We start from the raw sequence: 54,368 nt of genomic DNA on the forward strand, positions 1-54,368 counted from the left end.
ATCATTCGCCGAAGTTGCGAATGATGTTTTCTTAAGCCCGGACCCCTTCATCCAATTCCTGCAGGAGCCTCCGGTATTGTATGTACATGGCAACACGCCACGGAAGAATCATGCCGAACGCAAGCAGGAAAAACATGCCGCTCAGCTGGCCGACCTGAATCGTTGAGCTGAGGAACACTTTCATCAGCAGGCGGATCAAAAGGAGCCCGATCAGGATAAACGGAAATGCTTTGGAACGTTTTAAGTAAATATCCCCGTCACGCACTTCAAAACGGGATGTTTTGATTAAAAAAATCGAGAAAAACATCCCCATCACAAAGGCTTCCAATACTTCCTGGGAAGTCACCCGGAAATAAGGAACCGTAAACATTAGCGCCCCAGTACTCATAAAAATCGGAGGCAAAATAATTTTTTTTGCGGAAACCGGTTTGTTCTGCCCTTTCAGTCGGACAAAAATCACCAAAGACCCCATCAAAATCGCAATCACAAACGAAATGATAATGCCTTCCATGCTTCAACCCTCTTTAAAGTCGAATTTTTTACGATATAAAATATTGATACGATAAACATATGCTTTCTTATGCCTATATTCAACCATAAAAACGGGTATTTTGTCCAGACGGAAAGCCTGGTTCCGCCCCCTCTCACAGCGCTGGCTTCAATTCAGCACACGATCAACCGCTTCCAAAACGCGCACTTCGTCAAAAGGTTTGACAATAAAGTCTTTTGCGCCGGACTCAATCGATTCAACAACCAATTTTTGCTGGCCGAGTGCGGAACAGATGATGATTTTCGCATCCGGAAACTCGCGGATAATCGCTTTGACCGCTTCAATGCCTGTCATTTCAGGCATGGTGATATCCATCGTCACTACATCGGGTTTTAATTCACGGTACAATTCAATGGCCCGCTGCCCGTTTTCCGCCTCGCCTACAACAGTGTGACCGCCGTTTTCCAGCATTTTAGCCAAAGTCATTCTCATAAATTTTGCATCATCAACGATTAAAATACTTGCCATTGGACGTGTTCCTCCTCTTCATCTAAAAACCTTGAAATCCCCCAAATAAGGCACTGATATAACCGGAGATGACGGCCATCCAGTCAAAAAAGAGCAGGATCCCGGCAGCCGCCATCACAAATCCGCTGATTTTTACGAGTTTCGCACTGTATTTCTGCATCCACCCTAGGCGGCCGATAAAAAAGGCCAGTATCAAAAAAGGAATGGAAAAGCCGAACACATACGCAGCCATATAAACGGAGGCGGAAGCCGGGTTCGCCACCGCCAGCGCCAAAACAGAAGCCAAAATCGGGCCAGTGCACGGCGTCCATCCTGCGGCAAACACGAGGCCGACCAGAAAAGATCCGGCGAGCCCGAGTGGCCGTTTTTTTATATCAAACCGATAAGCTTTCATGAATATCCGCGGCTGAAAAACCCCGGCAGCCACCAGCCCGAAAAATATGAGAAAAATTGCGCCGAGCTGCCGGATCAAGTCCCCGTAAGTGATAAACATATTCCCGATCCATGAAGCCCCGAATCCCAAGGCAATAAAAACAACGGAAAATCCTGCCAAAAAACATGCGGTATGCGCGATGCTCCTCCACTTCCGCATCGCATGCCCCGCCTTTAACTGGCCGACAGAGGCACCCGTTATGTAAGAAACAAACGCGGGATAGAGCGGCAAACAGCAAGGCGAAATAAAACTCATAAAGCCTGCCCCGAAAGACAACCATACTGTTATATCAGCCATTGGTCCACTCCTTGTTCCGGCATAGATTCATTTTAACAAAAAAAGAGCCGTTTGATGAAAAAAAGTTACCAGAAGGCGGAAAATCCGCACGCCGTTTGATCGAAAGGGAATCGCAGGAAAACGTCCCGGGGGTTGGCCAAAAATGGCGGATAAACTCAAAAACCACCTTTTCTGTGTGGAATCTTGGCAGAAAAAGTGGTTTATAAATTCGTGCGAAGTTGTACAGTGGAATAGATATCCCACAAAAGCCGGCAATCCAGCTTACAATTTCATTTGTTTATTCATAGCATTCATCATTTGATTGATTTTCTTTTGTGACGGCTTCATGCCCATTTGCATCATCATCATTTTCAACATTTGTTCGTTAATTGGCGGATTTTTCTTCAGGTAATTCATCATATATTTACGTGCGATGAAAAAACCGATCGCAATGCCGACCAAAAGGGCAATAAGGGCTACGAGAATAAAAACCCAAGTCATAGTATACCTCCTTCACTCACATACAGTGTACTAAATCCTCTTGAATTATACAATACTTCTTTGCCGCCTCACACGAATTTTCTTTCTTTCACCGGCTTGATCCAACCGAACCGTTTATTGTCGTAATCGATTGCAAGAAGATTGCCGTTGAATTTCCTTAAAGTTTCAAATATAGCTGTTTCCGTATCATAGCTGCCGGATGCATGGAGGCGAAGCAGCCTTTGCTCAATATTTACTTCGGCATACTGGCCCTTTTTGTTTGAGATCAGCCGGTAAGCGCCGTTTTCATATACCATTTCATTTTGATTGGGAAATATCTGCTGCAAGACATGTTGCACGGACAAAAGCGGAATCGGTTTCGTAATATAATCGATCTGCTGGCGGATAACGTTTTTTAATCTGCCGGTCACGCTGGAATATTGATTGAACAGATCAAAAAACATGCGTTCCCTGCCGTAATAATACTGCGCAATTTCTTCTTCAATTAAATAAATATAATAAGTCCGCATGCATGCATCACTCCCAACGTCATTATTACCCTTACTATAATGGAAAAGCCTCAAAAAAGTTGTCGTACGGTGTTATAAAATTCTGTAAGTTGTGTCGAAAATAACACCGTTAACGGTTTTTACACCCTGCAAACACAAAAATGAGCCTGCCATTTGCGGAAATCCGCATCAAGCAGGCTCTTATTTTATCGATTATAAATCCAATAGTTTTTTCGCGCGCGCAACGACATTTTCAACGGTGAACCCGTATTCTTTCACAACCGTATTGCCTTTTCCGCTCGCACCGAAAGTATCAATTGCCAAAATATCGCCTTCATCGCCGGTATATCTTTCCCATCCGAACGAGGAAGCCATTTCAATTGCAAGACGTTTCTTCACGGTTTTAGGCAGAACGGATTCTTTATATTCTTGGCTTTGCTGTTCGAAACGGTCCCAGGACGGCATGCTGACAACAGCTGCATCAATATTTTCTCCTGCCAACTGTTTCTGGGCCTCTACAGCCAGGTGGACTTCCGAGCCGCTGGCAAGCAAAAGGAGGTCGGCTGTTTCTTTTTGGGCCGGTGAAATGACATAAGCCCCTTTCGAAACGCCTTCCTGCGCTGTTTCGGCCGTTCCTATGATCGTTGGCAGCCCTTGCCGCGTCAAGACAAGTGCTGTCGGATGATCCTTGGATGTTAAAGCGAGGCGCCAAGCTGCCGCCGTTTCATTGCCATCAGCCGGACGAATGACGGACAAATTCGGCATTGCGCGCAGTGACGGAAGCTGTTCAACCGGTTCATGGGTCGGACCATCTTCCCCGACCGCAATGCTGTCATGCGTAAACACATACGTAACCGGGAGTCCCATGAGTGCAGCAAGCCGGATAGCCGGACGAAGGTAGTCCGAGAAAACAAAGAATGTGCCGCCGTAAACATGCACACCGCCGTGGAGGGCCATCCCGTTCAATGCCGCGCCCATCGCAAATTCGCGGACACCGAACCAGATATTGCGTCCTTCGTAAACATCCGGTAAATAATCTTTGTCTTCTTTCATACGGGTATTGTTAGAACCGGCCAAATCGGCAGAACCGCCGAATAATGACGGCAGCCGCTTCGCAACCGCATTAAGCACTTCCCCGCTTGATGCACGGCTCGCCAGCGTTTTCCCTTCTTCATAAACCGGAATCTCTTTATCCCAGCCTTCCGGAAGCTCCCCTTTGATGGCAAGCTTCAGCTCTGCGGCAAGTTCCGGATATTGTTGTTCATATTCAGCGAACAAAGACTGCCATTCTTTTTCCTTTTTCACGCCGTTTTCAATGACTAATTCGCGGAAACGGCTGTATACTTCATCCGGTACATAAAAGTCTTCCTCAAACGTCCATTTATACGCTTCTTTAGTCAGTTTCAGTTCTTCTTCCCCGAGCGGAGCGCCGTGGACGGCGGATTTACCAGATTTGTTAGGGGAACCGTACCCGATGATTGTTTTCACTTCAATCAGCGTCGGGCGGGTTGTATCGGCCTTGGCTGCTTCAATGGCTTTTGCAACGGCCCCGATGTCATTACCGTCTTCCACGCGCAAATATTGCCAGCCGTAAGCTTTAAATCTCCCTTCAACGCTTTCAGAGAACGACTTGTTTAATTCACCGTCAAGGGAAATATCATTGGAGTCATACAAGACAATGAGGCGGCCTAATTTTAAATGTCCAGCCAAAGATGCCGCCTCCGCGGAAACGCCCTCCATTAAGTCCCCGTCGCCGCAAAGCGCATATGTATAGTGGTCAATGACATGATAATTTTCTTTATTGTAAACTGCCGCCAGATGCCTTTCCGCCATCGCCATGCCGACCGCCATCGCAATGCCTTGTCCAAGCGGGCCGGTCGTTGCCTCAACGCCTTCTGTATGCCCAAATTCAGGATGGCCAGGGGTTTTGCTTCCGAATTGCCGGAAATTTTTAATTTCGTCCATGCTTAACGGATAGCCGGATAAATGAAGCAGGCTGTACAGCAGCATAGAACCGTGGCCGGCGGATAATACAAAGCGGTCCCGGTTAAACCAGTGCGGATTTTCAGGATTGTGGTTCATATACCTTGTCCAAAGCGTGTACGCCATCGGAGCAGCCCCCATCGGCAACCCGGGATGGCCCGATTTCGCTTTTTCAATGGCATCGATGGACAGCGTACGGATCGTCGTGATTGCCAGTTCATCCGTTTTATCAAACATCTTAATCATCCTTTCTCTCGGTGGTTACATTCCTATATTAAGGCAAGTTAAACCAATAACACAACTTTTTTACAGCTCTTACAGGCTTTCAGCGCAAAAAGGCTGGTATGCCCGCACACATTTATTTATGCAAAAAGCCCACTCAGGGGCCGTTAGTGCATTTTCCGCTTCATTTGAATGAGCTTGATTTTTTCCGGTGTGACGTCATTTCCGTCAGGGTCAAAGACGCGGACATTTTCGATTGTTTGTTTCATAGAAGAACGGAACGCCTGCAAATATTCGCTTCTCAATTTGGACTGTTCTTTTGCTTCCTCATCCGTCAGCCCGCCGTTTTTGGCTTTTCGCGCCAATTCATTAATCCTTGACATTTTGTCCTTAGAAAGCATCGTTTCTCTCCTTATCTTCATGTTTTTAAGTTATCTTACTAAAAAACGGGCGTGCCCGCAACGGATGTGCACCGGCAACACAGCCCTATTCCGAAAAACCCTTTTCCTCCATATATTCCTGGTATCTCCGGTGCACAGTTGCCTTTGAAACGCGGTAGCCGAATCCGCGCATAGTGGCGGCAATTTCCTGGAAAGTCAGACCATTTTCGCGCAAGTGGACGATTTCTTCAACCGGAACATCTTTCCTTTCCTTGCCGTGCACATTGCCGTGTCCCTTTAAATTTTTTTGCGGGCGGTAGCCTTTTTTTACTGCACGCTCCATGCCCCTCTTGATCTTTAAATTGTGAAGCTTCCGCTGGTACTCTTCCACCATGCTGACTATTTTCAATACCATGGAATCGGATTCCGACAGCTCCAATTCCCCGTTTTGGGCATAACAATATACTTTTACCCCTTTTTTATATAAAAAATGAATGAGTGCAATTTTTGCATTCCCCCGTCCGATACGCGTTTCATCCTGGACAAGCACCGCATCGATCCGATCGGCATCCAAAAGCTCGAGCAGGTCGAGCACACCTGGCCTGTCCAGGTCATATCCGCTCGCCCTGTCTTCGATCACGGCCGCCACTTCGAACCCGAGCCTTGCGGAAAGTTTTTCGAGCTCTTCCCGCTGCCTGTGCAGGGAAGTTTCTTGGCTCTCTTTATCCGTGCTTACTCTGCAATATAAAACGACTTTCATTTTCCCAATCTCCTGCTTCTTACTTAAATGCCATTTCATTTTCGTTTCCCGGCACGCCGTTTTTTTCAACCGGAATGACGATTTTTTCGCCGGCTTTGATCATATTCCCATCTATATCGTTATGGGCCTCCACCCAACGAATGAATTCCTCCCTGTTCATGGAACCGGCCTTGGCATACCGGTCAGCGATGTTCCAAAGTGTTTGCCCTTCCCCGACAACAATCTCCCTGCAGCTTGAACGGTCCTGCAGACTTGCAATCATATAAAAGCCTAAAATGAGTATTACAACTATTAAAATCATAACATAATTATACTGTTTCCATAACCGTGCCACCGCCATCACCCTTCCACGAATATTTGTTCGATGTTTGGATAATAAAATTATAAAACGAACATGTGTTTTAGTCAATAGTTTTTTCGAACTTATGTTTGTTTTTTCTTCTTCGGCGTGATATAATAATAGCAAATAATGGCACACCGCCGTTCGCAGGTGCGGCTGTAAGGATGTGCCGATCACAATTGAACGACGAGGTGGAATTTTATGACCAAACTATCAAAACGGCAACAGGATATATTAAATTTCATTAAGCAGGAAGTACGGACAAAAGGCTATCCCCCTTCCGTAAGGGAAATCGGCCAAGCTGTCGGCCTTGCTTCCAGTTCGACTGTGCACGGCCACCTCGCCAGGCTTGAAAGCAAGGGGCTGATCCGGCGCGACCCTACGAAGCCGAGGGCGATTGAGATTTTGGACCATGAAGAAGAAATTCCTCTTCAAAATGTTGTAAATGTGCCTGTTGTCGGGAAAGTCACTGCCGGCATCCCGATTACGGCAATTGAAAATATCGAGGAGTATTTCCCGCTGCCGGAACATCTTGTCCCTTCCGACGATTCTGTTTATATGTTGGAAGTCGAAGGCGAGAGCATGATTGATGCGGGCATTTTGGACGGTGATTACGTCATTGTCCGTTCCCAGCAGACCGCCGATAACGGGGATATCGTCGTCGCCATGACGGACGAAAATGAAGCAACCGTCAAAAGGTTTTTCAAAGAGAAAGACCATTTCAGGCTGCAGCCTGAAAACCCGACAATGGAACCGATCATTCTGAAAAATGTAACCATATTAGGTAAAGTCATCGGCCTGTACCGTCAAATGGTGCATTGAAGTAGAGAGAAGCAGTTTGTTTGCTGCTTCTTTTTTAATAGAGGATATGCGAGATTTAAAGATATTATGAATGCCGAAATACCGTAATGAGGTATATTTTTCCCAAAACATACTTGGGCAAGAAATTCTGCGGCTAGTACTGGTAAAACGAATTTTCTCGAATCATTAGTAAAATGTAACAAAAAAATAGTAAACAATCCCTTTGTTTAGGGTTATCCTAATATTGGGAGTTTTAATGAAGTTACTTTAAGCAAAGGACTGAGAAAAATGAACAACATTGTTGTTTACGCTTCCAAGCACGGGACGGTTGAGGGCATTGTCAGGTCTCTCTTAAGAAAATCGCCGGAAGAAATTTTATCCATTAATATTTTAAAAGAAGAACCGCCAAATCTCTCAGATTACAAAAACATCATGATCGGCGGATCCATTTATCTGGGAAAAATCCAGAAACCGCTTACCAAATTTATCAAACACCATTTGGACATCCTTTTGCAGAAGCGTGTCGGCCTCTTTTTATGCGCCGGCGAAACAGACCGCAAAAAAGTCATAGATGAATTTAACCATGCCTTTCCGGAAGCACTGCGGAAACACGCCGTAGCCAAAGAAGTGTTAGGATACGCATATAAGCTGGACGAAATGAACTTTTTAGAAAAAATGCTGGTTAAAAAAATGAGAGGCGTTACGGAAAATACGAGCGCGCTGAACGAAGAAGGCATTGAACGATTTTTCGATACGGTGTTTAAGTAGTGCCGATGCCGCCATTTTCCCCCGCATCTTCTTCCCCTTCCTTTCCATCGGTTGCCGGCCTGGACGTACGCCCGAATAAACGGGAATCGTCGGAAGCCGGCACCTTCCACCTCCATCTTTTTTTGCTGATTTAGCCAGCCCTTCCGGTTAACCAGCGGACCGGAAAACGAAGCAAATTTTCCGAGCGATGGATTTGCTGCGTTTCTTAAAGTTTTTAAAATGGTCAAGATTTGACCGCTTCTTTTTTTCGATACTGCTCCCTTATTTTTTCAAGGCGTTGCCGCAGGGCGGCGATATCTTCCGGGCTTTTTTCCTGCAATGCAGAACTGCCAAGGAAACTGTGCTCGAATTCCGAAAACCAGCTGGGAAGCACTTCTTTCCTCCGGATTCCAGAATGCCTCTGCCGCCGCTTTATAAATTCCAGCTGCAATGCACGCGCCTCCTCCACTGTTTGCACATTTTTCCCCGCCCAGTCCTTTAAGATCGTTTCACAGTATCTCCAGTTTGCTACGCCGTGTTCCACTGCAGTTTTCATCGCTTCTATCACGAGTTCCGCCGTTAATTCATCACACCATGTAAAAATTTTTTCGGCAATATAGGAACCAGCTGTTCCAAAGCCGTTTTGTTCATAAAACGCGATTACATTCTTTGTTTCCTCACCTTTTTCAAAAACGGGAAAGTGCTCTATTGAAGAAGAAGTAATCTTTGCCGTAGTCTCTGTAGTAATCTCTGAAGTAGTCTTTGGTATTGCACTTTCATCGTGAACGTTTGAGCGCTCATATTGAAAGCATGGGTTTTCATATTGATCGTTGGAATTTTCATTTTGAAAGTATGTATTTTCAACCTGATCGTCCGAACATTCATTTTGAAAGTTTGGATTTTCATCCTGATGGCCCGGATTTTCATTTTGAAATTCCGCTCCGTCATCATTAAAAACCGGCAGTTTGTAACCTTCCAAAACATAACCCAGTTTTGCGAGATCGCGCTGAATTTTGGTAAGGTTTACCCGGTATTGCATCGTTTTATCCCAACGGTATTTTGGGTTTATCCGTTTTGACAGCCAGCTTCGCTCGCACAGTTTGTCCAAATACCGGCGCATGGTGGCTCCCGAGTTTGTAATCATGCATTCTTTTGCCAGTTCATCCGCCTTTTTGTAAATCCAGCCGTATTGCAGTTCTAAGCAGGACAAATCAATGTTTTCCCTTATCATGCGCTTCTTTTCTTCCAAAATAAATTGATCGAAATCGGCAATTCTTTCCGACCAATAGAGCATCTGGTTCAGCACTATCATCCACTCTTCCCTCCCTGTATAATCACGATCCAATTATTATCCAGATTCCTATTTATAACTATACTATTTTTTGTAATAATAATTCAACTTACCAACAAGATTAAATGTTTCGGATTTATTTACTCTAAATCTTAGATTCTGATGCTTTCATAGCGTTCTCCTTCATATTTCGCGGTTTGCTCGTACTGCGAACTAAATTTCTCCTCTAACACACTTCCTGAAAGTTTCAAATATAACACTGTAATTTTTTCTTCTCATCTTTTTGTTCGTCACTTCCACACTTAGGACAAAATGTCGGTAATATTGATTTACATCATCAAAGGAGACTTGATATTCAAATAACGGCAGCTGCTTTTTAAAGTCTTCATTGTTTTCGCTCTCCTTCAAGGTTTCGGTCTTCACTAACTTTAAATTCACTGGTTATAAACGGAGACTCATACCTTTCTGGAATAAACGCTCACTTTGACTCATCTTCAATTTTTCTATATCTTTGATTAGCTGTCCAACTGTCGTTTTTTCACTCCATTCTGTAACAGTTTCGGATCGCCTTAAACATAGTTCTTAATACAATTTTAAAATTTTCCATGTTTAGCTATTTCGTACTTTTGTTTTTCAGAATATCATGTACTATCTTGTGAACAAGGTGGTGAGGTTAATTGTATATTAGACCAATAGTTTGTCGGCCAAAATATGTGATTCGAAATCGTTTTTTCCCTCGTGTCCAACCTATTATCCACCCATTAGTAGAAGTTAATCGTGTAAACGTCTTTACTGTTCCTAGACACTTTGTTAGACCTGTAAGAAGAAATGTTGTTACGTATAATCATTGTCCTAGACGTTATTGGTGATTTTCAATAAATGAAGCACTTTCTATTCTACTACACTTGCCCTTTTTCAAAGTAATTCCATGCTTTGCCCTTTCTCTTACGCCAAAACCGCATATTTTATAATATCTCCCGCAAAGAAGGTGATCATGATGTCAGATGGCGGATATGGCCACGGTTTTAATTTTGCTTTAATTGTAGTTCTGTTTATCCTACTGATTATTGTGGGAACATCTTACATGAGTGGCTACGGATACTAATCTTATAAAGATTAATTAGCCAACAACCTAACAGAGAAAATTAAATATTAAACCCTCCGTTCGGTTCACCTTTTTTACTGAAGCGTAAAATTCGCTTCTTTTTTCTTATTTGCAACAATACCCTTTTATACTTGCAGTTCTCCCTATTAACTAAAAGTTAACAAGACATTTCAAAAAAAGGAGCAAATAATCAGTGTAGCCTGAATCATTCATTGATTATAATTTGTATCTCCATCAACAATACACATTCAAATAGTTAATTTCAGGTCAGGTTTAATTCATACAGATGAATAATCTCCAGGTCGCTTTTTTCCAAAACGCCCGTGTATAACCAGTAATGACATACAGCCATTCAATCAGCATCAGTCGTTCAACCGGGATAAGAAAAGGCGAGGCCGCCGCTATGTAATGGACTGATGTCGATTTGAAAAATGGAACAATCAGCATTAACAAAACATTAGACTTTCAAGCAAAATCAAAAGAAGAGCCGTTTGGAGATCCAAAGACGTACAATTCCAAAAGAATGATTACGATCGGCAAAGGTCTGATCAACGATTTAACCTTCCATAAGAAATATCAAAACCAAAATAAACTTGCCCTGAATGAAATTTATCACCATGATCTAAACCCTTGCACTGCCGAAATGACGGTCATTTTATGCTGAAATCGAACCTTTTAAATGCATTATCACGGATATTAAAAAGGGCCGGGCTCCCTCCCCTTCCGATCCATTCTTTACGGCACACTCATGCAGTGCTGCAGCTCGAGGCCTGCGCTGATTTGAAGCATGTGCAGGAACGACTGGGACACGGAAGCATACAAATTACCGCCGATGTGTACGGCCATATATCGAAGAAAATCGAGAGAGAAAAAATGAACAGATTTGAGGACTATTACAACCGCAGCAAAAACTGAAATTTTTTTGGTCAAATTTTGGCCATAAGCTTATTGACGCATTTCAAAAATGGATTTGACCAAAATGTAAAAACCCCTCAAAGCCTTGCGCTTCAAGGGGTTACCTCTATTAATACATTTCGATGTACTGGTCGCGTTCCCATTGGTGCACTTGTGTGCGGAACATATCCCATTCAATCTCTTTTGCTTCCAGGAAGTGTTCGAGAATGTGGTCGCCAAGGGCTTCTGTCATCACTTCGTCGGATTTTAAGTTTTCAAGCGCCTGGAGCAGGGTTCCAGGAAGATCGATGATGCCAGCTTCTTCCCGTTCTTCTTTTGTCATAACATAAATATTGCGGTCAACCGGTGCAGGCGCCTGCAGTTTGTTTTTGATGCCGTCGAGCCCTGCTTTTAACAGCACAGCCATTGCCAAGTAAGGGTTGGCGGACGGGTCAACACTGCGTACTTCAACGCGTGTGCTTAAACCTCGGGAAGCCGGGATGCGCATGAGCGGGCTGCGGTTGCGTGCGGACCAAGCCACATAACAAGGGGCTTCATAACCAGGCACAAGCCGTTTATAAGAGTTTACAGTCGGGTTTGTGACAGCCGTGAAATTCGGTGCGTGCTTCATAATGCCGGCGATGAACTGGTAAGCTGTTTCGCTCAACTGCAGTTTTTCTTCACCCGGATCATAGAATGCATTTTCTTTCCCTTTAAAGAGCGAAAGGTTTGAGTGCATGCCGGAGCCGTTCACGCCGAACAGCGGTTTTGGCATGAATGTCGCATGCAGGCCGTGTTTGCGGGCGATTGTTTTTACCACAAGTTTAAATGTTTGGATATTATCACAGGCCGTTACGGCGTCGGCATATTTAAAGTCGATTTCATGCTGGCCAGGCGCCACTTCATGGTGGGAAGCTTCGATTTCAAAGCCCATTTCTTCCAGTTCCAGCACGATATCACGGCGGCAGTTTTCACCGAGGTCCGTCGGAGCGAGGTCAAAATAACCGCCATTATCATTCAGCTCGAGCGTAGGCTCATTTTTTTCATTCAGCTTAAAGAGGAAGAATTCCGGTTCAGGCCCAAGGTTAAATTGGGTATATCCAAGATCTTCCATTTCCTTCAAAACACGTTTCAAGTTATTGCGCGGATCGCCTGCAAACGGTGTGCCATCAGGATTGTAAATATCACAGATCAGGCGGGCAACTTTTCCTTTTTCGGCTGTCCAAGGGAAAATAACCCATGTATTATAATCCGGATATAAGTACATGTCGGACTCTTCAATCCGCACAAATCCTTCAATAGAAGATCCATCAAACATGATTTTATTATCAAGCGCTTTTTCTAGCTGGCTGAGCGGGATTTCAACGTTTTTGATCGTCCCTAAAATGTCCGTAAACTGCAGGCGGATAAATTTTACATTTTGCTCTTTAGCATCTTTAAGAATCTCTTCGCGTGTAAACTTTGGCATGAACAGTATTCCTCCCTTTATGCTTTAAAAATATATATCTAAGCTATAAAACTAGCTTCTAAACGAATTAATGAAAGAACCTCGATGCATCCGCCAGCCTGTAGCTCGGGCTTTGGAATCGGCCGGCCTGCAACAGTTCCTGGCGCAACCGCTTGCGGATTTCTTCGTCTGACACCTCATTTTTTACAAGGACCGGTTGAGGACCCGCTGCATGATGATCTTTCATTAGAAAGATTTTTTTGATGCCCGCGATGTTGATCCCCTGGTCCAGCAAATCTTTAATATCCAGAAGACGGTCGACATCGTTCAGCGAATAAAGGCGGCGGTTCCCTTCTGTTCTTGCAGGAGAAATGAGATCGTGTTCTTCGTAATAGCGGATTTGCCGGGCCGATAAATCCGTTAATTTCATGACGGTTCCGATCGGCAAAAGCGGCATCGAGCGCCGTATTTCTTTTCGACCCATATCGAACTCTCCTTTTCTTTATATTCCCACTATATTCGATGTAAGTTTTTTTGTCAATATAATGTTATAATATCTTACATATTTTTTCGTGAAATTTTTTTGTCTATAAGAATATCATGCCAACTTTTTGCGGATTTCAACCCATTCATCCACGTCCACACTTTCCTTGAGTGCTTCAAGTCTGGCAGCAAATTGCTCGTTGATGTCAAGTTTCGCTTCTGAGATCATCCGGCTGAATTCCCGTTCCAGCCAGGCGCGGAATGACGCGGAAAGCTTTTCCCCCTGCACTTCCAAATAATTTTGTGCAAGTGGTTCGAACATCGCCTGCAGTTCATCCTGCATGTCCGCTTTCTCGTTTTTCTCGAAAAAAGATTTTGCATTTTTAAAATGGCGGAATGTTTTTTCAAGCGGCTTTAAATCCGCTTCATGGAAAGCGGGCAGAAATTCCGGCGTTTCGTGTGCTGCCGCTTCAAATGCGCTGATTGATAAATCATCAAGCAGATTTTTTATCTGCACATTCCATTCCTGATTTATGGAAGCGATCAACTGTTTACAGTGCGCTTCAAGCCGGACGGTTGTTGCCCGCATTTCCTGCGCGAGGTCATAGCCGAGCGATCCCGCAAGTTCCACCAATGCCCCCCGCAGATCCCGGGATGATTTAATGACAGCCGGATTAAACGCTTCTTTGAAAAAATCAGGGAAGCGGTAAAATACGCGCTGTTTTACATAATACAGCAGTTCTTTCTGTTCCTGCGCGGCACTTTCAAGAAGCACAGACGGATTTGTTTCCTCAAGCAGGGCGGCTGCCTGTTGGCTTAATTGCTTCAGCTGTTCCCGCTTCACTTTTTTCATTTCCTTTGATTCATTTGCATCCGCAATGACGGCATCCACCATCTGTAGCCCGCGGTCCAATTCACTTTGCGCGGACAGAAGCACCATATTCAGCAGTTCGCGGTCCAAAAATTGGCGGAAGCCGGCTTCAAACGCCGGAAGCTGCGATTTTTCCGGCTGCCCCTCGAGTGCAAGGAGGCTTGAGACGCCGTAAAGACGCGGGTTGCGTATACCGAAATGCAGAAGTTGGCTTTCAACATAGGCCATCACTTCTTTATATTCTTCACCGGAAGATGCCAGATCAATCGCGTTCACGATAAAAAACATCTTATCCAGTTCAAAAGCATCTTTTACGCGCCCGAGCTGAATCAAAAATTCCCTGTCCGCCCGCGCAAACGCATGGTTGTAATAGGTAACAAAGAAGACGGCATCCGAATCTTTGATATATTCAAACGCCACACCGGTATGCCGCACATTGATCGAATCGGCCCCGGGCGTGTCGACAAGAGTGATGCCCATGCTTGTAAGCGGGCAGTCGTAATATAAATCGATCGATTCCACAAAGCATGATTGTGCTTCATTTGCGACAAACTGCCGGAATGTTTCCATGCCGGTTTTAAGTTTCATCCCCAATTGCGTCTGGAAACGCGTGTAACCTTTTCGGAAAGCATGCAAAAAAGACAAGTGGACTTTTTCTTTCGCCTTTTCCGTTTTGGAGGGCCATATTTTATCGATTTGCACGAGCGCCTCATCGAAAGAATTACAGCTTAGTTCGAAAACGGAAAGCGATTTTTGCAGGTCTTCAAGCATTTGCGCTTCCGTTTTCAGCTGGACGGCTGCCGTGCCGTGCGGGTGTTCTGCTTCCGGCGGGCAGATCCGGCAGATCGCGGCTGTCGTCGGGTTCGGCGAAACAGGCAGCGTTTTTTCGCCGATCAGCGCGTTGGCAAAAGATGATTTCCCGGCGCTGAAGGCCCCGAACAACGCGACGGTATAGCGCCGGTGTTTGAGACGCATGCTCTTGTTCCGTAGGTTTTCTGTATACCGTTTAAATCCTTGCTTGTTCCCAAGCAGGTCAATTGCTTGTTCCATTTTGGCGAGCACCGTATCCGAAGGCAAAACTGCGGCCTGTTCCCAGGATTCTGAAACTGTTTTTCCAGCCCCCGTCCCTGAGCCGGCCGCCGTTTCCGCTTCCCGTTCCCCACGGTAGACCCGGTAATGCGTTTTCTCCTGTCCCCATTCCTGTTCGATTTCGGCGAGCAGTTGCTCAGGATGGAGGGCCGGGGCATTCAGGCTGTTACGTTTTTCCGCCAGTTCCATTTTTATTTTTTCAAGGCCGCGGTATGCGTCCGCCAGTTCCCTTAAAGGCGCGGCCTCGCGGCGGAGTTTTTCGAGCTGTTCCGCCGTTTCCTTCCCGGCTTCTTCCAGCACACGCGCCTGCCAATTCTCCCATGCTTTGCGGGCCAAACGTTTGATTTGTTCGGAAACATTGTCGCAATAATGAAGGATGGCATCACCGGTGATGCGTGCGCCTTCCTTCACCTGCCCGGCAAGCAGCGTTTCGCTGAAATCCGCGGACAATGCCGAAGCCTCTTGTTCAAATGGGTGCGACCGGGCAAGGCCGAGCGTTTTTAAGGCACTTTGCGCAAGCGAACGGAGATGCCAGTCGATTTGTGCTTCCACACTGCTTTTGAGCGCGGCGTAAAAATCCTGGAGACGCTGTTTCCTCACTTCTTCCCTTTTTTTCTTTTTCGCAAAAAAACCAACCTGGAAATCTTTTTGCATGCTTTCCAAATACAGTCTCGCCTTTTCCCTCGTTTCAAACGGCATTAAATACGCGTTTTGCAAAAGCGCCTGAAGCGAACGATGTGCATCTGCCTCCCATTTTTCAAGGCGCGAGGACAGCGCCCTTTCTTCTTCTAGCCACCGCTGTTCGGCTTGGAACGTCTTTTCTTTATCCATATCCGGATATTTTTCCGCCACCGCTACATATTTTTCTTTTTGCTGCATCACCTGCTCTTCAAGCCATACAGCATGTTCCGCTTCGAGGACGCGCAAAGATGCTTCAACAGATCGTTCAAGCCGCGCATCTTTTTCGGAAACGGCGCGGCTGATCAGCTCCTTCAGCTCCCCGAACCCGTTATGCGGATGGCGGAGGTCTTTTAATGACGTGTAAAAAATGCCGCGCGGGTGCACATGCCATGAAGCAAATGCGTTTTCAACCCCCTTCCGGAAAGATGAAAACGGCAGCTCTTCTTCGCGGTGCTTGTCAATCTGGTTGACAATAAGGTAAAGCTCAAGGCCGTGATCGAGCAGTTCTTTTGTAAATGTAAAATTCAGCTCGGACTGGACATGGTTGTAGTCCATGACGTAAAAGACGAGATCGGCCAAATAGATCGCGGACTCGGTGGCGATGCGGTGGGCATCATCCGTTGAATCGACACCGGGCGTATCCATCACCGTCAGCCCTTTTGGCAAGTTTGAATCCGGCATGCTTATTTCGATTTCTTTGATATGCCCTTTTTTGCAATAATTTTTAACCACTTTAAAGTCATAAGGCGCGTGAAAAAACAGGGGCGCTTCCCCTTTTTCGTAAACAATGGCGTAGTCTTCCGCACCACTTTTTATTTTTACCAAATTGGCGCTTGTCGGAATCGGACTGGACGGCAATACGCGGCTGCCCAATAAAGCGTTGATCATCGTGGACTTGCCGGAGGAAAAATGTCCGCAAAACGCAATATAGAAGTCCTGCTGGCGCACTTTTTTCAACAGGCTTTTCGCTTTCTCCGCCCTATCTATATCCCCGTTTTGCCGAAAATGTTCAATTAAACCTAAAATGCGTGCTATTATCCCTTTGTTCCTCTCCTGTAGTTTGACCATATTTCCATACTCCCCTAGTTTTCGTGATAGCTTTATTTTAACGAATTTTTCGCCTTATTCATACTATATTAAACTAATTTTTTGCTCCGTACGAAAAATCAAGAGACGATGCGGGTAATGATCCAGAAAAAAAGCCATAATATAGGGGGAAAGATCGGGAGGTGATCGCAAATGGGTTTATTCAGCGCCATCTCTAACCGACAGTCGGTGCGACGTGAAAAATACCTTTCTGCGATGCGCGAAAAAACCAAGTGCCCGGATTGCGGCGGCCGCGGGTTTATAATGCCGGCTGCTTTCGAGTACATCTATCCTTTTGACTGCTCAGGCTGCAATGGAACAGGAACCTTAGCGGATTGGGAGTCGAATCAACTGTAACCATCCAAGCCTTGGGCGGTTTTTATCTGCTTTGTTTCATAAAATGTTAGTGGAAAACTTTTGGATCCAGCATGACGGCATCGTGCCAAAGTGTTATGACCATGGTATAAAGTTAGAAAAATAGATCTCAAGGGATGGGCTAGATGATTGAGAAAAAAGCTTGGCATATGAATGGTTTTCTCGGGATTTTAGCCATTATTGTGATAAGTCTGGCCGGGTTGATGCTGCTGTTTGGAGTTCGTTTTTAGGCCGGGGTTATCCTGCTTGCTGCCGCTTTATTGCTGGCGTCCGGAATCTCCGTCATCCAGCCGAACCAGGCGCTGGTTGTCACTTTTTTCGGCCACTACATCGGCAGCATTCGGGAAAGCGGCATATATATGACGGTGCCGCTCAGTTTCAGAAGAAGGGTTTCGTTGCGGGTACGGAATTTTAACAGCGCCAAATTAAAAGTCAATGATGTGGACGGCAATCCGATAGAAATCGCGGCCGTCATTGTGTTCCGGGTGATAGATTCAGCAAAAGCGGTGTTTGATGTCGAAAATTACGAAGAATTTGTAAAGATCCAGAGCGAAACAGCGCTGCGCCACGTTGCCACAAAATATCCTTATGACAACGCGGATGAAGAGGGCCTTTCGCTGCACGGAAACGGAGAAGAAGTGTCAGAACATTTAAAACAAGAGCTGCAGCCGCGCCTTGATGTGGCTGGGGTGGATGTGATAGAAGCACGGCTCACCCATCTTGCCTACTCTACAGAAATCGCGAGCGTCATGCTGCAGCGCCAGCAGGCTTCTGCAATTCTCGCCGCCCGCAAAAAAATCGTCGAAGGTGCAGTCGGCATGGCGCAGATGGCGATCGAACAGCTTGAAAAAGACGGGCTCAATCTTGATGAAGAACGGAAAATGGTGATGATTAACAATTTGATGGTTTCGATTGTCTCCGACCGGGCAGCCCAGCCGGTCATCAATACAGGGAATTTGAATTAGCGTGTGAAAAAAGGCTGAATCCGATCCGATTCAGCCTTTTTTCAATCAGAAAGCCTGTGTCCCCGCTTCTTTTACTTTTGCTTCCGCTTTTGCTTTTGACGGCACAATATGGAAGAAGATATTCAGCAAAATGGCGGTGAAACTTCCGGCGACAATGCCGCTTTGCGTCAGAAGCTGGAGGTTGCTTGGTAGATCCTTAAATATATCCGGAGCAACCGTTACCCCGAGCCCGATCCCGACCGAGCAGGCAATGATGAACAAGTTTTCGTTTTTCGTAAAATCGACTTTGCTCAACATCTTAATACCGGAAGCAATGACCATACCGAACATTGCGATCATCGCCCCGCCGAGCACAGAAGACGGGATAATCGTCGTCAGCGCGCCGAGTTTCGGAATCGTGCCGAATACAAGCAAAAATGTACCAACCAAATACATTATAGATTTCGATTTCACGCCGGATAATTGCACAAGGCCGACGTTTTGCGAAAAGGCGGTATACGGGAATGAGTTGAAAATCCCGCCAAGCATGACGGCAAGCCCCTCTGCCCGGTAACCCCGCGTTAGGTCGTTTTCATTGACAGGTTTTTTCGTAATATCGCTTAAAGCGAAATAGACGCCGGATGATTCGACGAGGCTCACCAAGGCAACCAAAATCATTGTAATTGTGGAACTCCATTCAAATGACGGCATGCCGAAATAAAACGGCTGGACGATATGCACCCATGACGCTTCAGCCACAGGGGCAAAGCTCACTTTTCCGAAAAAGGCGGCGGCAACCGTTCCGAATGCAAGCCCGATTAAAATCGAAATGGAGCGGATAAATCCTTTTGCAAAACGCTGTAAAAGGACAATGACAAGCAGCGTGCCGAACGAGAGCGCAATATTGGAAATTGAACCGAAATCTTTGCTGCCCTGTCCGCCAGCCATATCGTTCATGGCAACCGGAATAAGCGTCACACCGATAATCGTTACGACTGATCCGGTGACAACCGGCGGGAAAAAGCGTGCGAGTTTGCTGAAAAATTTGCTGATGATGATGACAAACAGGCCAGAAGCAATGATCGCGCCATAAATGGCCGAAACGCCGAACTGCTTACCAATTGCGATCATCGGGCCGACCGCAGTAAAAGTGCAGCCAAGGACAATCGGAAGGCCGATGCCGAAAAATCTGTTTTTCCATACTTGTAAGAGTGTTGCAATGCCGGACATGAAAATATCGACCGAAACAAGATAGGTCAACTGCTTGCTGTTCATCCCAAGCGAGCTGCCAACAATAATCGGGACAATGACGGCCCCTGCATACATTGCAAGCACATGCTGGATCGCGAGAACGGTCGTTTTTGCCTTGTTCGATTTCAATTTGCATACGCCTCCTCTAAAAACGAAACCGTGCCGTTTTTAAGCGACTGGATCACGGCCAGAGACTCAACGCGGATCCCCCGGCTGCGGAGCCTTTCCCCGCCCGGCTGGAACGCTTTTTCAATAACAATGCCGATGCCCGATAAATTCGCGCCCGCCTGTTTTACAATATCGATCAATCCTTCCGCCGCCTGCCCGTATGCAAGAAAATCATCAATGATGAGCACCTTGTCACGGTTTGTTAAAAAGGCGCGCGAAACGATAATTTCATGAGTTGTATTTTTTGTAAACGAATGGACAGTTGCGGTGTAGACATCCGCGCTTTGCGTCAGCGGTTTTTTTTTCCGCGCAAACACCATTGGCACTTTTAATTCGAGCGCAGCCATCAAAGCCGGCGAAATGCCGGATGATTCAAGCGTCAAAATTTTGGTGACGCCGTCCTTTCTAAACAACCGGGCAAATTCTTCCCCCATTTTTTTCATCAATACCGGGTCGACCTGGTGGTTTAAAAACGAGTCCACCTTTAAGACCTGGTCCGAGAGTACGAGGCCGTCCTGTTTAATTTTCTCCTGCAATGCTTTCAATCTTACTCCTCCTCTTCGCCTTCCCTGCTGAATCACTTTGCTGAAATAATCCGGCCTTTGGGAAAAGAAAAAAGCCCAAAGGCCGCTGCACCCACATACATGGAGTAAGCAACGCCCTTTGCGCTTTTATATGCAAAAAGGAATCAGAACATCTTAAAATTAAGAAGTCCGCATTGCCCACCCATAGTCAGGCCATTTACGGTGGCCTGGTAGAAACTTGCGTGCCGTATTCCCGCGATTATATGAGTGAATGCCGAATTAAAATGTATCCGTATTATAGCATTGTTCGGCAAATTTGAAAAGTTCCCGACAAAAAGAAGGAATATTTTCAATTTATTACTGTAACCGGTACACGTCCGTGAATTTTTCTGTTAAATAATCAATCAAATATTGGGCATTGAGCTCTTCTCCTGTGGCATCACGCAAAATTTCCGCCGGTTTTTTCATTTTGCCGAACCGATGGACATGCTCTGTGAGCCACTCTCGGATTGGTTGCAGGTCGCCTTTTGCAACAAGTCCGTCAAAATCAGGTAAATCTTTCAGCATCGCTTGCTTAAACTGGGCGGCGTACATCATGCCGAGCGCATAAGACGGAAAATAGCCGAAATCCCCGCCGGCCCAGTGCACATCCTGGAGCACGCCTTCCCCGTCGTTTTGCGGCCGGACGCCCAAATATTCCCCATATTTCTCATTCCAAATTACAGGCAGGTCTTTCACACTGATTTCATCGTTGAACAGCGCTTTTTCGATTTCGTACCTGACCATTATATGAAGCGAATACGTCAGCATATCGGCTTCAATCCGGATGAGGGAAGGTTTCGCTTCGTTTACTGCCCGGTAAAATTCCCCCAAAGGCACATCGTCAAACTGCCCGGAAGCGTACTGCTTCAACAGTGCGTAATTTTTCTTCCAAAACGCGTATGAGCGGCCGATGATGTTTTCGTAAAACAGTGACTGCGATTCATGAATCCCCATCGAAGCCCCTTCGGCAAGCGGCGTGCCTGAAAGCCCTTTTGAAATATGCTGCTCGTAGAGGGCATGGCCGCCTTCGTGCATGACACCGAAAACGTCGACGCGCCAGTCTTTTTCATCGTAACGCGTCGTGATCCGCACGTCTCCCTGGTTGATGCAGGTTGCAAACGGATGCACCGTTTCATCCAGCCGGCCGGCATTGAAGTCAAAGCCCATTTGTTCCAAAATTTTCAAGGTGAAAGCTTTTTGCTTTTCTTTCGGGAACGTTTTAAAAAGAAAATCGGTGCGCGGCTTTTCTTTGGAAGCGTTAATTTTATGTACGAGCGGCACAATCGCTTCTTTTACCTGTTGGAAAACTTTATCAAGCACATCCACTGTGATGCCCGGTTCATACAAATCCAATAAGGTATTGTACGGATTGCCATCATATCCCCAGTACTGGACAAATTTCTTTTTGTACCCGACAATTTGTTCAAGATACGGCCTGAAAAGGTTGAAGTCGGCCTTCGCCTTTGCTTCTTCCCAAACGCTTTCCGCTTTTGAAACGAGCACTGTGTATGCCTCGTAATCTGCCGGCGGAATTTTTTTGCTGCGTTCGTATTGTTTTTTGCACTCTTCCAATGTTTTGGCGGTTACTTCCGACAGGTTGCCTTTGTACGGCATGAGCCTTTCGATTAATTCCCCCATCTCTTTCGATGTCTGCATGGCAAACACTTCACCCGATAAAACGCCGATCACTTCCGCGCGCTGCTCCACGCCCTTTTTAGGCGCGCCAGTCCGCAAATCCCAGTAAATCAATGCGAGCGCCTCTTCGTATGTTTTGATTTTTTTAACGTACTGCAAAAACGTCTTTTCCAGTTCTTCAATTGGCCCCACTGCCATAATCATGCCTCCCATCCAATGATTCTAATTCCCATCTTACCATTTTGTTTAGAATAAACACAAACAGAAAAAGCAGCGCTAAATTGTTTGCGCTGCTTTAAACGGTCACTCTTCCTTTTTCCTTGGCGGTCTCAGCCCCCAAAACTGGTAAAGGTCGGTGCGGATCGATCCGTTGTACAATTTTCTTTTTTTCGTTGCTTTTTTGCCGTAAACATGCTCAAAATTTTCAAACGAAGTGAGGATGTAAACGGACCACGTCTTCAGTTTTGAAAAGGCCCGCCCCATGTCGCGGTACATTTTCTCGACTTCCTCGCGTTCCCCGATCCGCTCCCCGTACGGCGGGTTGCCGAGAATGACGCCGTATTCCTCCTTCGCCGTAAAGTCGGCCACCTGCATCTGTTTAAAACGGACGATGCCTGTGAGACCCGCTTCATCGGCATTTTGCTGTGCAATCCCAACCATTTTGTGGTCAATGTCGGAACCAATAATGTCAAGCGGCTGATCATACCGGGCCAGGTCTTCCGCTTCCTCGCGTGCCCTCCTCCAAACGGTTTCATCCATCCACGGCCACGTTTCGCTTAAAAATTCGCGGTTAAAACCCGGGGCGATGTTTTGGCCGATCAGAGCGGCTTCAATTGGAATCGTACCGGATCCGCAAAACGGGTCGCGGAACGGGCGGTCCGGATGCCAGTTTGTCAATTGGATCATTGCCGCGGCAAGCGTTTCTTTAATCGGGGCCTGTCCCTGCGCCGCACGGTACCCACGTTTATGCAACCCCGCGCCGCTCGTATCAATGGTGATCGTTGCGATGTCTTTCAACAAAGCGACTTCGATTTTATAAAGCGGCCCGTTTTCGCTAAACCAGCTGACTCCCCTGTAACGGGATTTCAGCCGTTCGACAATCGCTTTTTTGACGATGGCCTGGCAGTCCGGCACACTGAACAGCTTCGATTTGACCGATTTTCCCGTGACAGGGAATTCCGCATCTTGCGGAAGATAATCTTCCCAAGGAACCGCTTTTGTCTGTTCGAACAGTTCATCAAACGTCTCCGCCTTAAACTCCGCCGCTTTGATTTTCACGCGGTCCGCACACCTCAGCCAAAGATTGGCGCGGGCAATTGCCGATTCATCGCCGGAAAATTCGATCTTCCCGTTCTCCACCGTGCAGTCATACCCGAGCGCCCGTACTTCTTTTGCGACAAGGGCTTCAATCCCCATCGCGCTCGTTGCGATCAAATGAAAATCAGACATTGTTCCACCCGTCCTTTTTTATGTAGATTGTAAAGGAAATATTACTGCCAGTCACCACGCTGCACGCCTGCGAAAGGGATTTCGAGGATGTATTGTGGCACGCCATTTATGTATAAAAAAGGCCGGGCACCGACGGTATTCGATTTCCACCATATACCGCGGCGCCGGGCCCATTACCCACTAATCCAGCCAGAATAACGTTTTGTAAGCCATGTTCTGTACCTTTGTACTGCAAACGATGTGGCGGCATCTCGTACGAAGGCGGTAATCATCTATCTACAAGCATCACGCTTGTCCCTTTCCCCGTTCATTTCCTCGGAAAGGGTGCCTCTACCATCATTTGAGTTACTCGCTTGCGGGGTTTACCTCGTTCCACCTTTACAGTTTCCCGTAAAGCTCCGTCACTGTGGCACTTTCAAGGGTACTCCGCCATGCCGTAAAAGGTTTAGGCGTTTTCCCTGCCGTCAGCCTTATTAAAGGCTGCCCTGGCTTATGGATTCGCCAGGCACAAACACTACGGGCATCTCAGCACCGTGCGAGCATGGACTTTCCTCAACAGCCAATTCCGGCTGCAGCGATTACCCAAACGTTATTCACAATGCTCACTCATTATATAAAACAAAAATGGAACTTGCAAGCAGCAATTTATAGCGGAGCCTGAAAAAAATCCCAAAAAAGCGTCCGGCTATTCGTTTAGTTTGCTGCCGAAAACATGCTTCTCAAGGTTTGAAAGCCTTTTTAAAATATCAAAATTGGTTGTTCCGGTCATTTGCTGTACCGGCTGGCGTTTGATTAATTCTTCGGCCTGCTTTTTGAGACGCTGGTTTTCCTGCTGAAGTTCTTCGATTGTTTGATTAAAGGTTTCATAATCTTTTATGATCAAATCCAAAAACTTGTCCACTTCTTCCTGCCGGTACCCTCTGACAGCTGTCTTGAATTCCTTTTCCAAAATGTCTTTGGCCGTCAATTTAATTTGATCCGATAACATGTTTGCACCACCTTACATTTCCCAGACATAATTTCATTTTTTCAAAAACAAATTTGTTTGTCAATTAATTGTAGTTTTATTCAAAAATCCGTTTGTTCATCTTCTATTATTGCCTGTAAATCATAAAAGTCAATGATGCGGATGTCATACGGATGCGTTTCTCTGTATTTTTTTGCGGCCTCGTACAAATACTTCGGGGAGCCTTCCCGTTCTTCATCGAATACAATGAGCAGGCAGTCGCTTTTATGCACAAAAATTCTGTTTTTATTGTGGTACTGCTGCGGGCTTTCGTAAGGCTTCCGGGAAATGGAAGCCACAAAATCCGCCTGCGACAGCACCATTTCATAGTACGCTTTCTGCTCTTCTTGCCATTTTTCTTCCTGGCCTTCAAACGGCGTTAAAACAGCCAGCTTCAATTCGGGATATTCAATCTGCAAGTCGAAAACCGTTTCAGCGGCCCATAATTCCGTCCCCTGCTGCCCGGAAATCAGCACCCATTCATACCCTTCATCAACCAGTTCCAGCAGCCGGGTTTGGATGGCGGTTTTAATATAATGGATTGCCGGGTGATCAGTCCCGAATATCCCCAATTCATACGGTTTATAGCCGGTAATGGCGACAACTTTACCCAAAGCTTTATGCTCCTTATCCTGAAATTAATTCTATTTTAGACCCGAAAATGGAAAAACGGCAAGGATCTTCTTGATCCTTGCCGTATTGTCCGGTCAGCAGCACTTCGGCGGCCGCGGTACAACCGGATCATAAAAATTGGTAACCGTTCCCGGATCCACTTCATTGACAAACGAATCCGTATGCGGAAAGTAGTTTTGCTGATGGAATGCTTGATGGTTCACATGGGTTGTATGTGTCGGGAAAATATGCGGTACGATGATATCCTGGTGCGTATGCGTAACACAGCACTTGGTCGGATGGACAACTGCCGGCATGATGCGCGGCGGGCAATGGTGAAACATATTCCAATCTCCTTTCATCATCAATCGTCTTTTTTCTTACACTACTAACCTATGACTCGAAAAGGGAACATGTACTAATGAAAAAACCCAATTTACCGTGTTTGCCCGCCCGCTATAAAAATAAGGATATTGAATCATGCAGCGCCGCAAATAAAAACGCAACAAGACCGATGAACACAAAAAACAGAAACAGTAGTGCCCGATGCATGTTTTCAACCAACCTCTTTATTTTCAATTTAGACAAAAACTATTGTAACGGGCATACCGGCTCCAGACAATAACAAAATACGGAAATCGACATAGCCTTCCGTTTTTTCTCAGGAAGCCTTCCGATGCGACAAATCGCAACACTTCCCGCCAAAACCGCGGCCATTTCCGTCGAATGATGCGCTTGCCCAGGAAATAGCCGAACCGGATTTTATTTTTCCCGGCTGCGTAATTTCCTGTGCAGCCGTACGAGCCGTTTTTCCGTTTCCAAACGGTGCTTTTTCCATTTGGCTGAACCAAAAGCGCTAAACCGCTCGAATATGCCAAGCGCCTTTTCGGCGTAGCCAGCAGCCAATTGGTAGTTCTTTTCCGTGTGTTCAAACAGTTTCGCCAGTTCAATGCACGCTTCCGCCCCCATGGCACCTGGCGCTTTTTCCGCCACTTCGGCCCACAGCCGTTCTGCTTTTTTGTATTCTTTCCGTTTTTTGAACTGGAAAGCGAGGCGGTGTTTAGCGGCCAGATCATCACCGGCCGCCGCCTGTTCAAAGTTTCGGATGGCAGCATCATCTTCGCCGATAGATTCAAACCATTTTCCGACAAGCCGTTTTTCCTTTGCCGTTTGCCCGGGGTCCGCCTGCAAAATTTGAAAAGTCAGATGCGTGTACAATGCAATTAAAGATAAAATGTCCAGTTCATTATGCTTTAAAACACCGAACAGGCCTTCAGGATTTTTGCGTTCGACGAAATCAAAATAAATCATCGGCGCCAAATGCCCGGGGATGTCCCCCGCCCGTTCAAATCCTAAAATTTCCCGTTCGACATTTACAAGTTTGACCGATTCGAGTTCATCCTTCCAAAGCCTTTTTGCCGCATGGTACAAATCAAAATGGCCGAACTCAGGGAGACGCGGCACATGGTCACGGATAAGCGTGTGCCGCGTTTTTACCTGCGGCCAGTCGAAAGCTTTTCCGTTATATGTGACAAGCGTTGTGTAATCGATATTTTCCAAAAAACTGTAGTAAAGCGGTACTTCAAGCCCCGGTTCCGGAAGAACATGCTGCTTTAAAACGACCCCTTCTTCCGTAAAAGACGCATACCCGAGCAGAAAAATCGTATTGCCCGCTCCGCCGCCGAGCCCGGTTGTTTCGGTGTCGAAGAAAAACAAATCGTACGGGCTGTACCCTTTGGCGGATAAGGGATGCCGGACGGGGCTCCTATTCCACAGCTTTACCGCCTTGAGATAATCTTGGAACTTATATTTGCCGTGCTGCGTTTCAAGCGGATAACGAACGGTCCGGATCAGGCAGTAATCGCCATCCAAAAAGTACGGGGAAGCCAGTCCCTTTTCCCACATATCAAGGTAAGGGATTTTCTCCACCTGCTGCTTCCCGTCTGTCACGGGAGGCGCCGGATTGTCCCTTACAATATGGCTTTTCATCCGGTTTAATTTGTCTTTTAGTGACGGCATGATGCACGTCCCCCGCTTTCTAGCGCATGCAGCCAATAATCCAAAAGCTTTATGGCTGCACCTTTCGCATCGCCTGCTGAAGTTTCCGCCCCGATGCAGGATGGGCAGCCGTCTTCGCACGGGCAGCTTGATACCATCGATTTTGCCGCTTCAAGGATTTCATGCGCGCCGGCGTATATTTTTTCGCTCAGCCCGATGCCCCCCGGATACCGGTCATAGAAAAAGATCGTCGGCTTTTCGTCATGGACCGCTTTTACCTGTGGCACCGCCTGGAGATCATGCAGGTCGCACATGGCAAAAAGCGGTGCAATCGACTGGAGCGCGTGTGCCGCGCCAATAAGCGCGCTTTCCAGCTGTTCTTTCGGCATCACGTTTTCGTCCAAGGAGAACCAGACCGCATTTGTATGCAGTTCCATTTCAGGCAGGTGGATCGGTCCCGAGCCGATGTTTTCATGCGTATTGAATTTAATCTTTTTGAAAATCGTCGGCATCGCACGCACCATTACGTCGCCGTAGCCGATTTTTGCCCCCTGCAGATCGCAAGCCTTGTCTTCTTCCAGCACCCGCAGTTCCACGGCAAGATTGGCGTCCGTGTAATAATCGACAGCTACTTCACGGACAAACGCCTTTTTCTCTTCCCAGTCGAGTTTTTCCACCTGGTATTGCACCGCCTGATGAAGGTAAATGGCTTCTTCATGCAGCAATGTCATTGCGCTGAACTGGTCCATCTCCCCGATCACCCGTACGTCCGGCGCGCTTGTGATATCAATAATGACGACATTTTCCTGCGAAGCGGAGCGCAGGCTGATGTTTTGGGAGGGAAATGCGTCGTTCATCCAGTACCAAGCATCACCGCGCCGGTGGAGGATCCTTTCATCTGTTAAAAATTCAAGCACATCTTCAATTTCCACACCGCCGAACGTTTCGCCTTTTTTAAACGGCAGCTCGTATGCTGCACACTTAACATGGTCCACTAAAATGACAAGATTATCCGGATTGATGCGCGCAGTTTCAGGGGAACGGTTAAAAAAGAACTCCGGATGGCGGACGATATACTGGTCGAGCGGGTTCGACCCTGCCACCATGATAACGAGCGATTCCCCCTGCCGCCTCCCCGCGCGTCCGGCCTGCTGCCAGGCGCTTGCAATCGTGCCGGGATAACCGGTCATGATGCACACCTGCAGCTGCCCGATATCGACCCCAAGCTCGAGGGCGTTCGTGCTGACGATCCCGTAAATGTCGCCGTTCCTTAAGCCTTGTTCGATTTTGCGGCGCTCGGTCGGCAAGTACCCCCCGCGGTACCCCATGATCGATTTGTCCCCGAGCTCATGTTTCACCGTTTCATGCAGATATTTTAAAATGATTTCCACCTTGACCCGGCTTCTTGCAAACACGATCGTCTGGATTTTGTTTTTTAAAAGTTCACTTGCAATATTCCGGACTTCAATGGTCGCGCTTCTCCGGATATTGAGCGGCTTGTTTACGAGCGGCGGGTTGTAAAAAAGAAAATGCTTTGTCCCGCTCGGCGCGCCGTTTTTGTCAATCAGTTCCATTTTTTTGCCGGTGAGGTTTTCCGCCAGCTCTTTCGGGTTTTGGATCGTGGCAGATGTACAAATGAAAATGGGATTACTCCCGTAATAGCGGCATATCCTTTTTAATCTCCGTAGCACGTTGGCAACATGGCTGCCGAACACACCTCGGTATATATGTAGTTCATCGATGACGACAAACCGTAAATTTTCAAAAAAAGATACCCATTTTGTGTGGTGCGGCAAAATGGCGGAGTGCAGCATATCCGGATTGGTGATGACAATATGGCCGGCTTTGCGCACCCGCTGCCGGATACTGCTTGGGGTGTCACCGTCATATGTATAACTGTTCACCGCAACGCCCGCTTCTCCAATGATTTCGTTCATTTCGCTTTTCTGGTCCTGTGCGAGTGCTTTTGTCGGAAACATATAAAGCGCTCGCGCATTCGGGTTTTGAATCACCGTCTGCAGAACAGGCAGATTGTAGCAAAGCGTTTTGCCCGATGCCGTCGGGGTAACGGCCACAAAGTCTTTGCCCGACATCGCAAGGTTGAACGCCTCAACCTGATGTGAATACAGCGCTTTTATCCCCCTGTTTTCCAAAGCGGACCGGACGCGCGGTTCCACGTTTTCCGGAAAAGGCGCCGTTACGGCCGGTTTCCCCTCTATCGTATGCCAGTGGACAATCCGTTCCCGGAAAGTACGGTCCATCCGCAGCTGCTCCAATATATCCTGCAATTTCTTTTTTCTGAACAATATTCCTCACCCCGTTCTTCCATTATAGCGAATAAACGTTCGTTTATAAAGAGTGTATTTCACTTTTTTCGCCGCATTTTCATATAGTAAGGTAAAAAGTTTTTGCCCTTTGATAAAAAGGGCGAGGGACAGCACGAAACTTTATCCAGAAAGGAGCATCCGCATGTCCAATTTATCCGGCCCAAATGAAAAAAATCCTTTTTATGAGCTGATGCACGCCATGGATCATTTTTTCCAGGAAAAACCGGTCAAGCATTTTTTGCAGAGCATCGACGAATTTTTTTCTTCCCCGTTTCCGTTTGATGCTTTTCCGGTACGCATGGAAGAGGAAGAAGACATGTACTTGATTACGGCCAAACTGCCCGGATACAAAAAAGACCAGATTGAAATCGATATTTTCCAGCAATTTATCACTATTTCCGTTAAGCATGACGAAACAGAAACAAGCGTTGATGAAGAAAAGCAGTCTTATGTAAAGAAAAGCGAAGTTCGGCGGCTGTCCCGGACGGTTTCACTGCCGCATCCGATTGACGGCGAGCAGGTGAAAGCAAAGTACGATAACGGCTTGCTTACGATCCGGGTGCCGAAAGGAAAGAAGAAAAGACTGCTGATCGAATAGGGCTGCATTCTAGGCAGCCCTCATTTTTTTATCATTCAGTTCATGGCCGCGCCATCCGCTTTGCTAACGGGCATCTGGCGGCAGGCTGTGAATAAAGCCTTTGAATAAGCAAAAAGAGCCTGGAAGCCTATTTTTTAAACAGGCCCCCGAGCCCCTTTACCATCGATGATACCTGGTTTACAGCATTCATCATCTGCCCGGCGGTATTGACCATTTTATTAAAATCGATGGAGCCGTCCTGCGACTTAAAAGAATTTAAAAACGACCCTCCAATATGCGGAGGCTTTTGCGGAAAATTGTGTTTCGGGTAAGGATGCATATAACTGTTTCCGCCCTGCTGACCGTTTTTCTGCTGCTGATTCGGCTGCAGCGGATTTTCGAACAAATGCATGCCGTCATCATGCCCGAAATTTTGTTGGATTTGCCCGTGTAAAGGCCCTGCCGCTTGATTATATCCCCCTCCAAACGGGCCATAATGGTACGGATAAAGCGGATAGCCGTAAACATGTTGCTGCGGCTGGTACGGTAAAAGCGGGTAGTGCGGCATGAGGCCGGGCATTTGCGCCGGATAAGTATGATTCCCCATCACAGGGCGTCTGAAATGAGGTTCATGAAAAACGCGCATCGCCATCTCCTCCTGCATGCTCCTCATGATTAATGTATGAAGGGCGCAGAAAATGGTGATATGTCCAAGAAAAGCGGAGGGCGTTTGCTTATCGGCGTATGAACTTCACAGCCCCCGAACTGAGATAAAGGAAACGCATCGAGTTCCATAGAGCGAGCCGATGTTGACTTTCAAAAGAAGTGGGATTGAAGTTCACTAGCCGAAAATACCTGCAGCTGACAATTGAAAAGCGGAGGAGCCTTTCCCAGGGGCGAATGGATTTTGAGAAAAGCCAAGCTTTACGCCCGTTCCAGTTCTTCCTGGAGCCTTGCCAATATATATTTAACCGACTGGAAATGGTCCAACACCATTTTTCGGCTTGATGACGGATAAAAGGCGCGCACGGAAACCATCTGCAAGTTTTCGGCCGTATGTTCAAGCTGTAAGACAAACAGATGTTTCGGCCTGTTTTCGGCCACCCATACCTTTGCAAGCGGCAACCATTCATCAATTACCTCTTTCAGGCGATCGCAAAAAGGTTTGACTTCGCTGAAAAAATCTTTTTCCTCCCCGGTTTCCTTGACCTCATGGTAAATATTTGAAAGCTGTTCCGTATATTCGATCAATTGCCTGTTTAAATCTATGAGATGCCTGAGTTCCATCTGCCTACCCCCATATTGGCCATCAGCAGTGCTCTGTTTATGCCTGTGACAGCGGAATACCCTGCAGCAGAGCCTGCCTGGTAAAACCTTTTTCTTTTATTTTAGGAAGTCTTCTTCTTTTCATCAATCCTGTACGATTGCGCAAGGGCAATCTTCCTGAATTCCTCCTCCCTTTTTTCGAGATTATCCAATTTCATTTTAACTTTTGTATAGAGGTACCATTGCTGTACGGACAATTTCTCCATTTCTATTTCCATTTTCTTTTGGATTCCAGATCTGATCATTTCCAATGCAATTTCCATCTCATCCAGTCCTTCCAAAAACTCTGCTTTTGAAAGCATTCGTTTTCCCCCTTTTCGCCCGGAACACACCGGAATTTTTTGCTTAATTTTTCATTCTTGTTCCGGCTATGAAGTCCCTTCATACTTGACAAAACTAGAAGCAATTCGGCAAAGAAAATGGCTTTCTCCGATTTTTGCGTTGCTTTTCGACAGCATGCATGCAAAAAGAGGTTTTGCAAACAATAAAAACGGCCGGAAAAACCGGTTTAATCTCGAGGGAGGTGCTCTTGCCATGAAAACGAATGACAATAAAGCGCAGCAGCAAAAAAAGGCGCAGGAACAAAAAGGGTCTACGGTAAGCGGAAACCCGAAATTAAACGGCCCTGACCGCCCTTCCACCTGATCAAAGCAAAAAGCAAGGAGTTTTTCCTTGCTTTTTGCTCGTCGAAACTTATTTTCACCACCTTTTCAACTGTTCCGCCATTGCGCTGAACTGCCTGATCCGTTTCCGTTTACGGAAGTACCAGTTGGTGATGTCTAACGGGTGTTCAAGTTCCCCAGGTAAAAACCACTCTTTCTGCAGCTTTTTTCCCTTACTCCAGTCCCGCTTTTCCTTCCAGTCGTGCCGGACAACGGGGAAAATCGCCCGGAGCGCTGGTGCATCTTGCGTCAGCCCGAAAAGGCATTCATAATCATAGCGCGATCCGGTGTGGGGAATATTTAAAGCAAACCGGAAAAAACGGGTATATATATCCGGATGGAAGAGGATACCTGCAAGCCGTTTCCCGAGAGCAATCCTTTTTCCCGTATTGTTGAAATGCACGACCGAATCCCCGTACAGCCTCCCCTCAAGCGTTGGAAACACGACACAGTTCAAATGGAAAAGATCCTGCAGCCGGTACCATATGGATGAAAAAACGCGGCGCCGGTAATAAGGATGCCCGACAACCGGATGCTGGATAAGGTTTTGTTCATTTATGATGAGCGCATTTAAAAGCCTTTCCTGATTCCGGTATTGGAAAAAATGCGCCCATTCGGTTACCATAAAACGAGACGTTTGGAATGCCGGGAGAATCTCAAGCAACCCGGGATCGTACAACGTGGCATAACGGTAAACCAACAATTGCGGATAGGCGTCATGGAAAATCATCCAATTGGCCCGTTCGTAAGTCGAAAAAAGCTGTTTGCGGGCCTGCTCCGGAATCATGGCGGAGAGCACGCCCCCAAGGTCGCACATATTCCAGCCTGCATTCCTTGACACCATGGAAGCCAGAAAGGCCCACTTGATTTCCGGATGCCGGCGGTAAAATTGAAAATAAGCGTCCGTCCTTGTAATATTATCCTGATTCAGTTTTGATGTTTCCGCCCGGATCCTTTTCACCCATTGGCCCGGGTCCAAACGGTTTTTCGGCATGTCTTCCGCCTGCCTTTACATTTTACTTTATGCGGTGGGATTTGCCACACACAATTACCTCCGCGCTTCGGTAGGCTGGGAATGGCGCTTCCTTTTTGTATCTTTCGCGCAATTTCGCTTGGATCAGCAGTAAATCATTTTGCTTATCCGACCGTTTGATTTTTTAATACATATTTCCTGTCTGTTCTGCTATGATATAATTTAGCTTATGAGGTGAAAGAACATGGAATTGCGTTACCCGAACGGAAAAGTGTATAAAGAAAACCCCGGAACTTACAACACACAGGAAAAACAGAAAAATATTTTGTATGGCAACCGGGGCATGACATTGGAAGATGATCTTAACGAAACCAATGCATATTATTTGCAGGAAGGCATCGCCGTTATTCATAAAAAGCCGACCCCGATCCAAATTGTCCAGGTCGATTACCAATCGCGGAGCACCGCGGTCATCAAAGAAGCGTATTTTAAGCAGCCGTCCACGACTGACTACAACGGGGTATGCTGCGGCAAATATATAGACTTTGAAGCGAAGGAAACGCAAAACCATACTTCTTTTCCGCTTCATAACTTCCATAAGCATCAAATCAGCCACATGAAGCAGGTTGTGGCACAAGGCGGAATCTGCTTTGTCATTCTCCGTTTTGCGAAAGAGGAAGAAATTTTTTTGCTCGAATCCCGCCATTTATTTTTTTACTGGGATAGAATGCTTGCCGGAGGGAGAAAATCGATAAAAAAAGAAGAAATCGAAGCAACCGGGTACCCGATTCCGGTCGGATACAGGCCAAGAATTGATTATATCGCCATTTTAAAAAAATTGTATAATTTTTAAAACCAATAAGCCCGGCCGGCGTAAAGCCGCGTCCGGCACCGAATATGTACTTGTAATCTAAATCGGCTTTTCAGGTTTAGAAGAAAGGAATGCTAAGCATGGCAGAAAAATACCAAACCCGCGAAGAACGCCGGAAACAAATGCAGGCAAATAAACATAAAAACAAAAAGAAAGGGAAACCGAGAAACAAAGTTTTAACGTTTATCAAACGGCTGGTTCTTGTCTGTTTCCTTCTGGGGCTTGTCGGGCTGCTTGCAGGTGGCATTACGTTTGCGTACTATGCAAGCACTGCCCCGAAATTGACAAAAAAACAACTGACCGATCCGGTCCCATCGGTTATAAAAGACAAGAATAACAAAACTGTTGCGGTTTTAGGTTCTCAAAACCGGAAGTATCTTGATTACGACCATCTTCCGAAACTTGCGGAAAACGCAATCCTGTCAACGGAAGATGCGCGCTTTTACCAGCATCACGGTGTTGACCCTATCCGCATTGCCGGAGCCGTCGTCGCAAACTTCAAAAACGGTTTCGGCTCACAAGGCGCAAGTACATTGACACAGCAGGTTGTTTCCATGGCCCTTAATAACAAAAACGAAAAAACGATAAAAAGGAAAGCCCAGGAAGCATGGCTCGCGATCCAGCTTGAAAGAAAATATACAAAGCATGAGATTCTCGAAATGTATATCAACAAAGTGTATATGTCGGACGGCATTTTCGGCTTTGAAACGGCTGCTGAACATTATTATGGCAAAAGCTTAAGCAAATTATCACTTCCGGAAATAGCCGTCCTTGCAGGAATGCCACAAAGCCCGAATAATTACAACCCGTTTGACCATCCGGATCTGGCGAAAAAAAGGCGGGATATTGTCCTTTTCCTCATGTATCAACACGGAAAAATCACAAAAAAACAGATGAAACAGGCACAGGCAACACCGATTAAGACAGGCCTTGTGAGTGAAAAAGACAGGAGCTCGAATGCGAATAAATACCCTGCTTTTATGGATGAAGTGATTGAGGAAGTCCAGAAACTTGGAAATTACAATGTTTATTCGGACGGGTTAACGATTTACACCACTTTAGATCCGAATGCGCAAAAATATACGGAGAAAATCTTAAATTCAAATTCCGTCATCAACTATCCGGACAATAAACTTCAGGCCGGCATTGCGCTGGTTGATACAGAAACCGGTGAAATTCGCGCACTCGGCGGCGGGCGCAATATGAAAGTGGAGCGTGGCTTCAACTATGCGGTGGACACGAAACGCTCTCCGGGGTCCACGATTAAGCCGATTTTGGATTACGGTCCTGCAATCGAATATTTAAAATGGTCGACCGCCCACCAGCTCAATGACGTGAAAACCACATATAGCGACGGCACGCCGATCAATGACTGGGACAACAAATTTTTGGGCGCAATGTCCATGAGAAAGGCGCTTTATTTATCCCGGAATATCCCTGCTTTTGAAACATATAAGGAAGTCGGCGGGGAAAACGCGCTAAAATTTTCCAAAAAACTCGGCTTTAACTTCGGAAAAAACGCCCTGAACGAGTCCGCCTCTATCGGCGGGGGCCTGCAGGTTTCACCGTTGCAGATGGCCGCTGCATATGCGGCTTTTGGGAATGAAGGGATTTACAACCAGCCGCATGCGGTTAGAAAAATTGTTTTGCGGGACGGCGTAACAGAAATTAAGCCGCATTACCAAGCGAAAATTGCCATGAGCGACTATACCGCTTATATGATTACAGATATGCTGAAAGATGTGCTGACAAAAGGCACGGGTATCACCGCAAATATCCCGGGGCTTCATGCCGCAGGTAAGACAGGTACGACAAACTTCAGTGATGAGGACTTGGCAAAATACGGAATATTAAGTTCCTCTGTCCAGGATGCCTGGTTTACCGGTTATACTACGAGATATTCACTGTCGGTATGGACCGGCTACGAAAGCGAAAACGGCAAGAAATACGGCATTACAAGACCATACCAAACGATTGCCCAGCAAATCTACCGCCATTTAATGAGCTATGTTTCAGAGGGCAAGACAACGCCTGACTTTACAATGCCGAAGAGCGTGGTGAGAATTGGAAGCGAATTGTATATCCGCGGGCATGTGGATACAGCAATCGATAAAAAATCCGTAAAACTGGATTCGCCGTTAAATGTCCAGGCCTCATACGACGCTAACGGCAATAAAATTGTTGTGACATGGGATTATGCGGATTCGGGCGCAACCTTTAAAGTTGCCGGGTCGGTTAATGGCAATGCACAATCCTTTGGCACGACAACAAGCAAGTCGCTGACCATTTCCAATCCGGAACCGGGCGCAACCTATACTATTAATGTCACCGCCACTTTAAACGGCGTGACAAGCAAAGCGGCATCGGCAAGCGTAACAGTGCCGGGCAACAATTCCGATACGCAGGCCGGAAACGAAAATGGCCAGTCAAAGGGTTCTTCTTCGAATAACAGCTCGAACAGCTCAAACACAGACCAAAATTCAAACAATAACAACGGGTCAGGATCCGATAACGGCACAAGCAGTGATAATACGAACGGCAATGGAAGCAGTTCAAGCAACGGTTCAAGCAGCAGTGATTATGACAACAGTTCAGAAAACAACAATAACGGAAATGGCAATAATAGTAGCACCAATAGTGGATCCAGTTCAGAGAACGGTTCAAATAACGGCACTGAAGCGAACGGAGATAGTTCGAACAACAACTCAAAAGGCAATTCGGGTAAAAGCCCAAAAACAAACAAAAACGTAATAAAAAACGGCGGTAGCGAATAAAAAGCAAAAAAAGCATGGAGACCCACAGTCTCCATGCTTTTTTTGCTTTTATTTTTGCCATTTTACCTTCGCCTGTTTTCCCGCCCAATGTTTATGCTGCTCATCGATCAGTTCGGACAACTGGCAAAAAGAGGGGTAGGATCCCGGCCGGTTTAAAATAAAGCAGAGCCGTTCCCCGATATTGACCGGGACCGTTTCAAGACGCCCAAGCTCTTTATCCAGCCCCTTGAGCACAACAGGTTTCCGGTTGCTCCAAAATAAAATAGAAATAAAAACGGCAATGCCCTCAAGCATGCCCGTTTTTGTATGCTTCTCCCTCTGGCGGAACTGGCCTTCCAACATGCTTTTGACCCCTTTCCAATATTCCAGATATTGAGGAATGTACCGTTTTCCGTCCTGCCAAGGCGTTTCCGCATTTTGGGGCACAGAAGCATATATCAATTCATACGGGAAAAAGCCGCGATTTTCCAGGCTGTCCGCTCCGGGATCGATTTGCTGTTTTCTGCCGCTAAAAAATAAAGGGTGCATTAAACATTCCGGAACCGTGATTTCCAATTTCACCCCTCCCTTTTTTTCATACGTTTTTTTCCTTCCCTGCATAAATCCAAAAGTGGGCAGATTTCACACTGCGGATTTTGCGCTTTACAGTGGTAACGGCCGAAGAAAATCATCCGGTGGTGCGTGACCGACCATTCTTCTTTTGGCACTTTTTTCATCAGTGTTTGTTCGACTTCAAGCACACTATCTTTGTACCGGCAGAAACCGAGCCGTTTGCTTACCCTTTCCACATGGGTATCCACGGCAATCGCCGGTATGCCGAACGCAACGGACAAGACGACATTCGCCGTCTTTCTCCCTACACCGGGAAGCTTCATTAGTTCTTCGCGGGTTTTCGGCACTTCCCTGTTAAATTCTTCGATCAGCATTCGGCACATCTTTTGGATATTTTTTGCCTTGTTGCGGAAGAGGCCGATCGACCGGATATCGTGCTGCAGTTCTTCTAAAGGAACAGCGAGGTAATCTTCCGGCACCATATATTTTTGGAATAAGATTTTTGTTACTTTATTGACGAGCGCATCCGTACACTGCGCGGATAAAGTGACAGCAATGAGCAGTTCAAAAGGGTTGGAATGGTTTAACTCGCAGTGGGCATCCGGAAACATCCTCCCCATTTCATCTAAACAATATCGGATTTGTTGTTTTGTCAGCATGATCATAACTCCTAAAGCAATTAAGTTAACATAATAAAATTATTGTAAACTTATTTATTCAACCATCGGTAAACCCGGCGGGAACATTCTCCTGGGGCTTGGCAAAGCGCTTCCGCCTTTCTTTATTGTCCAGCTGCCGCGTTATCGGCTATCGGATTTTCCGGCCTCTTCCCTGAGATAAGCGGGCATCGGCTCCTTCGCCTTGTTTCCTTTATCACCAGCCTGAGGCCAAATCAAATCCGTACGCGATGAATAAACATCCTCCGCTTTTTTTCATTGCTCGAGCCAGTTATAAAACGGAACTGGATTTGATGTTTTCGGTTTTTCAGCGGCCGGTTTGGATGGTTTACGAAAATTTCTCGCATATTCGCGCGCTTCTTCCACAGTAAGGATACGATTCTTTTTCCATTCAAACAGGATGCGGTCTATGTAGCGGAAATTCAATTTGCCGGAGATGACAGCTTCACGGAGGGCGGCTTTAATCAATTCGGGGGACTGTCCGTCCTGGTCGATCCACATTGCCAATGTTTCGCATTCCAGCGGGGAAAGCGGCCTGCCGAACTCCTGTTCAAACGTTGTGTATAAATCGGTTTCTTCGTTTAAGCTTTTTTCGAGTTCATCCTGTTTTTTCTCATAGACAAATTCATCCGCCAACTTGGCCCATAATGGCTTAATGGAATATTTTTCATAAAGGATACCGCCCTCGCCATGCCCTTCTTCAATGGATAAAAACTGATGCTGGATCAGCCGCCGCAAGATGGATACACACATGCTTTCCGGAATCGTCATCCGGTTTGCCAAATCTTCGGGCGTCGGGAATGAATTTCCTTCTTTTAAAAAAGAATAAACTTGCAGCAAAAGCACAAGTTCCGTTTCATCCAGGCCGAGCTGTTTATATTTTTTCAACAAAAGCTGGGGGACCGACAAAACCCCTTCTTCCCACCAAGCCAGTAAAATCTCTTTATCCATATTGGACACCTCATGTATAAGTATAGCAGTTTAAAGGCCGCAAAGGAATGGAAAAACCATTCCGGTTGCTGCGCTAAAAGAGAAAAACGGCTGCACAAAAAAACTGCAGCCGTTTTTCCATATTAAGGATAGATACGGTTCAAAAGCCTTGGGAACGGAATTGTTTCGCGCACGTGATCGACACCTGCAATCCAGGCAACCGTCCGTTCCAGCCCGAGCCCGAAACCCGAATGCGGGACGGAACCGTACTTTCTTAAATCGAGGTACCACTTATAAGCATCTTCGGAAAGGTTAAATTCCTTGATCCGCTTGAGCAGCAAATCGTAATCATTGATACGTTCGCTGCCGCCGATAATTTCCCCGTACCCTTCCGGCGCGATCAAATCCGCGCACAACACGGTTTCCGGCCGGTTAGGATCCGGTTGCATATAAAACGGTTTAATCGCCGTAGGGTAATGAGTAATAAATACAGGCTTGTCAAAGCTTTCGGCAATCGCCGTTTCATGCGGCGCTCCGAAATCTTCGCCCCACTGGATATCATCGAACCCTTTTTCGTGGAGCAACTGAATGGCATCATCATAAGTGATCCGCGGGAAAGGCACTGTTACTTTTTCTAGCATAGATGTATCGCGCTCAAGCCGTTTGAGTTCCAAGCCGCAGTTCTTCATAACAGACTGGACGATATGGGAAACGTACTGTTCCTGTACTTTCAGGCTGTCTTCATGTTCATAAAACGCCATCTCCGGCTCTATCATCCAAAACTCGATCAAATGGCGGCGCGTTTTCGATTTTTCGGCACGGAACGTCGGGCCGAACGAAAAGACTTTCCCGAACGCCATTGCCGCAGCTTCCATATAGAGCTGGCCGCTTTGGGAAAGATAGGCGTCTTCATCAAAATATTTTGTGTGGAACAGTTCCGTTGTCCCTTCCGGCGCGCTCCCCGTCAAAATCGGCGGATCGATTTTCGTAAACCCATTCTCATTGAAAAATTCGTAAGTCGCCCGGATGATTTCATTCCGGATTTTCATGACTGCATGCTGGCGGCGCGAACGGAGCCACAAATGCCTGTGGTCCATCAAAAACTCGGTTCCGTGTTCTTTTGGCGTAATCGGGTAATCAACGGCTTCATGGATGACCTGGATGCCGGATACCTGCAATTCATAGCCAAAAGGGGAACGGGCGTCTTCCCGGACCGTACCTGTTACATAAAAAGACGTTTCCTGACTCATTGATTTTGCCGTATGGAATATGTCTTCTTCCACTTCGTTTTTCACAACGACCCCCTGGATAAAACCTGTCCCGTCGCGCAGCTGCAGAAAGACGATTTTTCCGCTCGAACGCTTATTGTTCAGCCAAACGCCGATCGTCACCTCCTCCCCAATATGATGGTGTACTTCTGCAATTGTGATTTTCACGGTATTTCCCTCCAAAAAAGAAAAAACATTCGTTCCTTTTTCCGGCCTGTTCAACATATGTAACGGAATCCATTATACTAAAACGGGCCGGAAAAAGGAAACAGGTTAAAAAAATCAAGATTTTTTATGCGTTTCAATGAAGTTTGCAATCCGTTTCAGCGCTTCCTGCAAATTTTCTAATGAAGTCGCATACGAAAGGCGGATATTGTCTTCCGCACCGAAACCGGAACCCGGCACGACCGCGACGCGTGCTTCTTCAAGCAAAGCGGCGGCAAAGGCGTCAACCGTGTCGTATCCTGTCATTTTTGCGGCTTTTTTCACATTCGGGAATAAGTAGAAAGCACCCTGTGGTTTAATGCATGTCACCCCGTCAATTTGTACGAGCTGGTCGAAAACCGCATTTAACCGCGATTCGAACGCCTGCCGCATTTCCTCAACCGGCGCCTGATCACCCGTATAAGCCGCCAATGCCCCATACTGGGAAGGCGTTGTCGGATTGGAAGTGGAATGGCTGGCGAGATCAGTCATCTCTTTAATGATTTCCGCATTTCCGGCCGCATAGCCGATCCGCCATCCTGTCATCGAATGGGATTTCGAGACGCCATTAATGATCACGGTTTGCGCTTTTAGTTCAGGTGATATTTCGGCAATCGACACATGTTTACTGCCACCGTACACCAACTTTTCATAAATTTCATCGGAAATTATTAAAATTCCGTGCTCAAGGCAGACATCACCAAGTTTTTCCAGTTCTTCCCGTGTATAAATCATGCCGGTCGGATTACTCGGTGAATTCAAAATAAACGCTTTTGTGCGCGGCGTAATCGCTTCTTTTAACTGCTCCGGGGTGATTTTAAATTCGTTTTCTTCTTTCCCGTCCACAAAGACCGGTTTGCCTTCCGCAAGTTTCACCTGTTCCGGGTAGCTGACCCAGTACGGTGCCGGGATGATCACTTCATCGCCTTCGTTTAATAGGACTTGGAACAGCGTATAAAGCGCGTGCTTTGCCCCGCTCGTAATGATGATTTCATTCGGTTTAAAGACAAGCCCCTGGTCTTTTTGGAACTTTTCGATGACAGCCTGCTTGAGTGGAGCCATCCCGCCGGCCGGGGTGTATTTCGTCTGACCGTCCAACATCGATTGGTAAGCGGCTTCGATGATTTCCTTCGGGGTATTAAAATCCGGTTCACCTGCGCCAAGGCCGATGACATCGATACCTTCCGCTTTCATTGCTTTCGCTTTTGCCGTAATCGCCAATGTCGACGATGGTGTTAATGCACTGACCCGTGTTGCCAATTCCATTCCATTCATCTCTCCAATCTTGTCAATGGGATTTTTTTAAGAAAGGAACCTCATAATAACTAAGGTTGTTTCCTTTTATATAAGCAACTTCCCAAATGGGAACTTGGCTGTCCATGCCGAGGCGCACGGATAAAATTTTATCCGGCTGTTTGTTTTGCCTTACCTGATTGACTGCATCCTGTTTTGATATCCCGCTATTCCAGTTTAACACTACAATGCGTTTCGGATGTTTTTCGGGGATCCAAACTGCCTTTTTGGCGCCGCCTTTTCCTTTCCCGACGACAACATAATAGGTGGCATTCCCGTTATAAAGGTAAAATTGGTCGACTGACCGGATGCCAGCTTCCGTTTTTGCAAGCGACTGCGCTTTTTTGTAAGCATCGTTATACGGTTTCCTTGCCCCCCAATAGGTTTGCGCCGCGAATCCCACGATGACGGCAATAAATATGCCGATAATGATCAATGCTTTTTTCATCCATAACCCTCATTTTCCAATCTTACGTACGGTAAATCGTAAATTTCGCCATGCTTGGGTCTTCCGTGTCCAACGCAAGCCCAAACATCAAATTTTCATGCTTTAATACCCTGTTTAGCACATCAACGATTTTATACAGGTCCGGCTGATGCTTGATTTTCACGCTTGAAAGCACTTCAATTTTGCCTTCCATCGAGACCACCCTTTATAAGCAGATATTGTAACTCATATCACGCCCCGCACAGGCTATAATATGATCACTGAATCATTTCCTTCATCATTATAGCAGCAAAAAATGAATGAAAAAATGATGAATTCAATAATTTTTTCTGGTCCACCTTTTTTGTGCTGCTTTTCGGCAGCGCAATTTTTTTACAGCCAATTTTCAATCGTATCGAGCGTTTCATTAAGCGTCTGGTGCTTGATCCTGACTGGCGGAAGCGATTTTGTAAAGGCCGGCCCGTACGTCGTCGTTTCAATCCTTCTGTCGAGGACGAGAAAAATCCCGCGGTCCGTTTTTGTCCGGATCAGCCTGCCGAACCCCTGCTTAAACCTTAATACCGCTTCCGGCAAAGAATAGGCGGAAAACGGATTTTTCCCCTGGGCCCGTAAATAATCGCATTTCGCTTCCGTAACCGGCTCGTCCGGCGGCAAAAACGGCAGGCGAACCATCACAAGGCATGAAAGGTCATCGCCCGGAATATCCACCCCTTCCCAAAAGCTGCTTAAGCCGAACAAGATCGCTTTATCAAATTTTTGGAAGGTCTTCGTCATTCTCGACCGGCTTCCGCTCGAGATCCCCTGCGCAATGAGCATATAATCTTCAAGCATACCGCTATCTTTCATGAGCTGGTACACCTTTTTCAGCAAATCGAACGATGTAAATAAAATCATCATCCGCCCTTTTGTCGCTTCGGAAACGGCAAGCAAATATCCGGCTGTTTTTTCTGCGAAGTCATCAAGCCGGACAGTTGAAATATCCGGCAGATCACTCGGGATGATGAACTGCACCTTTTTGTCATACCGGAACGGCGAAGGGATGCGGACCGTTTTTGCCGTTTTTGCCGAGAGTCCGACTTCCTGGAGAAAATACTGGAAACTACCGTTTACGGTCAATGTCGCCGAAGTCAGGACGACACTCTTCTTTTTGGCAAAAAGCTTATTCCGCAATATTTCCCCGGCATAGACCGGCTGGCAATGGATAACAAGACTGTTCGGGAGCGCGCGCAAATCCCCTTCAAGCCATACGACATCACTTCTTCCCCCGTTCTCGTTCTGCCCGATGAAAATCGCCATATTGTCCCTTAATGCATCCCAGTCTGCCAAAAAGCTGTACATTTCTTCGATAAAAGCCTGTTCCTCTTCCGTAAGGCTTTTTCCCGCAAGCAGCTGTTCAAGCCTTTCTGTTACGGCCTGCGAAATGTCTTTTAAAGAAGCCCGGATGCGTTCCGTACAATGCAAAACGGCCTGCCATGATTTTTGTTTCCAGTTTTCTTTTTTGATCCTTAATTTAATCTTATGATAACCGGACGTATCTTTTTTATGGCGCATGACTTTCCGGGCTAGCATCCCGAACAGGTCATCGATTTCGGCATCAAGCGCCTTTAAGAGTGATTGGGCTTCGAACGTGTGCGTCCTGCCATGGAGCCCGTATTTCTCCATCAGCTGCTCCAGCTCATAGAACAACTGTTTTTGTTCATAGAGGCCGATCCTGCTCACCATATATTTCATTTGGTTATAATCCGCGCGTTTCCCCATCATTTCCCGTGCGGCTTGTTCCAGATGGTGTGCTTCATCCACAATCACGTATTGGAACACGTCAAAAACGGACCGGTCCCTGCCCAGCTCCCCGCACAGCATCGCATGGTTCGTGACCGCAATGTCGGCTTGTTCCGCGCAAGCTTTGGCATGGAGATAAAAGTCACGCGTTTTCCACGGGTCCTTTTTATCGGTATGCCAGCCGTCCTGCTTGATCCGCCGCCAATATTTTTTCCCGCCGCCCGATAAGTTCAGCTCGTCGACATCCCCGCTTTCTGTATCGGTCAACCAAACCAAAATCTGCATTTTTGCCAGCACCGAATCATACTGGTGATCCTGCTCTTTTAACGACTGCTCAAACTTGAATAAATGCAGGTAATGGCTCCTTCCCTTTAGCAAAACCGTCCGGAGCGGGACATTCAGGATGCGCTCGAGCAATTTGATTTCCTTGTTTAAAAGCTGGTGTTCAAGCGCTACCGTATACGTGCTAATTAAAACGGGCTTCTGTGAGGCGACTGCTTGGTAAGCGGCCGGCAGCAGGTAAGCCAAAGATTTGCCGACGCCCGTTCCCGCTTCCACCGCGACATGGCGGCCGGAAGATAAAGCATCCTGAACATGGTCCATCATGTCAAATTGGGCGGGGCGCATTTCAAAGCCGCTGCCGGCACCTTGGAATAATTTTTCTTTTTCACCAACTGTTGCCGGGTAACTTCCGATAACACGCGGGCCGGAAGCGGGCGGCACGATTTTTTTCCGCCTCAAGGCAATGCCGCGGAATACTTCCAATTCAGGCGGGAGATCATCCGCATGTCTGCGCTTCTCCTCAAGAATTTCCTGAAAAAGGTAGGCAAGGTCGCTTTTTAAGGAATAAGAAAGAGGGGCGAGTTTTTCAAGCGTTACAAGCGGTAGGGATGCACATCTTTCAATGCAGGCAAGAAAAAGTTTAGCCGTAACTAACGCGTCGCTGTCTGCCCTGTGCGGCCTTTCATGGGAAAGGGACAAAGCCTCCGCCAAGTCGGCCAATTTATAGCTTTCCAAAGTCGGGAAGGCGATTCTGGAAAATTCGACCGTATCCATGTTGAATCCGCGGAACGGCGGTAATCCGGCTTCTTTTAATTCCTGCTGCAAAAATGGCAGGTCGAAAAGCACATTATGGGCGACAAAAATACTGTTTTCAAGCATTTTCATAATGCGCGGGGCGATTTCCAAAAAAAGCGGCGCATCTTCCAGCATGTGGTCCTCAATGCCCGTCAATTCCCCGATAAAGGCGGGAACCGGCTGTCCCGGGTTGACAAAGCTGGTGAACTGCTCCTTAATTTCCCGGCCTTCAATCACAACGGCGGAAAATTGGATGATGCGGTCGCCTTTCTTTGCTGAATTTCCTGTTGTTTCAATATCTACGACTACATAGCGCTGTAACATACCATCACCTGATATAAAATTTTGCCCCGTATCTTTCATATTGTATTATTTTAACATAAAAACGAAGATTCGCCATATAGGATCGCGCAAAATGGAAAACCGCACCTGCAAGCAAGTGCGGTTTTCGTTTTATATTACGGTCGAAGCCGGTTCTTCCGACAGCATTTTTTCAATCCGGTTATTGGCGTCAAGCAAGGCGATTTTCGGGCGGTGGTATTTCATTTCTTCTTCCGTCATCAAGGCATAAGAGATAATGATCACGATATCCCCGACCTGGGCAAGCCTGGCTGCCGCCCCGTTTAAGCAGATAACCCCGCTCCCCCTTTTTCCCGGGATAATATAGGTTTCAAAACGAGCCCCGTTATTGTTGTTTACGATTTGCACTTTTTCATTTGCCGCCATACCGGCCGCATCCAAAAGATCTTCATCAATCGTAATGCTGCCAACATAGTTTAAATTCGCTTCCGTCACGGTTGCGCGGTGTATTTTCCCGTTCATCATCGTCCGGAACAAAACAATCCCTCCAAAATCTGCGTGATGTTATATTTCGAAAATGATGTTGTCAATAAGGCGCGCTTTTTCAAATTGGACAGCTATGGCCAGGATAGAGCGCCCTCTTAATTCAGCGACCGGCTGCAGTTCAGGGTAGGAATACAGTTCGACATAATCGATTTTTCCATTTGTATGGGTTTTAAGATGCTGCTTGGCGATCGAAATGATTTTTTCGGGATTCCTTTCCCCCTCTTCGACCGCTTTGTTTGCAATTTGCAAACTTTTATACAGTTCAGGCGCCTCTTTCCGTTCCGCTTCCGACAAATAAACGTTCCGTGAGCTTTTCGCGAGACCGTCCTTCTCACGGACAATGCCAACCGGCACAATTTCAACCGGAAAATCATAATCACGCACCAAACCTTCAACAACCGCGACCTGCTGGGCATCTTTCAACCCGAAATAAGCGCGGTCAGGCTGGATGAGATGAAAAAGCTTTGTGAGTACTGCCGCCACCCCGTCAAAATGGCCGGGGCGTTTCCGGCCGCAGAGGACATCGGTACGCTTGGTGACCTTCATTTGCACCGATAAAGGGTGCGGGTACATTTCTTCCGACGTTGGGATGAACAAAACGTCCACCCCTGCCGTTTCTGCTTTTTTCCGGTCCCCTTCTGCATCGCGCGGATACCGCTCGAAATCTTCGTTCGGCCCGAACTGGAGCGGATTGACGAAAATGCTCATAAACACAAAATCGTTTTCTTTCCTTGCCCTTTCCGCAAGTGCCAGGTGCCCTTCATGGAGAAATCCCATTGTCGGGACAAAACCGATGGATTTCCCTTCTTTTTTTAGTTTTGTTGCAATCGCCTGTATTTCCTTTCTTGTTGTGACGACTTTCATCCCCGCAGCTGTATTCATTGTGTGCGCCCTCCATAAAGCACCGCAAGCTCTTCTGATTTCATCGTGTACGTATGTTTTTCTTCCGGGAACAGCCGGTTTTTCACTTCCTGTACGTACTGCGTTAACCCGTTCCGCATGACCGTATCAGCGTCGGCAAACTGTTTTACAAATTTTGCAACCCTTTCGCTGCCAAAGCGCACCAGGTCGTGGAATACGAGCACCTGCCCGTCAACAGCACGGCCTGCGCCAATGCCAATAGTCGGAATCGTCAAACTTGCCGTCACTTCTTCCGCAAGTTGCCGTGGCACGCATTCAAGGACGACCGCAAAGGCGCCGGCCTGTTCGCAAGCTTTTGCGTCTTCCAGCAGTTTTTTTGCCGCCGCGGCGGTTTTCCCCTGAACTTTATAGCCGCCGAAAATCCCGACTTTTTGCGGCGTCAACCCGATATGCGCCATGACCGGAATGCCGGCTTCCGTTAGCGCTGCAATTTTGTCCGCCACTTCAGCACCGCCTTCCAATTTAACTGCGTGCGCCCCTCCTTCCTGAATGATACATGCACTGTTTTTCAGCGCTTCATCGCGGCCCAAATGATACGACATAAAAGGAAGATCTGTTACAATAAATGTATTTTTTGCCCCGCGTTTCACCGCTTTCGTATGGTGGACCATATCGGACACCGTCACAGGGATCGTCGAATCATAGCCGAGCACCACCATGCCAAGCGAATCGCCGACAAGAATCATGTCCACACCCGCTTCTTCCGCCAGTTTCGCAGATGGATAATCGTAAGCGGTTACCATTGCGATTTTTTCTTCCATCTGCTTCATTTTGAAAAAATCCGTTGTCTGCTTCACTTTCAATCACTCCTCACCTGTCATGGAATTGACCGGATCAGAGGAAAAACAAACAATTAGAAAAATGGAGCCCTTCTTTAGACAGAAGGGCTCTCGTGTTTTTCAATTGTTCATTTCGGCCCTCTGTCCCCGTCCGATTCGGATCAAGGCAGAATCTATTTTTGTTTTGCAATTCTTGTATGGTATAGTTCCGGAATAGATACTACCCAAGTTTATTATAACAGGTTCAGCCGAATAACTCTATATTTCCCGTCCATTTGTGCCAATTTTTTAACGTTCGATTTCGATATCCGCAGAATAAATAGAGTGTATTTTTCCGTCTTCCCCCTCCAATTGCAGTACGCCTTCATCCGTAATCCCGATCGCTTTTCCCGATATATCTCCTTTTAAAGTGTGTGCGGTAATATTTTTGCCAATCACGGCCGCGTAGCTTTCCCACAATAATTTTAACGGTGCGAACCCGTTTTCGATATAAATTTTCTCGTATTTTTCCAGTCTTTCCAGAATACGCTGGACAAGCAGCGCACGTTTGATTTTTCTCCCCGATTCGATCAAAAGGGAAGTGGCAATCGGCTTTAATTCATCCGGAAATTCCGTTTCGTTTACATTGATGCCGATTCCGATAATGACCGCCTGGATTTGGTCGGTATCCGCCTGAAGTTCGGTTAAAATCCCGGTGCATTTTTTCCCGCCGATCAATATATCATTCGGCCACTTGATCTCAGGATGCACCCCCGCCGTTTCTTCGATCGCCTGGGCAACCGCAACCGCAGCGATCAACGTAAAAGGAGGCGCCCATTGCGGCGGGAGGTCCGGACGCAGCACAACGCTCATCCAGATACCTGTGTATTTTGGGGAGTACCAGGCGCGCTGTAGCCGCCCCCTGCCGCCCGTCTGTTCTTCGGCAATGACAAGCGTGCCGCCGGGGCAGCCTTCCTGCACGAGCCGATGCGCCAATTTTTGCGTCGAATCAACCGTTTCTTTGTAATAAACGGTTTTTCCGAGCCGTTTTGCTTCCAGGCCGTACTGGATTTCATTTTCTGTCACTTTATCTTCTGTGCTCTTGATACGGTAGCCTTTTTTTCGGACCGCTTCCAGCTCAAAACCTTCTTTTCGGAGTTCCTCCATATGCTTCCACACCGCAGCGCGTGAACAGTTAAGTTTTTTTGCCAGCAATTCCCCGGAAACAAAACCGCCTCCCGCTTCTGTCAGCAGTTCTAAAATTTTTTTTCTTGTGGATGTTTGCATGCAAGCCACCCCCGAATCGCATCCCACTGATTATCAACCTTTCCGGTTAACACAGCCGTTTCAATCTCGCGGAGCATCTCTTTCAGCCACGGGCCGCCTTTTTTAGAAAAGAAATCCATCAGCATTTTGCCGTCTACCGCAAGCTGGCTGCGGTCCGTAATGGGCATTTCCCGGAAAACTTTTTCGATGGCGGGCGTATGTTCCCGCCAGTCTTCCCGGCGGAGGGCGCAAAAAACGGTTTCCGCATCAACTGCTGTTTTTTTACCTGCATCATACAGCATTACCGTATCCCACGGCCGCGCCGTCCGCTTTCTAACAAATCCGAGTGTGCGCAATATCGCTTTCCGCTTCAGATTCGGCAGTTTCCATTTTCGCAGGAATGCATTTTCATCATCCGGTTCCACAGCTTTGATAAGATATACCCAAAGCTGGGATTCTGTCAATTCATTTAAAGCAGAGTTTAATGCGGGCATGAGGCGCATTTCCATCTTTTCAAGCCCCGGCAGGTAAGACAAAAGCCTTGTTTCGCATAAGAAAGCAAGCGCCTCATAAGGGCGCACGCCTTCCAATAATTTGATAAACTCCTGTGTAATCCTTTCGACGGCAATATACTTTAGCAGATGGGCATAGACTCGGATCGCCCGCTTCGTTCCGTTTTCGATCTCAAAGCCGAGCTGGCTCATAAAGCGGACGGCCCGCATCATACGGAGCGCATCTTCGCGGAATCTTTCCTCCGGCGAGCCGACCGTTTCGATCCGTTTGTCCCGGATCGCTTCTTTGCCAGAAAACGGGTCAATCAATTTTCCCGTTTTGTCCATCGCGATCGCATTCATGGTGAAATCGCGGCGCTTTAGATCAAGAAGGAGCGAATCCACATATTCAACCGACTCCGGGCGCCGGTAATCTTTATATTCCGACTCGGTCCGGAACGTTGTGACTTCGTACTGGCGCCTCCCGTACAGCACGAGCACCGTTCCGTGTTCAATCCCGACGTCAACCGTTTGCTTAAATAACGCCTTGACTTCTTCCGGTTTTGCCGATGTGGCGATATCTACATCATGCACAGGGCGCCCGAGCAAGCTGTCGCGGATCGACCCACCGACGAAAAAAGCTTCGTATCCTGCATCTTCAAGCGTTTGGATGACGGGGAGTGCTGTTTGAAATGGCGGAAGCATGTCCATCAACCTCATTTACCAATTGTTCATAAATTTCTTCATACTGTCTTAATATTTTTTTGGAATAAAATTTTTCCGTCACCGTTTTCTCCGCCGCCTTTGAAAAAGAGTCGTACAGGGCGGGATCGCGGAATAAACGGAGAGCCTTTTCGGCAACGCCTGCAATATCGCCAAGTTGGCACAGGTAGCCGTTGCGCCCGTCGTCAATCACTTCTGGAATGCCCCCGATATCGGTGCCGATGCATGGCACGCCGCAGGCCATCGCCTCAAGTGCCGCCAGCCCGAAACTTTCCTTTTCCGATAACAGCAGCATAAGGTCGCTGATCGAATAAAGTTCTTCCAGCTGGTCCTGTTTTCCTAAAAACAGCACGTCTTTTTCAATATGTAAATCCCTTACAAGCCGGGATACGACTGTCATTTCCGGCCCGTCGCCAACAAGCAGGAGCTTTGCCGGGATTTGCTCCCTCACTTTTGCAAATGCCCTGACAACATCGGGAACGCGTTTTACGGCCCGGAAGTTGGAAACGTGAATGAGCACTTTTTCCTTTTCCAAAATGCCGTATTCTTTTTTCAAATGAGACGCATTCACCCTGCGGTACACCCGTTCATCAACAAAATTATAAACCGTTGTAATCTTTTTTTGCGGCTGGATTAAATCGTATGTCTGCTGGACGAGTGCATTGGAAACCGCCGTGACTGCGTCGGACTGTTCGATCCCAAAGCGGATGGCGGAAGCAAGGGACGGGTCGTACCCGAGCACGGTGATGTCCGTGCCGTGCAGTGTCGTTACAATTTTCATGCCTATTTTCGCCATCATTTTGCCGAGAATCGCGCAAATCGCATGCGGGATCGCATAATGGACATGCATCACATCGAGTTTTTCCCTTTCCGCAACTTCGGCGATTTTGCTGGCGAGTGCAATATCATAAGGCGGATATTGGAAAACGGCATACGGGTTGACTTCGACCTGGTGGTAATAAATATTATGGTACATTTTATTAAGCCGAAACGGCACGCTTGACGTAATAAAATGGATCTCGTGTCCGTTTTCCGCAAGCAGCTGGCCGAGCTCCGCGGCAATGACGCCGGAGCCACCGACTGTCGGATAGCATGTAATCCCGATTTTCAACTTTTTCATAAATCGAGCACATCCAAATTCACGAGTAATGGCTTTTTGCTTAAAAATCCTTCCGCATATTTTACCCCGAGCTCCTTGCCAAACAACCTTTCACGGGAAACCACTGTTTCAATATAGCCGTCTGTAAGCGGGGTGCTGACGTTGTTTTTCCCATCTGAAAACTGGCTTTCATACGCATGCAGGCTTTCGATTTTCTTATCCATATAATCCGAGACATCTACGATAAAATCCGGCTGATGGGAGCCATTTACCATATAAAAATAGAGATGTTTCGGCTTATGGTAAGGAAGATCCGGATCGGAAACGTATTTCCGGATTCCGGATGAAAAGAAAGCTTCTTCGACCAGCCTGCCGCAGTTGCCGTGGTCAGGATGGCGATCTTCATGATACGGCGCAAATATCACTTCAGGCTTAAATGCACGAATCACACCTGTAATTTTCCGGATATATTCATCCAGCATAAAAAGGCCGCGATCCGGCAATTGGAGCGTCATCCTTTCTGCAACCCCGAGAGAAGCTGCCGATTTTTTTGCTTCGATTTTCCGGTTTTCGACTGTCCCGTTGGAAGACAGCTCCGCTTCCGTTAAATCGCAGATCGCAACCTTTTTTCCAAGGGATGCCCATTTGGCAATTGAAGCCGCCATGCCGATTTCGACGTCATCAGCATGTGCCCCGAATGCGAGGATATCTACCTTACCTGTCATTGTTTTCCATCTCCCGCAAGCGTCGGCCAAGAAATGCCTTCTCTTTTTAACTGTTCCATCAGAATGGAAGCCGTCCCGATATTCGTCGCCAAAGGAACCTGGTGGACATCACAAAGCCTGATCAAGGCGGAGACATCCGGTTCATGCGGCTGCGCGGTTAATGGGTCACGCAGAAAAATGACGAGATCCATTTCATTTTTTGCGATTTGCGCCCCGATCTGTTGGTCACCACCATAAGGGCCCGACTGGAAACGGTGGACGGAAAGCCCTGTTTCATCCATAATCCTTTTACCGGTTGTCCCTGTCGCGTAAAGCTTGTGTTTAACAAGCACCTCTTTATGGACCCAGGCAAACCGGACCATATCGTCTTTCTTTTTATCATGGGCGATCAGTGCAATGTTCATGTCTCTCCACTCCCCTATCAATCCAAAATATTTTCCAGGCCGTAAACGAATGTATCGAGGTTCATGACGGTTTCTACTGCAACTTTGACACCTGACATAAAAGATTCCCGGTTAAATGAATCGTGGCGGATCGTCAACAGCTGGCCGCCGCCGCCGAACAGCACTTCCTGGTGCGCAACAAGGCCAGGCAGGCGGACACTGTGGATGTGCATCCCTTCAAAATCTGCCCCTCTTGCCCCTTTCAACGTTTCTTTTTCATTCGGATGTCCTTGTGTTTTTTTCGTACGGGCCTCTGAAATCATTTGTGCCGTTTTTACGCTCGTGCCGGACGGGGCGTCCACTTTCTGGTCGTGATGCAGTTCAACAATTTCCACATCGGGGAAATATTTCGCCGCCATTTTCGCAAATTTCATCATGAGCACCGCCCCGACGGCAAAATTCGGAGCAATGATGCAGCCGATCCCTTTTTCCTCGGCAACCGCTTTTAAATCGTCGAGTTCCGCATCCGTAAACCCGGTCGTTCCCACAACAGTGCGGACACCGTACTCAAGGGCGGCTTTTGCATTGTGATACCCTGCTTTCGGCGCCGTTAAATCAATCCATACATCAGCCGGGCAATTTTCAAGGCATTCCTTGGGATCCGTATAAATCCGGACCGGTTCGCCGTCATAATCAGATACATCATTCAACAGTTTCCCGCCGTCTTTATGGTCCAAAACGCCGACCAGTTTAAAATTTTCCGTCCTTTGAACGAGCTTGACCGCCTCGCTCCCCATTTTCCCGCGCGCGCCGGCAACAATAATGCGTATTACATCCACGTCCCAACAACTCCTTTTCAATCTTTTCTCGTCCATCTATCTTTATCCCGGGTATTAAATTTATGCAACACCCGGTCATGCGCTTTTTGTAAATCAATATGTAAAGCATTCGCCATACAAATGATGACAAACTGCAAATCGCCGAGCTCTTCTTCCACCGTTTTCGGCTCTTCATCCGGTTTTTTCGACTTCTCCCCGTAATAATGGTTGATTTCCCTCGCCAGTTCCCCGAGTTCCTCCGTCAGCCTGGCCGTAAGCGCAAGCGGGCTGAAGTACCCTTCCTTAAACTGTGAGATATAATCGTCCACTTCTTTTTGCATTTGCCGCATTGTTTTGTCGTCCGTCATATCCTGACCCCCGCAATGTTTGATACTCTTCCATGTTAGCTAAAATTGGCGGATTTTACAAATGATTCATTTGCGTACAATGCGCCTTATTGCGGTTTTGATTTCTTTTAAGCTATAATGGGGACGCCGGATATGAAAAATTTGCCGGAAAAGGAGGATATGGATATGCTGAAAATCAAAAACATCTTTTTTATTTTGCTCGGGTCTGCCATTTTCGCCTTTGGCATTGTCCATTTCAATATCCAGAACCATCTGGCGGAAGGCGGGTTTACCGGGATCACGCTGCTCTTCTACTATTTATTTCATATCAATCCCTCCTATTCCAACCTGATTTTGAATATTCCCATATTTATTATTGGATGGAAACTTTTAGGAAAAAAATCGTTTTACTACACCATCATTGGCACGCTTGGGTCCTCCCTTTTTTTATGGATTTTCGGAAAAAAGCATTTCAATATCCCGCTGCACGATGATATGTTTCTCGCATCGCTTTTTGCAGGCGTGTTTATCGGCGTCGGGCTAGGTATTATTTTCCGTTACGGGGGAACATCAGGCGGCGTCGATATTATTGCGAGGCTCATATTTAAATATAAAGGCGTGGCGATGGGGAGAACGATGTTTATGTTCGACGCCTGTGTGATCACGCTGTCGCTCATTACGTACTTGCACTACCGGGAGGCGATGTATACGCTTGTTGCCGTTTTTGTCGGCTCACGCGTCGTCGATTTTCTGCAGGAAGGCGCCTATACGGCAAGAGGAGCTTTTATTATTTCGGAAAAGCATAATGAAATTGCCGAAAAGGTGATGAATCAGATGGACCGCGGCGTCACCGTTTTCCGCGGGCACGGGATGTTCACAAAGCAGGATCGCGATGTGTTGTATTGTGTTGTTGGGAAAAACGAAGTCTCCCGCTTAAAAGGCATTATCCACTCCATTGATCCCCATGCCTTTGTATCGATGATGGTCGTCCACGATGTGCTCGGGGAAGGATTTACGCTTGATGAAAACAAACAGCCGATCCAGGATTAACCGGATCATAATCGAGTAGGAGGAGGTGACTAGCCCCCGTCCTCTCACACCACCGTACGTACGGTTCCGTATGCGGCGGTTCAACCAAATAAATGACGCTTGTCACAATACTTTTCATACAGGCTTTCAGCCCTTGGTGATTCCAGTAGGAGTTACCAAGGGTTTTGTGTAATATTGGACTTTTAGAAATTCGCCAATATGCTTTCCTTGAGTTTCTCCTCAATGACCCATTTGTATCCTCTTTCAATAAACCTGTTCTGGCTCCACCCTCTTGAGGTCCCTCATGGAATTCACCACTACTTT

The 54,368-nt window shown here is 46.9% G+C and carries 53 protein-coding genes, 1 other RNA gene, 2 pseudogenes and 1 riboswitch; of the genes and pseudogenes, 11 read left to right on the forward strand and 45 right to left on the reverse strand.

Annotated elements, in window-relative coordinates:
* Positions 1-31: 31 nt before the first annotated feature.
* The 9 genes from GBH70_RS08850 to yneA all read right to left on the reverse strand — a co-directional run bounded on the left by GBH70_RS08850 (position 32) and on the right by yneA (position 6,401).
* Positions 32-511, reverse strand: coding sequence for a CcdC family protein (locus GBH70_RS08850; protein WP_151680699.1), 480 nt, complete (start codon positions 509-511; stop codon positions 32-34).
* A gap of 147 nt (positions 512-658) precedes the next feature.
* Positions 659-1,018 (reverse strand): response regulator, encoded by a 360-nt coding sequence (locus GBH70_RS08855; protein WP_151680700.1) that lies wholly within the window; start codon positions 1,016-1,018, stop codon positions 659-661.
* A gap of 22 nt (positions 1,019-1,040) precedes the next feature.
* A complete protein-coding gene (locus tag GBH70_RS08860; protein ID WP_151680701.1) occupies positions 1,041-1,748 on the reverse strand; it encodes a cytochrome c biogenesis CcdA family protein in 708 nt (235 codons plus the stop codon).
* Positions 1,749-2,009: 261 nt separating this feature from the next.
* Positions 2,010-2,228 carry a YneF family protein gene (locus GBH70_RS08865; protein WP_151680702.1) on the reverse strand — a complete coding sequence of 73 codons (219 nt, stop codon included), beginning with the start codon at positions 2,226-2,228 and terminating at the stop codon, positions 2,010-2,012.
* Positions 2,229-2,296: 68 nt separating this feature from the next.
* Positions 2,297-2,737: a sporulation inhibitor of replication protein SirA gene (gene sirA / locus GBH70_RS08870; RefSeq protein WP_151680703.1), complete on the reverse strand. Its 441-nt coding sequence runs from the start codon at positions 2,735-2,737 to the stop codon at positions 2,297-2,299.
* Between the two features lie 192 nt (positions 2,738-2,929).
* Positions 2,930-4,936, reverse strand: a complete 2,007-nt coding sequence (tkt, locus tag GBH70_RS08875; protein ID WP_151680704.1) for a transketolase — start codon at positions 4,934-4,936, stop codon at positions 2,930-2,932.
* A gap of 152 nt (positions 4,937-5,088) precedes the next feature.
* Positions 5,089-5,322: a DUF896 domain-containing protein gene (locus GBH70_RS08880; protein WP_151680705.1), complete on the reverse strand. Its 234-nt coding sequence runs from the start codon at positions 5,320-5,322 to the stop codon at positions 5,089-5,091.
* Positions 5,323-5,407: 85 nt separating this feature from the next.
* Positions 5,408-6,061, reverse strand: coding sequence for a YneB family resolvase-like protein (locus GBH70_RS08885; protein ID WP_151680706.1), 654 nt, complete (start codon positions 6,059-6,061; stop codon positions 5,408-5,410).
* Positions 6,062-6,080: 19 nt separating this feature from the next.
* The gene (yneA, locus tag GBH70_RS08890) at positions 6,081-6,401 is read right to left on the reverse strand and encodes a cell division suppressor protein YneA (RefSeq protein WP_253693677.1); all 321 of its coding nucleotides are present in this window, start codon (positions 6,399-6,401) and stop codon (positions 6,081-6,083) included.
* A gap of 201 nt (positions 6,402-6,602) precedes the next feature.
* On the opposite strand from yneA, the gene lexA reads away from it, so the two are divergent.
* Together lexA and GBH70_RS08900 are read left to right on the forward strand one after the other, a co-directional pair.
* Positions 6,603-7,223: a transcriptional repressor LexA gene (gene lexA / locus GBH70_RS08895; RefSeq protein ID WP_151680708.1), complete on the forward strand. Its 621-nt coding sequence runs from the start codon at positions 6,603-6,605 to the stop codon at positions 7,221-7,223.
* A gap of 267 nt (positions 7,224-7,490) precedes the next feature.
* Positions 7,491-7,970, forward strand: coding sequence for a flavodoxin domain-containing protein (locus tag GBH70_RS08900; protein WP_151680709.1), 480 nt, complete (start codon positions 7,491-7,493; stop codon positions 7,968-7,970).
* Between the two features lie 223 nt (positions 7,971-8,193).
* Here GBH70_RS08900 and GBH70_RS08905 read toward each other — a convergent pair whose 3' ends face one another.
* A complete protein-coding gene (locus tag GBH70_RS08905) occupies positions 8,194-9,261 on the reverse strand; it encodes a DnaD domain-containing protein (RefSeq protein WP_151680710.1) in 1,068 nt (355 codons plus the stop codon).
* Positions 9,262-10,237: 976 nt separating this feature from the next.
* On the opposite strand from GBH70_RS08905, the gene GBH70_RS08915 reads away from it, so the two are divergent.
* Both GBH70_RS08915 and GBH70_RS17995 read left to right on the forward strand, forming a co-directional pair.
* Complete coding sequence (locus GBH70_RS08915; protein WP_151680712.1) at positions 10,238-10,345, forward strand: YjcZ family sporulation protein; 108 nt, start codon at positions 10,238-10,240, stop codon at positions 10,343-10,345.
* A 373-nt stretch (positions 10,346-10,718) separates the two neighbouring features.
* Positions 10,719-11,260: pseudogene (locus tag GBH70_RS17995) on the forward strand (site-specific integrase); the annotation flags it as partial.
* A 109-nt stretch (positions 11,261-11,369) separates the two neighbouring features.
* Here the strand turns inward: GBH70_RS17995 and glnA are convergent.
* The 3 genes from glnA to GBH70_RS08935 form a co-directional block, all read right to left on the reverse strand.
* The gene (gene glnA, locus GBH70_RS08925) at positions 11,370-12,707 is read right to left on the reverse strand and encodes a type I glutamate--ammonia ligase (protein WP_151680713.1); all 1,338 of its coding nucleotides are present in this window, start codon (positions 12,705-12,707) and stop codon (positions 11,370-11,372) included.
* A 67-nt stretch (positions 12,708-12,774) separates the two neighbouring features.
* Entirely contained in the window at positions 12,775-13,170 is a 396-nt protein-coding gene (locus GBH70_RS08930; protein ID WP_151680714.1) for a MerR family transcriptional regulator, read from the reverse strand.
* 114 nt (positions 13,171-13,284) lie between these two features.
* Complete coding sequence (locus tag GBH70_RS08935) at positions 13,285-16,878, reverse strand: dynamin family protein (RefSeq protein WP_151680715.1); 3,594 nt, start codon at positions 16,876-16,878, stop codon at positions 13,285-13,287.
* 171 nt (positions 16,879-17,049) lie between these two features.
* On the opposite strand from GBH70_RS08935, the gene GBH70_RS08940 reads away from it, so the two are divergent.
* Positions 17,050-17,253: a methionine aminopeptidase gene (locus GBH70_RS08940; protein WP_151680716.1), complete on the forward strand. Its 204-nt coding sequence runs from the start codon at positions 17,050-17,052 to the stop codon at positions 17,251-17,253.
* Positions 17,254-17,525: 272 nt separating this feature from the next.
* Positions 17,526-18,236, forward strand: a pseudogene (locus GBH70_RS08945) (SPFH domain-containing protein); the annotation flags it as partial.
* Positions 18,237-18,281: 45 nt separating this feature from the next.
* Here the strand turns inward: GBH70_RS08945 and GBH70_RS08950 are convergent.
* The 10 genes from GBH70_RS08950 to GBH70_RS08995 form a co-directional block, all read right to left on the reverse strand.
* Positions 18,282-19,595 (reverse strand): nucleobase:cation symporter-2 family protein, encoded by a 1,314-nt coding sequence (locus tag GBH70_RS08950; RefSeq protein ID WP_151680717.1) that lies wholly within the window; start codon positions 19,593-19,595, stop codon positions 18,282-18,284.
* On the reverse strand, positions 19,592-20,179 hold the full coding sequence (xpt, locus tag GBH70_RS08955; protein ID WP_151680718.1) for a xanthine phosphoribosyltransferase: 588 nt from the start codon (positions 20,177-20,179) through the stop codon (positions 19,592-19,594). The genes GBH70_RS08950 and xpt overlap by 4 nt, the downstream gene beginning before the upstream one ends.
* 164 nt (positions 20,180-20,343) lie before the next feature.
* Positions 20,344-20,445, reverse strand: a riboswitch (purine riboswitch).
* Positions 20,446-20,515: 70 nt separating this feature from the next.
* Complete coding sequence (locus GBH70_RS08960; RefSeq protein ID WP_151680719.1) at positions 20,516-22,033, reverse strand: carboxypeptidase M32; 1,518 nt, start codon at positions 22,031-22,033, stop codon at positions 20,516-20,518.
* Between the two features lie 105 nt (positions 22,034-22,138).
* Positions 22,139-23,284, reverse strand: coding sequence for a THUMP domain-containing class I SAM-dependent RNA methyltransferase (locus GBH70_RS08965; protein WP_151680720.1), 1,146 nt, complete (start codon positions 23,282-23,284; stop codon positions 22,139-22,141).
* 200 nt (positions 23,285-23,484) lie between these two features.
* Positions 23,485-23,874, reverse strand: an RNA gene (gene rnpB / locus GBH70_RS08970) — RNase P RNA component class B.
* A 95-nt stretch (positions 23,875-23,969) separates the two neighbouring features.
* Entirely contained in the window at positions 23,970-24,272 is a 303-nt protein-coding gene (gene gpsB, locus GBH70_RS08975; protein WP_151680721.1) for a cell division regulator GpsB, read from the reverse strand.
* 80 nt (positions 24,273-24,352) lie between these two features.
* Positions 24,353-24,904 (reverse strand): SLOG family protein, encoded by a 552-nt coding sequence (locus tag GBH70_RS08980; protein WP_151680722.1) that lies wholly within the window; start codon positions 24,902-24,904, stop codon positions 24,353-24,355.
* A 93-nt stretch (positions 24,905-24,997) separates the two neighbouring features.
* Positions 24,998-25,246: a CotD family spore coat protein gene (locus tag GBH70_RS08985; protein WP_151680723.1), complete on the reverse strand. Its 249-nt coding sequence runs from the start codon at positions 25,244-25,246 to the stop codon at positions 24,998-25,000.
* A gap of 418 nt (positions 25,247-25,664) precedes the next feature.
* On the reverse strand, positions 25,665-26,921 hold the full coding sequence (locus GBH70_RS08990; protein WP_151680724.1) for a ribonuclease H-like domain-containing protein: 1,257 nt from the start codon (positions 26,919-26,921) through the stop codon (positions 25,665-25,667).
* Positions 26,909-29,161, reverse strand: coding sequence for a DEAD/DEAH box helicase (locus GBH70_RS08995; RefSeq protein WP_216643731.1), 2,253 nt, complete (start codon positions 29,159-29,161; stop codon positions 26,909-26,911). The genes GBH70_RS08990 and GBH70_RS08995 overlap by 13 nt, the downstream gene beginning before the upstream one ends.
* 208 nt (positions 29,162-29,369) lie before the next feature.
* On the opposite strand from GBH70_RS08995, the gene GBH70_RS09000 reads away from it, so the two are divergent.
* Entirely contained in the window at positions 29,370-29,825 is a 456-nt protein-coding gene (locus tag GBH70_RS09000) for an Hsp20/alpha crystallin family protein (protein WP_151680726.1), read from the forward strand.
* 127 nt (positions 29,826-29,952) lie between these two features.
* On the opposite strand, the gene GBH70_RS09005 is transcribed toward GBH70_RS09000, so the two are convergent.
* From GBH70_RS09005 to GBH70_RS09015, 3 genes are all read right to left on the reverse strand, one after another.
* The gene (locus GBH70_RS09005; protein ID WP_151680727.1) at positions 29,953-30,450 is read right to left on the reverse strand and encodes a YppG family protein; all 498 of its coding nucleotides are present in this window, start codon (positions 30,448-30,450) and stop codon (positions 29,953-29,955) included.
* A gap of 278 nt (positions 30,451-30,728) precedes the next feature.
* Positions 30,729-31,091: a YppE family protein gene (locus GBH70_RS09010; protein WP_151680728.1), complete on the reverse strand. Its 363-nt coding sequence runs from the start codon at positions 31,089-31,091 to the stop codon at positions 30,729-30,731.
* A 101-nt stretch (positions 31,092-31,192) separates the two neighbouring features.
* Entirely contained in the window at positions 31,193-31,432 is a 240-nt protein-coding gene (locus GBH70_RS09015; RefSeq protein WP_151680729.1) for a hypothetical protein, read from the reverse strand.
* An 85-nt stretch (positions 31,433-31,517) separates the two neighbouring features.
* Here GBH70_RS09015 and GBH70_RS09020 point away from each other — a divergent pair, with 85 nt between their 5' ends.
* Positions 31,518-31,775 carry a hypothetical protein gene (locus GBH70_RS09020; RefSeq protein WP_151680730.1) on the forward strand — a complete coding sequence of 86 codons (258 nt, stop codon included), beginning with the start codon at positions 31,518-31,520 and terminating at the stop codon, positions 31,773-31,775.
* A 54-nt stretch (positions 31,776-31,829) separates the two neighbouring features.
* Here GBH70_RS09020 and GBH70_RS09025 read toward each other — a convergent pair whose 3' ends face one another.
* On the reverse strand, positions 31,830-32,786 hold the full coding sequence (locus GBH70_RS09025) for a DUF2515 family protein (protein ID WP_151680731.1): 957 nt from the start codon (positions 32,784-32,786) through the stop codon (positions 31,830-31,832).
* A 223-nt stretch (positions 32,787-33,009) separates the two neighbouring features.
* Between GBH70_RS09025 and recU the strand changes: the two genes are divergently transcribed.
* Together recU and GBH70_RS09035 are read left to right on the forward strand one after the other, a co-directional pair.
* A complete protein-coding gene (gene recU / locus GBH70_RS09030) occupies positions 33,010-33,618 on the forward strand; it encodes a Holliday junction resolvase RecU (protein WP_151680732.1) in 609 nt (202 codons plus the stop codon).
* 98 nt (positions 33,619-33,716) lie between these two features.
* Positions 33,717-36,410: a PBP1A family penicillin-binding protein gene (locus GBH70_RS09035; RefSeq protein ID WP_151680733.1), complete on the forward strand. Its 2,694-nt coding sequence runs from the start codon at positions 33,717-33,719 to the stop codon at positions 36,408-36,410.
* A 48-nt stretch (positions 36,411-36,458) separates the two neighbouring features.
* Here GBH70_RS09035 and GBH70_RS09040 read toward each other — a convergent pair whose 3' ends face one another.
* The 18 genes from GBH70_RS09040 to GBH70_RS09125 form a co-directional block, all read right to left on the reverse strand.
* Positions 36,459-36,965, reverse strand: coding sequence for a YpoC family protein (locus GBH70_RS09040; protein WP_151680734.1), 507 nt, complete (start codon positions 36,963-36,965; stop codon positions 36,459-36,461).
* Between the two features lie 2 nt (positions 36,966-36,967).
* On the reverse strand, positions 36,968-37,621 hold the full coding sequence (gene nth, locus GBH70_RS09045) for an endonuclease III (RefSeq protein ID WP_151680735.1): 654 nt from the start codon (positions 37,619-37,621) through the stop codon (positions 36,968-36,970).
* 273 nt (positions 37,622-37,894) lie between these two features.
* Positions 37,895-38,590 carry a DnaD domain-containing protein gene (locus GBH70_RS09050; RefSeq protein ID WP_151680736.1) on the reverse strand — a complete coding sequence of 232 codons (696 nt, stop codon included), beginning with the start codon at positions 38,588-38,590 and terminating at the stop codon, positions 37,895-37,897.
* A gap of 122 nt (positions 38,591-38,712) precedes the next feature.
* On the reverse strand, positions 38,713-40,005 hold the full coding sequence (gene asnS, locus GBH70_RS09055; RefSeq protein ID WP_151680737.1) for an asparagine--tRNA ligase: 1,293 nt from the start codon (positions 40,003-40,005) through the stop codon (positions 38,713-38,715).
* A 114-nt stretch (positions 40,006-40,119) separates the two neighbouring features.
* On the reverse strand, positions 40,120-41,307 hold the full coding sequence (locus tag GBH70_RS09060; RefSeq protein WP_151680738.1) for a pyridoxal phosphate-dependent aminotransferase: 1,188 nt from the start codon (positions 41,305-41,307) through the stop codon (positions 40,120-40,122).
* 22 nt (positions 41,308-41,329) lie between these two features.
* Positions 41,330-41,782 carry a cell wall elongation regulator TseB-like domain-containing protein gene (locus tag GBH70_RS09065; RefSeq protein ID WP_151680739.1) on the reverse strand — a complete coding sequence of 151 codons (453 nt, stop codon included), beginning with the start codon at positions 41,780-41,782 and terminating at the stop codon, positions 41,330-41,332.
* A 22-nt stretch (positions 41,783-41,804) separates the two neighbouring features.
* Positions 41,805-41,975: a YpmA family protein gene (locus GBH70_RS09070; RefSeq protein WP_151680740.1), complete on the reverse strand. Its 171-nt coding sequence runs from the start codon at positions 41,973-41,975 to the stop codon at positions 41,805-41,807.
* A 179-nt stretch (positions 41,976-42,154) separates the two neighbouring features.
* A complete protein-coding gene (gene dinG, locus GBH70_RS09075) occupies positions 42,155-44,962 on the reverse strand; it encodes an ATP-dependent DNA helicase DinG (RefSeq protein WP_151680741.1) in 2,808 nt (935 codons plus the stop codon).
* Positions 44,963-45,091: 129 nt separating this feature from the next.
* The gene (gene panD, locus GBH70_RS09080; protein ID WP_151680742.1) at positions 45,092-45,475 is read right to left on the reverse strand and encodes an aspartate 1-decarboxylase; all 384 of its coding nucleotides are present in this window, start codon (positions 45,473-45,475) and stop codon (positions 45,092-45,094) included.
* A 27-nt stretch (positions 45,476-45,502) separates the two neighbouring features.
* Entirely contained in the window at positions 45,503-46,348 is an 846-nt protein-coding gene (gene panC, locus GBH70_RS09085; protein WP_151680752.1) for a pantoate--beta-alanine ligase, read from the reverse strand.
* Positions 46,349-46,362: 14 nt separating this feature from the next.
* Positions 46,363-47,202 carry a 3-methyl-2-oxobutanoate hydroxymethyltransferase gene (panB, locus tag GBH70_RS09090; protein WP_151680743.1) on the reverse strand — a complete coding sequence of 280 codons (840 nt, stop codon included), beginning with the start codon at positions 47,200-47,202 and terminating at the stop codon, positions 46,363-46,365.
* Positions 47,203-47,472: 270 nt separating this feature from the next.
* A complete protein-coding gene (locus GBH70_RS09095) occupies positions 47,473-48,450 on the reverse strand; it encodes a biotin--[acetyl-CoA-carboxylase] ligase (protein ID WP_151680744.1) in 978 nt (325 codons plus the stop codon).
* On the reverse strand, positions 48,420-49,625 hold the full coding sequence (locus GBH70_RS09100) for a CCA tRNA nucleotidyltransferase (protein WP_151680745.1): 1,206 nt from the start codon (positions 49,623-49,625) through the stop codon (positions 48,420-48,422). Before GBH70_RS09100 ends, GBH70_RS09095 begins: the two co-directional genes overlap by 31 nt.
* Positions 49,579-50,763 (reverse strand): N-acetyl-alpha-D-glucosaminyl L-malate synthase BshA, encoded by a 1,185-nt coding sequence (gene bshA / locus GBH70_RS09105; RefSeq protein WP_151680746.1) that lies wholly within the window; start codon positions 50,761-50,763, stop codon positions 49,579-49,581. Before bshA ends, GBH70_RS09100 begins: the two co-directional genes overlap by 47 nt.
* The gene (gene bshB1, locus GBH70_RS09110; RefSeq protein ID WP_151680747.1) at positions 50,760-51,467 is read right to left on the reverse strand and encodes a bacillithiol biosynthesis deacetylase BshB1; all 708 of its coding nucleotides are present in this window, start codon (positions 51,465-51,467) and stop codon (positions 50,760-50,762) included. Before bshB1 ends, bshA begins: the two co-directional genes overlap by 4 nt.
* On the reverse strand, positions 51,464-51,871 hold the full coding sequence (gene mgsA, locus GBH70_RS09115) for a methylglyoxal synthase (RefSeq protein WP_151680748.1): 408 nt from the start codon (positions 51,869-51,871) through the stop codon (positions 51,464-51,466). The genes bshB1 and mgsA overlap by 4 nt, the downstream gene beginning before the upstream one ends.
* 17 nt (positions 51,872-51,888) lie before the next feature.
* A complete protein-coding gene (dapB, locus tag GBH70_RS09120) occupies positions 51,889-52,689 on the reverse strand; it encodes a 4-hydroxy-tetrahydrodipicolinate reductase (RefSeq protein WP_151680749.1) in 801 nt (266 codons plus the stop codon).
* Between the two features lie 17 nt (positions 52,690-52,706).
* Positions 52,707-53,036, reverse strand: coding sequence for a nucleotide pyrophosphohydrolase (locus GBH70_RS09125; protein WP_151680750.1), 330 nt, complete (start codon positions 53,034-53,036; stop codon positions 52,707-52,709).
* A gap of 165 nt (positions 53,037-53,201) precedes the next feature.
* Here GBH70_RS09125 and GBH70_RS09130 point away from each other — a divergent pair, with 165 nt between their 5' ends.
* A complete protein-coding gene (locus GBH70_RS09130; protein ID WP_151680751.1) occupies positions 53,202-54,065 on the forward strand; it encodes a YitT family protein in 864 nt (287 codons plus the stop codon).
* Positions 54,066-54,368: the final 303 nt, after the last annotated feature.

The organism is Weizmannia acidilactici, from assembly GCF_008974225.1.
Classification (GTDB): domain Bacteria; phylum Bacillota; class Bacilli; order Bacillales; family Bacillaceae_C; genus Weizmannia; species Weizmannia acidilactici.

Bases quoted from the DNA above. Each gene is read 5' to 3' on its own strand.
- GBH70_RS09025 (WP_151680731.1), bottom strand. From the start codon at position 32,786: ATGCCGAAAAACCGTTTGGACCCGGGCCAATGGGTGAAAAGGATCCGG.
- panC (WP_151680752.1), bottom strand. From the start codon at position 46,348: ATGAAAGTCGTCACAACAAGAAAGGAAATACAGGCGATTGCAACAAAA.
- GBH70_RS08850 (WP_151680699.1), bottom strand. From the start codon at position 511: ATGGAAGGCATTATCATTTCGTTTGTGATTGCGATTTTGATGGGGTCT.
- GBH70_RS09060 (WP_151680738.1), bottom strand. From the start codon at position 41,307: ATGGAATTGGCAACACGGGTCAGTGCATTAACACCATCGTCGACATTG.
- GBH70_RS08860 (WP_151680701.1), bottom strand. From the start codon at position 1,748: ATGGCTGATATAACAGTATGGTTGTCTTTCGGGGCAGGCTTTATGAGT.
- GBH70_RS09100 (WP_151680745.1), bottom strand. From the start codon at position 49,625: ATGCTTCCGCCATTTCAAACAGCACTCCCCGTCATCCAAACGCTTGAA.
- GBH70_RS08865 (WP_151680702.1), bottom strand. From the start codon at position 2,228: ATGACTTGGGTTTTTATTCTCGTAGCCCTTATTGCCCTTTTGGTCGGC.
- recU (WP_151680732.1), top strand. From the start codon at position 33,010: ATGGAATTGCGTTACCCGAACGGAAAAGTGTATAAAGAAAACCCCGGA.
- tkt (WP_151680704.1), bottom strand. From the start codon at position 4,936: ATGTTTGATAAAACGGATGAACTGGCAATCACGACGATCCGTACGCTG.
- bshA (WP_151680746.1), bottom strand. From the start codon at position 50,763: ATGAAAAAGTTGAAAATCGGGATTACATGCTATCCGACAGTCGGTGGC.
- GBH70_RS08965 (WP_151680720.1), bottom strand. From the start codon at position 23,284: ATGTCTGATTTTCATTTGATCGCAACGAGCGCGATGGGGATTGAAGCC.
- GBH70_RS09035 (WP_151680733.1), top strand. From the start codon at position 33,717: ATGGCAGAAAAATACCAAACCCGCGAAGAACGCCGGAAACAAATGCAG.
- GBH70_RS09070 (WP_151680740.1), bottom strand. From the start codon at position 41,975: ATGGAAGGCAAAATTGAAGTGCTTTCAAGCGTGAAAATCAAGCATCAG.
- gpsB (WP_151680721.1), bottom strand. From the start codon at position 24,272: ATGTTATCGGATCAAATTAAATTGACGGCCAAAGACATTTTGGAAAAG.
- GBH70_RS08915 (WP_151680712.1), top strand. From the start codon at position 10,238: ATGTCAGATGGCGGATATGGCCACGGTTTTAATTTTGCTTTAATTGTA.
- GBH70_RS09010 (WP_151680728.1), bottom strand. From the start codon at position 31,091: ATGGAACTCAGGCATCTCATAGATTTAAACAGGCAATTGATCGAATAT.
- glnA (WP_151680713.1), bottom strand. From the start codon at position 12,707: ATGCCAAAGTTTACACGCGAAGAGATTCTTAAAGATGCTAAAGAGCAA.
- bshB1 (WP_151680747.1), bottom strand. From the start codon at position 51,467: ATGACAGGTAAGGTAGATATCCTCGCATTCGGGGCACATGCTGATGAC.
- GBH70_RS08855 (WP_151680700.1), bottom strand. From the start codon at position 1,018: ATGGCAAGTATTTTAATCGTTGATGATGCAAAATTTATGAGAATGACT.
- GBH70_RS08960 (WP_151680719.1), bottom strand. From the start codon at position 22,033: ATGGCAGTGGGGCCAATTGAAGAACTGGAAAAGACGTTTTTGCAGTAC.
- GBH70_RS09015 (WP_151680729.1), bottom strand. From the start codon at position 31,432: ATGCTTTCAAAAGCAGAGTTTTTGGAAGGACTGGATGAGATGGAAATT.
- sirA (WP_151680703.1), bottom strand. From the start codon at position 2,737: ATGCGGACTTATTATATTTATTTAATTGAAGAAGAAATTGCGCAGTAT.
- GBH70_RS08995 (WP_216643731.1), bottom strand. From the start codon at position 29,161: ATGGACCGTACTTTCCGGGAACGGATTGTCCACTGGCATACGATAGAG.
- GBH70_RS09050 (WP_151680736.1), bottom strand. From the start codon at position 38,590: ATGGATAAAGAGATTTTACTGGCTTGGTGGGAAGAAGGGGTTTTGTCG.
- GBH70_RS08990 (WP_151680724.1), bottom strand. From the start codon at position 26,921: ATGCCGTCACTAAAAGACAAATTAAACCGGATGAAAAGCCATATTGTA.
- GBH70_RS08885 (WP_151680706.1), bottom strand. From the start codon at position 6,061: ATGAAAGTCGTTTTATATTGCAGAGTAAGCACGGATAAAGAGAGCCAA.
- GBH70_RS08940 (WP_151680716.1), top strand. From the start codon at position 17,050: ATGGGTTTATTCAGCGCCATCTCTAACCGACAGTCGGTGCGACGTGAA.
- nth (WP_151680735.1), bottom strand. From the start codon at position 37,621: ATGCTGACAAAACAACAAATCCGATATTGTTTAGATGAAATGGGGAGG.
- dinG (WP_151680741.1), bottom strand. From the start codon at position 44,962: ATGTTACAGCGCTATGTAGTCGTAGATATTGAAACAACAGGAAATTCA.
- GBH70_RS08880 (WP_151680705.1), bottom strand. From the start codon at position 5,322: ATGCTTTCTAAGGACAAAATGTCAAGGATTAATGAATTGGCGCGAAAA.
- GBH70_RS08930 (WP_151680714.1), bottom strand. From the start codon at position 13,170: ATGGGTCGAAAAGAAATACGGCGCTCGATGCCGCTTTTGCCGATCGGA.
- GBH70_RS08905 (WP_151680710.1), bottom strand. From the start codon at position 9,261: ATGATAGTGCTGAACCAGATGCTCTATTGGTCGGAAAGAATTGCCGAT.
- mgsA (WP_151680748.1), bottom strand. From the start codon at position 51,871: ATGAACATTGCACTGATCGCCCATGATAAAAAGAAAGACGATATGGTC.
- yneA (WP_253693677.1), bottom strand. From the start codon at position 6,401: ATGGCGGTGGCACGGTTATGGAAACAGTATAATTATGTTATGATTTTA.
- GBH70_RS09125 (WP_151680750.1), bottom strand. From the start codon at position 53,036: ATGACGGACGACAAAACAATGCGGCAAATGCAAAAAGAAGTGGACGAT.
- GBH70_RS09095 (WP_151680744.1), bottom strand. From the start codon at position 48,450: ATGCAAACATCCACAAGAAAAAAAATTTTAGAACTGCTGACAGAAGCG.
- GBH70_RS09130 (WP_151680751.1), top strand. From the start codon at position 53,202: ATGCTGAAAATCAAAAACATCTTTTTTATTTTGCTCGGGTCTGCCATT.
- GBH70_RS09000 (WP_151680726.1), top strand. From the start codon at position 29,370: ATGTCCAATTTATCCGGCCCAAATGAAAAAAATCCTTTTTATGAGCTG.
- GBH70_RS09005 (WP_151680727.1), bottom strand. From the start codon at position 30,450: ATGCGCGTTTTTCATGAACCTCATTTCAGACGCCCTGTGATGGGGAAT.
- GBH70_RS08935 (WP_151680715.1), bottom strand. From the start codon at position 16,878: ATGGTCAAACTACAGGAGAGGAACAAAGGGATAATAGCACGCATTTTA.
- lexA (WP_151680708.1), top strand. From the start codon at position 6,603: ATGACCAAACTATCAAAACGGCAACAGGATATATTAAATTTCATTAAG.
- GBH70_RS08985 (WP_151680723.1), bottom strand. From the start codon at position 25,246: ATGTTTCACCATTGCCCGCCGCGCATCATGCCGGCAGTTGTCCATCCG.
- GBH70_RS09065 (WP_151680739.1), bottom strand. From the start codon at position 41,782: ATGAAAAAAGCATTGATCATTATCGGCATATTTATTGCCGTCATCGTG.
- GBH70_RS08900 (WP_151680709.1), top strand. From the start codon at position 7,491: ATGAACAACATTGTTGTTTACGCTTCCAAGCACGGGACGGTTGAGGGC.